The organism is Agrobacterium sp. ST15.13.015, from assembly GCF_027871645.1.
Classification (GTDB): Bacteria; Pseudomonadota; Alphaproteobacteria; order Rhizobiales; family Rhizobiaceae; genus Agrobacterium; species Agrobacterium leguminum.
Window position 1 is genome coordinate 111,360 of record NZ_JAQAHF010000002.1, and the last position, 55,804, is coordinate 167,163.

Sequence of the window (55,804 nt, forward strand, 5' to 3'; positions counted from 1 at the left end):
CGTTAAGAAGCCAGTAACCATCTTCCAATTTAGCCGACTTCGCATCCTTACGGGAGACGATGTTTCCGTCCTTGTCGATGTCGATCAGAACCACGTCGAGAAGCAGCGTTCCATTGTCCTCGAAGCTCTTGGCGCCGATGATCGTATCCTGGCCGCCGCTTGCCTGGCGCATCCACGGAATGATCTCCTGCTGGCGGCCGCCGCCCGCCTCGTTGCGCAGACCGGCTTCCATCGCCAGCGACTTGTTCTGGCCCCATGCCGCGATGGGGTTGAGGATAGTGACCGACAGGATGCCGATGAAAACCGCGCCGAGCACGAAGGGAAGGATGAACTGCCATGCGGAAATGCCGGCGGCGCGCGTCACCACCAGTTCGTAACGCCGGTTGAGCGAGATCAGCGTTGTCATGCCGACGAAAAGCGCGATGAAGGGCACAGTCTGTTGCAGGATCAGCGGCAGGCGAAGCGCCGTCAGGCCAAGGGCGGCCGGAACGGAATAGCCGGGCAGGCCGGACATGCGCCGTGCCGTTTCGCTGAAGTCGGCGAGGTAAATGATCGAGGATACACCGAGCAGGAACCAGATGGCGGTGATCAGATATCGCTTCAGGAAATACCGGGAGAGCGTGTTGAAAATCATGCGTTGCCGCTCCCAGAGCTTTTCGCCATCCGGCTGGAGAAGAGACGGCGCAGACGACCCATCGCATCGGCGATGATTTTCGGCATTTTCGGCTTGCGACCGGTCAGCAGAATGAAGGCGGCGGCCCCGCCGCTAAGGCCCGGAACGGCATAGACCAGCGGAATGAAGGCCGCGCTCTGCTTGATCTGATTGGTGACGTAAAAACCAAGCCACCGCAGCATGAAGGCCGTCACCAGTGCGGCGACCATCGGATGCAGGCGCGCTTCGCGGTGCGAACGGGCATCGGCGGCGATGACCAGCGAAATCAGCGCGAAGGAGAAGGCGAACATCCAGTCCGACAGGCGCTTGTGCAGCTCGCTGCGGAAGGCTTCCGGCGAGCGCTTGTAGCTCGCATTGTTCTCGTCGGGCGAGAGAAGGAAACCGAGGCTGGCATCGCCCGGAGAGAGCGACGGCTCGGAATCCTGCTTTTCCGACATGGTCGAAAGGTCGAAGGCATAGGACAGGAACTTGACGATCGAGACCTTGCCGTCCGGCGTCTTCTGCTGCACTTCGCCGTCGCGCATGGTCAGCGACGTGCCGCTTTCATCGATCATGCCTTCCTTGGCATAATAGATGAGGTCGAAATTCGGATCGCGGCGGTCGGCGACGAACAGGCCCTTGAGGATACGGCCCTGCCGCTGGGCGATCTGCACGTAAAGACCGTCCTGAATGGTGCGGAAAGTCTTTTCTTCAATCACCGAGGACAGAAGGTCGGCATATGCGGCGGCCACCATCTGCCGGGCGGAGCTGCGGGCGGGCGGCTCGATGAAATTGGTGATGGTGAAGGAAAGCGCGCTCAGAATGGCGGCCAGAATGAGAACCGGGCGATACATGATCGAACGGGGCGATCCGGCCGCATCGATGATGGCAAGCTCGGAATCGTTGTTCATCGTGGTGAAGATCTGGGTGATGCCGATCACCAGCGCGAAAGGCAGGACGACCGGGATCAGCGTCGGCAGGATCATCGTCGCGAGCGCCATGAAGGAACCCATCGACTGGCCGGTATCGGTGACGAGATTGATTCTCTGGAGAACCTGGATGGTCCAGATGATGGCCAGCACCGGCAGCAGCGCGACCAGAAACATCTGCGTTGTCCGCCGCAGGATATAGTTCTCGAGAAGCTTCATACGGCCCTGTTCGACATTGTTTTTCCGTGCGATCGCTCGCCGAGTTTCCGCCTATCTAATCGCATCATTTGCAATTGGCTATTCCGGCGTGCTCACAAATATGTTTTGCGCGATGATTTTTCCATCGCCTGTGTCTTTTTGTGGAACAAGCTGTCGGTTTCATGACGCGACTTCGCATTCCACAAAAATGCCTTTCCTTTAACGACTGTAGGCCTTTAAAGAATGCGGGGTTGCGCCCGGGGCCGAAAAGGCCATGATCATGCGCATCGTGCAAGTCATAGAAGAAGAGCAGGAAAACATGTCCGCCAAATTCGATATTTCTTTCGCCAATTCCGCCGCGCTTGAAAACGCGCTCGCCGTTGTGCTGCAGGCCTCGGGTGAGGCGCAGGCCGTCGCCGGCGCCTCCGAGGCCGATCCGGGCGGTGTGATCGAAAGGGCGGCGAAGATTTCGGGCTTTTCCGCAAAATCCATGACGACGCTCGACGTGATCGCGCCGCAGGGTTCCGCCGCTGACAGGCTGCTCGTCATCGGCCTCGGCAAGCCCTCGAAACTGGTCGCCCATGACTGGCTGCGCGCCGGCGGCACCGCCGCCGCCAGTTTCAAGAAGGCGGACAGGGTCGTCATCTATCTCGATGCGCCGGGCGTAGAGGTCGGTGCGCAAGCGGCTGCGGATTTCGCGCTTGGCCTGCTGCTGCGCGCCTATAGCTTCGATGCTTACAAGACCAAGAAAAAGTCCGACGAAGAGAAGACGCCGAAGAAGGTGGAGATCGTCATCGTCACGGCCGCCCATCAGGAAGCGGAAAAGGCTTTTGCCGTCTCCGAGGCCGTTGCGGGCGGTGTTACCCTGGCGCGCGATCTCGTCAACCTGCCGCCGAACGCTCTCGGCCCCGTCGAATTTGCCGAGAAGGCGGAGGAACTGCGCAAGCTCGGCGTCGAGGTGGAAGTCCTCGGCGAGAAGGAGCTGAAGAAGCTCGGCATGAATGCGCTTCTCGGTGTGGCGCAGGGATCGGCGCGCCCGCCCAGACTTGCGGTGATGCAGTGGAACGGCGGCAACAAGAAGGATGAGCCGATTGCCTTCGTCGGCAAGGGTGTCGTTTTCGATACCGGCGGCATTTCGCTGAAGCCCGGCCTCAATATGGAGGATATGAAGGGCGACATGGGCGGGGCGGCGGCCGTGACCGGCCTGATGCATGCGCTGGCCGCCCGCAAGGCCAAGGCAAATGTGATCGGCGTCATCGGCCTCGTGGAAAACATGCCTGACGGCAATGCCCAGCGTCCAGGCGATATCGTCACCTCCATGTCCGGCCAGACCATCGAGATCATCAACACCGATGCCGAAGGCCGGCTGGTTCTGGCCGACGCGCTCTGGTACACCAAGGATCGCTTCAACCCGAAATTCATGGTGAACCTTGCCACGCTGACGGGCGCGATCACGGTGGCGCTCGGCAATCTTCAGGCCGGTCTTTTCTCCAATGACGACGAGCTTGCAGCGCGCCTCACGCAGGCGGGCGATGTGACGGCAGAAAAACTGTGGCGCATGCCGCTCGGCAAGGATTACGACAAGATCATCGATTCCAAATTCGCCGACATGAAGAACAGCTCGGGCCGTCTGGCGGGTTCCGTCACCGCTGCGCAGTTCCTCAAGCGTTTCGTGGGCGAAACCTCCTGGGCGCATCTCGATATTGCCGGCACCGCCATGGGTTCGCCGCTGACCGAGATCAACCAGTCCTGGGGATCGGGCTACGGCGTCCGGCTGCTGAACGAACTCGTTCGCGCCCATTACGAAGATTGAAACGAGCGGAGCGGCACGTCTGCGGATGACTGAAATTCTGTTTTACCATCTGACGGAATCGAAGCTGGAGGATGCGTTGCCGCCCTTGCTTGAGAAATCGCTGGAACGCGGCTGGAAAGTCGCGATCCAGACGGTGGGCGAAGAGCGCCGTGATTTCCTCGATACGCACCTGTGGACCTTTCGTGACGACAGTTTCCTGCCGCACGCCACCGATACTTCGCCCGCACCGCAAAACCAGCCGATTCTCCTGACGGCGTCCGACGAGAACGCCAACGCGGCAAGTGTCCGCTTTCTCGTCGATGGCGCCGAGCCGCCGGCGGTTGAGGCCTATGAACGTATCGTGTTCATGTTCGACGGATACGATGCCTACCAGCTCGAAATGGCGCGGAATCACTGGAAAAGACTGAAAACAGAGGGACATTCCCTGACCTACTGGCAGCAGTCACCTGAAGGCCGCTGGCAGAAGAAGGCCTGATCGCACCCCCGATTGTGCATCCCGACGATTGGTTCCATACGCAAACAGACCGGCAAAAATTCGCACGTGGCGTCAATTGCGGGTTTTTGCATTATGCGCTCGAAGGAATCCTGCGGGAATGGGCTTTCGCTTCGAGCGAGGCGGCTGGTTTGACCTGCTCTGCCTCGGGCGGCTTCCTGTGACGCAACAGCAGAAGGACATGAGTATGGGACAGGCGATATCGCGACCGGAGGGAGAAACCGAGCGCCTGGTCGCGGTGCGGTCGATCATGTCTTTCAAGAATGCCGAGATGCCGGAGCTGAGAGTGCTGTCGCAACTGGGGCAGGGGGTTTTTGGCGTGGCGCGTGCGGCGGTCAGTATTATCGATGAGGATTGGCTTCATATCGCCGAGCAGGCGGGAATGCAGCTGTCGGAATGCCCGCGCGATCTGTCGATCTGCAACCGCGTCATCGCCAAGCAGGATGTGGTGGTGATTCCCGATCTCACCGAGCATCCGCATTTCCGCTTCATGCCCTATGTGAAAGAGGGGCCGGAGCTGCGTTCCTATGCGGGTGCGCCGATCGAACTTGAGCCTGGTCTTGTTGTTGGCGCCTTTTGCCTGGTCGATACGGTGCCGAGAAATTTTTCCCGCATCGAAATCGAAAATCTCAGACATTTCGCGTTGCTGGCGGCTGCATTGCTGCGGCTTCAGAAAGCCAATTTCACCATGAGTCTGGCCGAACGCGAATTGCGCGATGCGGCGATGACCGATCCGCTGACCGGGTTTTACAATCGTAAGGCGCTGGAGGCGATTGTCGACGGCCAGCTCGGCGCGGCCCTGCGCGCAAACGAGGCCTTCGGTGTGCTCTATCTTGATCTGGACGGTTTCAAGACCATCAACGACACGTTCGGCCATCCTGCCGGTGACCGCGTTCTGACCGCTGCCGCCGGACGTATCCGCAAGGCAATCCGCAAGGAGGATATCGTCGTGCGCATGGGCGGCGATGAATTCGCGATTTTTATACCGCGACCCCGCAGCCCAGATGTCATGAGCGGAATGGCGGACCGGCTTCTGGCCGCTTTCCGAAACCCCTTCGACGTGGACGGGCAGGAGGTGGACGCCCGTCTTAGCATCGGCGGCGCGCTTGCTCCGCAGGCGGGTGCCGACCGGGCAACGCTGCTATCCAGCGTCGACGAAGCGTTGTATCAGGCCAAAAAATCAGGGCGCGACCGTTTCGTCAGCCGCGCCCTTTGAGGCATTGTCCTTCGGGAAGCGTTTCGGCTTCTCAGTCGTAGAAAGAATCCACGAATTTGTGGCGGCCGAGCAGGAAGGCGTCGGCTACGTGGGTCAGCGGCGCGAGATCGACATCGGAACGGCCAGCCTTGATGATTTCCGAGAAACGCTCGTAAAGGGCAGGATATTCCCGCTCCGGCTGTGAGAGTTTTTCTTCGCCATTGATGGCAAGCTTTGCGCCGCCTTCCGAAAGCACCATCCGTCCCGCTGCCGTCTCGGCAACGATATCCCAGCTCTGTTTGCCGGTCTGGCGCCAGTCGAATTCGGCATGGACGGGCGTTTTCGCCACATCGGAAAAATGCAGGTCGGCGGCGATCGGGGCGTCGCGGTTTTCCGGGAACTCAAGCGTCGCCTTGGTCAGGAACAGCGCGCGCGGCAGGATATGGGTGATGATCGAAAGCGCATTGATGCCGGGATCGAACACGCCAAGACCGCCAGCCTGCCAGATCCAGGCCTGGTTCGGGTGCCAGTGGCGCACATCTTCTTTCCAGATGACATGCACGCTCTCGATTTTGGTGGAAGCCAGAAACGCCTTCGCAGCCTCGACCGCCGGGGCATAACGCGAATGCCAGCTTGCAAAGAGCGAAAGGCCCTTCGAATCCGCCAGCCGGACGAGATCCTGCACCTCCGAAAGGGTGGCGCCCGGCGGCTTTTCGAGGAAAACGTGCTTGCCGGCATTCAGTGCCGCGTAAGCCGCCTCGTAACGATATTGCGGCGGCATGCACAGCGATACCGCGTCGATAGCAGGCACGGCCTCCAGCATGGCCTCGATGGTGCCATAGGAAGCGACGCCGTCCACGGTGCCGTGGCGGCTTGCGGTGCAGATCAATTCAAAATCCGGATTGCCTGCAATGGCGGGAAGATGCTGGTCGCGAACGATTTTGCCGACGCCGACGATGGCAAGCTTGGTGGCTGACATGAAGTGGAACCCGTGTGTGAGTGCTGTCTGAGATAAAGTGTGATTTTTACAGGTTTTTAGCAGAAACGCCCGAAGGAGCAAGGCGATCGTTTCGGCGCGAATGGTCTTTCCAGAAAGCGCGACGTCTCGACAGTATCCGACAGTGACTTCGCATTTCCACGCGACCTGAAATATATAAATTAATATTGCATTTTTATTGGAATTTTTCCTTTTTTCGGCTGTTGAAATGCGGATTTTGATGTATATCTTGGTATTAATATAATTTATTTATTCTAATATAGTTATTTCAAAGATCGGATTGTGGTGGTTTTGTTTAAATCTGACCGATTGTCTGGCTTCGTTCAGAAAGTCAACGAAAGCAACCACCAATTCAATACATATGGGCTGATTTTCGGCGTCGTCCTCTACAATCTCTACATATTGGTGGATCTCAGTCTGGTGCCCGAGATCATCTGGCTTGATCTGGTCGTCCGCCTGATTATTGTAACGCCGATTTTATTTCTTTATTTTCCGGTGCGATATTATGCGATCGGGCTGCGGCCGGATGCGGTCGCCCATGAGGTGCTTCACGGGCTGGGCTGCATGTTGGTCGTCGCATCGATCATGTTCATCTATGCCAATGCTCGGACGTCATCCGCGAGCGAATATTACATCGGTATCGTCACCGTCGTCATTTACATGAATACGATCCATCGCAAACCGTTTCCCCTCGCGGTCATGGGTACGGTCGGGTGCATGGTGGTATTCATTGTCGGCATGCGGTATGTCACGGTGACGAGCGAGGTCGCCAAGTTGCCCGCGATCATGTGTTCCGTTGGCATCAGCGCGGTTTCGCTGTTTGCGGCCTATCGTATCGAGCAGGTGGAGCGGCGTGATTATCTGGCGTCGCTGCGCGAAAAAATGTTGTTGCAACAAATTCAAAGCGCAAACCGGGAACTTCAGCAGCTCTCCAATACCGATCAGCTCACCGGTATCCGCAATCGCCGCAGCTTCGACGAGGCGGCGAGCGAGGCTTCTGCCGGCAGCGGCAGGCCGCGGGCTCTCATCCTTCTCGATGTCGACTATTTCAAAAACTATAATGATTCCGAAGGCCATATTGCCGGCGATGACTGCCTGCGCAGGATCGCCGGACGTCTTCGCAGCGCCCTGCGCAGGGACGATGGCGACAGAAGTTTCGTCGCGCGTTACGGGGGCGAGGAATTCGTCGTCCTGCTCGACGATTGCGTCACTTCCGCTGCACTGGCGATAGGGGAAAGACTGAGATTGGCTGTGATCGACGAGGCAATACCCCATCTTAACCGCCCCGACGGGCGGGAAATCGTCACCGTCAGCCTCGGGATCGCAGTCTCCGGTGACGGCGGGGAAGTTATCTACGACATGGTCAACCGGGCCGATACCGCGCTTTACGAGGCCAAGCGCCAGGGAAGAGACCGGCTGGTGCTGGCCTCCGGCCCTACGGAAGCGATTGCCGGGCCAACAGGACCTTATGACGCCGAAGCCGCAATGTCGGCATAGGCGGCTCAAGGCTGGGCGATGTTTGATAAGTCCTGCATGGAGCGGGAGTTGTGAAGTCCATGAACCGGAATTCCGGTGCCGCAACACATGACGACAGGTAATGCAGATGATGGAATTGATCGCCGCACAAGCGGCAGCATCCGCTGCCGAACTTCCCTTCCTCCTGCTTCAGGCGGCAGCCGTTGTCGGCATGGTGTCCGTGCTGATTCTCCTCCGGCGAAACATCGCCCTCGAGGATCCCCGCTATAAGATCTATTATGGCATCGTGTTCGGCATGGCAGGGTTTCTGCTCGCGATGCTGGTTTCCGAATTCATCAAACTTCCCTCCAAACCCTATATCCGCACGGAATTGCTGTTTCTTGCCGGGGTGCTGGGCTCATGGCAGGGCGGGCTGATCACCCTGGTTTTCGTGGCGGTCGGGCGATATGTCTTTGGCGGTCCCGCGCTGTTTCTTGCGGCCTTGCAGGACATGGTCGTCATTTCGGCCTGCGGCGTCGCCATGTATGGCTGGATGCGCAACCGGCGCCTCGCCGATATCGGGAATCGGGATATTCTCATCGTCTGTGCGGCCAGATTCATGACCGCACTTCTGGCCATCACAATTTCGTTCGCGCTGGGTCTGATCGATCACGCACTGTTCGTAAGCGCACTCGGTCGCCGGACAATAGGCGCCGCCTCCATTGGTTTGCCGATGATCGTCTGCCTGTTCATCCTCTTGCGCAGCGAAGCGCGGGCCCGGGAAGAGGCAAGGAAACGAGAGGAGGCAGCAGGAACGGATTCGTTGACTGGTCTGCCCAACAGGCGGGCGCTTAAGGACCATATGGAAAAAGTCATGCGGCAGGAACCGGCGGTTCCGCACGCCCTTGTTCTGATCGAGATCGTCAATATAGCCGATGTCGCCGCCTGCGAGGGAGAAGACTGGAGCGATCTTTTCTGGCCCCGGCTGGCGCGGGAGATCTGCAACGGGGACTACGGCGTCCTTTGCGACACCAATGCGCCCTGTAGCTTCATGTTCGGCGATACGACACTCGCAGTCGTCATGCAGGGGATTTCGCTTGAAAAGTCCGAAAGTACGAAACTCATAATGCGTCTGCATGAGGGTTTGAGCACGTTTTGTCGCTCGGCGGAGGCAGGGCCGGTCCCGCATCTCAAAATCGGCGCGGCAAATCTGGACAAGCTTTCGCAACGGAACGTCGCCTCCTTCCTCAGGCACCTCAGCCTGGCGCTTAAAGGCAGCGATCATCCGGTGCAGATTTTCCCCTTCTCCTTTGCCGAGAAAGCGACACTGGACGAGGCGGTGCGGCAGATGCTGGTCAACTGGATCAAATCCGGCACGCCGCCCATTTGTTATCAGCCGAAATTCGAAATGCGCAATCGCCGCATGATCGGCGCCGAAGCGCTCCTGCGCGCGGTCGACGCGCGGGGGCAGGCGCTTTCGCCTTATTATGTGCTGGAAATCGCCGAACGCCATCGGCTGCTGGTGGAATTCGAATGGTCGACGATCGAGGCCGTCGCGCGCGATCTTCGCGACCTGCACGGCCTCGAGGCGGATTTTCATCTGGCGGTGAATATTTCCGCTTCGTCCTTCGCGAGCGCGCATTTCGCAGACCGGGTCGTGGCGCTGCTGCACGAAATGGCGGTGCCGGCGCATCGCCTCTCAATCGAAGTGACGGAGATGAGCAGGATACCGACCACCGATGTCGTACAGCAGAATTTCGATACGCTGATTGCCGAAGGCGTCCGGCTGGCGCTCGATGATTTCGGCACCGGTTATGCCGCCCTCACGTTGCTGGCGCGGTTCCCGTTCGAAGAGGTCAAGATCGATCACTGGATGACATCGAGGCTCGACCAGTCGCGGTTCAGGGAGGCTATTGCGCTCGCCTTCGAGAGTGCGGAGCGTTACGGCGCAAAGCTGGTGACGGAAGGCATAGAAACCGAGGAACAGAGCCGGCTCCTCATGCAGATGGGCATTCGCTTCGGGCAGGGTTATCTTTATTCCCCCGCCGTACCGCTCGACCGCCTGCAACCGCGCAGGGCATGCGCCTAGAACATATCCAGTTTAACCGAAAGCGCAGTCGCGCATCACCCCGCCATTGCTTCTTCATATTCGCTCGAAAGCAGCAGCCATTGCTCCTCCGCATCCGAAAGCTTCGCGGCGGCCTCGCCGCGCTCCTTCACTTTCTGTGCGGCCTTGGCGGGCGCTTTTTCGTATAGGACGGGATCCGCCAGCTCGGCGTCGAGCGACTGAATCAGTTTCTCAAGCTTCGCCGTCAGGGATTCGATTTCGTTGATCTTTTTCTTGAGCGGTGCGAGCTGGGCGCGCTTTTCCGCGCTTGCCTTGCGTTGATCGGCTTTGGAAGCCTGATCGGCCACGGCGTCGGTCTTGTCTTCCTTCTTCTTACCGGAGGAAACGACGAGATCGCGATATTCCTCCATGTCGCCTTCGAAGGTCTTGACCGTGCCGTCAGCCACCAGCCACAGCCGGTCCACTGTCGCCTCGATGAGATGGCGGTCGTGCGAGATGAGGATGACCGCGCCGCTGTAATCGTTCAGCGCCTCGATCAGCGCCCTGCGGCTGTCGATATCGAGATGGTTGGTCGGTTCGTCGAGGATGAGCAGGTTCGGCGCATGGAAGGCCGCAAGTCCCATCAGAAGCCGGGCCTTTTCGCCACCGGAAAGGTCCTTTGCCGCCGTCGCCATCTTTTCGGTCGCAAGACCCATCTGCGCCACGCGGGAGCGCACCTGTGCCTCTGGCGCCAGAGGCATCAGCTTGCGCACATGTTCGACCGGCGTTTCATCCGGCACGAGGTCATCGAGCTGGTGCTGCGCGAAGAAACCGATCTTCAGGCCAGGGGCGACGCGAAGATCGCCCGCCTGCGGCGCAAGCCGGCCGGAAATGAATTTCGCGAAGGTGGATTTGCCGTTGCCGTTGGAGCCGAGCAGCGCAATGCGGTCGTCATTGTCGATCCTGAGATTGAGCTGCTTCAGGATCGATTTGCCCGGCTCGTAACCCACAGCCCCGCCATTGATGGCGACGATGGGGGAGGCGGGCTGCTTTTCCGGCTCCGGGAAGGTGATCGGCTGGACGTGATCCTCGATCACGGCGGCGACGGTGCCCATGCGCTCCAGCGCCTTGATGCGGCTCTGCGCCTGCCGCGCCTTGGTGGCCTTGGCGCGGAAACGGTCGATGAAGCTTTGCAGGTGTTTGCGCGCGGCGTCATTTTTTGCCTTCGCCTTCATCTGCAATTCGTCGTTTTCGGCCTTCTGGCGCTCGAACTGATCGTAACCGCCGCGATAGAAGGTCAGCTTCTTCTGGTCCAGATGCACGATGGAGTTGACGGCATTGTTGAGAAGATCGCGGTCGTGGCTGATGATGATGACGGTGTGCGGATAACGCCGGATATAATCCTCCAGCCAGAGCGTGCCTTCGAGGTCGAGATAGTTGGTCGGCTCGTCGAGCAGCAAAAGGTCGGGTTCTGCAAACAGCACGGAGGCAAGCGCCACGCGCATGCGCCAGCCACCGGAGAAGGAGGAGGCCGGACGAAGCTGCGCCTCGTGATCGAAACCGAGGCCGGCAAGAATGCTGGAGGCGCGCGCTTCCGCCGAATGGGCGTCGATATCGACGAGCCGCATCTGGATTTCGGCGATACGGTGCGGATCGGTCGCGGTTTCCGCCTCGGCCAGAAGCGCGCTGCGCTCCTTGTCGGCCGAAAGCACAATGGAAATCAGCGATTCTTCGGTACCCGGCGCTTCCTGCGCCACCTGGCCGATGCGCGCCTGTTTCGGAATTGTCACCGAACCGCTTTCCGCCGAGAAATCGCCGGTGATAACCCGGAACAGGGTGGATTTGCCGGCGCCATTGCGGCCAACAAGGCCCGCCTTCACACCGGCGGGAAGCGTCACGCTGGCATGGTCGAGAAGCAGACGCCCGGCGATACGGGCGGAAAGATCGGTAATCGTAATCATGGCGCCGTTTTGGCCGAACTGTCTTGCCAAGGCAAGAGCGCCCGCGCCACATCGGGCGAGATTAAACTGTCAATCGCCGAGCTGCGCCAGATAGCTGCTGCGGCTATGCTGCGCCACCTCCCGCGAATAACCGACGACGCAGTTGCGCGTGCCGCAGCGGGCCGAAAGCAGAGCGAGTTCGGCATGGCTGAAAAATTCGGCGGGCGTTGCGGTTCCGTCCACCGCAGCGACGCCGATCGAAACGGTCAGATGTTCGCCGTCTCCTTCCTGCGTCACGAAACGCAGCGCCTCCACGCTTTGCCGCAACCGCTCGGCAATGGCCTCGGCCGTGTTCTGCGGCACGCCGGCAAACAGGAAGGCGAATTCATCGCCACCGATACGGGCGACGAAATCGTCCTTCTTGATGGTTTTGCGAAACAGGGCGGCGAGACGCCGTAATGCCTTGTTGCCGGCGGCGGAGCCATATTTGCCGTTGATCTCCCGGAAATGGTCGATATCCAGCAGCACCAGCGAGGTGGCGGATGCGGCCCGGTCCTTTGGAAAAAGAGCGCCAAGCTTTTCGAGAAAGGCCGCGCGGTTTGGCAGTGCCGTCAGCGCATCGCGCAGCGAGGCGGCCTGAAGTTCCCCACGGTTTCTTTCAACCTCGCGGATTTTCACCAGTCCCATGGCGATGAAATGCCGAAGGCTCGTCTGTTCTTCGTGGATATCGCCCAGCAACTCCACGAAGCGCTCCGTTGCGGGCGGCTCGCCATCCTCATGCTGCTCTAGGCTGGCCAGAAAAGTTTCGGTGCGCTGAAGGCTCGCCTCCAGCCGCGCGGAAATCTGCGTGAGTGTATCGAAGGCGTCGCTTGCCATCTGTTCGGCTTCGATGCGCGAAAAGCCGGGCAGATTGTGCCGCTGGCCGATGAGGTCGATTTCATGCTGCTGCGGCGCATTGCCAAGAGCGAGAATGTCACGGCCCATGGCCGGATTGTGTCCGGACAATATTTCATAGATCAATTCATAATTGCGCGGCAAAGGTGCAATGTTCATCTTGGCGATGAACTGCGTGATCTTGGTAACGACCAGAGCGCTTCTTGCCTGCTCGCGTTTTTTATCGCCCGCCGATGTCGTCACTGACAGCCCCAATAGCAATGGATTATTATGAATGGACCGGCGATAACCGATTGTTGAACGGCGTTATTCTTACAAGCGACGGTTTAAAATAGAATAAATCCACACAGAATTTTGCCGTCCCGAAGCATAGATTCCGCGTTGCGGAAGGCGGGTGTGCCCCAAGCGTTCCTTGATCGATAATATGACAAATCCTGATTTGATTTCGGGCGACGACCGTTTTTATATCGCTCCATCGATGTTGCAGAAGAGGGGCAGCCCATGACGACTTCCAGAACGCTCTATTCGCTATGCGGAAGCGACACTTCCCGGCCATTTTCTCCCCATTGCTGGAAAACCGTGCTTTCGCTGGCGCATAAGGGGCTGGATTTCGAGGAGCGGCCTTTACCCTTCACGGTGATCCCGACGGTGGAGGACGGTTTTTCGAAGACCGTGCCGATCCTGCGCGATGGCGACGAGCTGATAAGCGACAGTTTCGAAATCGCGCTTTACCTGGACGAGGCTTACCCGGAGCGGCCGTCGCTGTTCAACGGCGAGGGCGGCAAGGCCATGGCCCGTTTCGTCGAAAGCTGGTCGCAGACGGTGCTTCACCCGGCCATCGTGCGTATCGCCGTGCTCGATATCCACAATATGCTGGACGAGCCGGACCGCCGTTATTTCCGCGATAGCCGCACGAAAGCGCTCGGCCGTCCGCTCGAAGATGTGGTGGCGAACCGCGAGGCGGAAATCGCAGCCTTTCCGGCATTGCTTGCGCCGATCCGGCGTATGCTGAGCTTCCAGCCTTTCATCGGCGGCACATCGCCGCTCTTTGCGGATTACATCGTGTTCGGCGCGCTGCAATGGGCGCGGATCACCACCGGGGCGGATTTGTTCGCCGATAACGACCCCGTGCGGGACTGGTTCGAAGGCTGCCTCGATCTCTATGATGCGAGAGGCCGCAGTGTGACAGCGGCGTGAAATGTCTGGCGTCATTGTCGCAATCTCGTCGATCCCCCTTGTTTTCGGGCCTTTGGGCGGGTAAAGACCGCCCACTTTCTCTGAAGGAAAAGGAAACGGACATATGGCGATTGAACGCACATTTTCGATGATCAAGCCGGACGCAACCAAGCGTAACCTGACGGGCGCGATCACCAAGGTATTTGAAGACAACGGCCTGCGCGTCGTCGCCTCCAAGCGCGTCTGGATGAGCAAGCGCGAAGCCGAAGGCTTCTACGCCGTTCACAAAGAGCGTCCCTTCTTCGGCGAACTCGTTGAAGGCATGACTTCCGGCCCGACCATCGTTCAGGTTCTGGAAGGCGAAAACGCCATCCTCAAGAACCGCGAAATCATGGGCGCCACCAACCCGGCTCAGGCCGCTGAAGGCACCATCCGCAAGACCTTCGCGCTCTCCATCGGCGAAAACTCCGTTCACGGTTCCGACGCTCCGGAAACCGCCGCACAGGAAATCGCCTACTGGTTCGCCGAAACCGAAATCGTCGGCTGATTCAAAATCTCAACGGCTTGAATCGCTGTTGCAGGCGATTGCACGAAGCTGCTGAAAAAACTCGAAGAAACGGAGCCGAAAGGCTCCGTTTTTTTTGTTTTGGAGCGCTGCCTGCAAGACGGTGCGTTTCTGCGGAGACCTCACTCCATACTCCGTCACCCCGGACTGGATCCGGGGTCCAGCGCGATCAAGTCTTTGATCGCAAAGACTCTTACGCCACGCAGACGCGCGGCTGCTGGATACCGGGTCAAGCCCGGCATGACGGAAGAGAGGTTTGCCACCCCCTACAGAGAACTGAGCTAAGGCTGCAATTTTTTGTTAGGACGCCGGACACCCCTGAACCGGCCGCATGTCCGTCGTGCCATCCGGTTTGAACACCTCCGGATTGGGCGTATAAAGCGGGCCGACCACCAGCGGCTTGGCGGGAAGAAGCGACTGGTCGGTATCGGAGCGGATCGTGGTTTCGATGGTCTGGAGAATGTCGCCTTCCGGCCCCTTGATGCGGATGGTGACCTTGTAGGGCCGGTCCTGCTTCACACATTCCACCGGCGGGCTCTGAACCGTGATCTTTTCGTCTTTCGGGAAAATCTTCTCGCGGCTGGTGAGGTCTGGACCGCCGCGCGGGTTTTCGAACGTCGCTTCCACCGTGCTGCCATCGCGAATGGGGGCGATGCGCTGAAGCGTCACCAGATAGGTGGCGATGGCGACGCGATAGTTGAAAACGAACATTCGGCCGGAAATCTTCGCCACTTCGCGCGGTTCGTCCCGCTGGCAGCCGGAAAGAGCGAGCATTCCCGCAATCGCCAGCAAGGGAAGGGCAATTCTTTTCATGATCGCACGTCCTTCTTCCGGTGATAGTGCCGGCTGGCTTTCTGCCGGTTGCCGCACACAGCCATATCGCACCAGATACGGCTTCTGTTCTTGCTGCGGTCGATGAAAAGCCAGCCGCAATTGCCGCAGATCCGCAGCCGCTCCCGTGTCTCGCCGGCAAGCAGCGAGAGGGCGGAATGGGCGGTGGCGTTGCCCAGGCTTTCGGCAAGCGGAAACGTCCGCAGCGCTGTGCCGCAGGCGAAGAGAAGCCCGGCCAGCCTGTTGTCGTCATAGTCGTCGCCGGAAATCGCGGCGCGGAAATAATCGTCGACGGCCTCGCGAAGATCGAGAAAAACCGCCTGCTTTTCCGCCTCGGGCGCGATGAGCGTGGGAAACCTGCCACGTTCCGCACCGAGCCTTGTGGCCGCTTCGGCAAAGGCCGCGATGTGCGCCGGCACCGCAAAACGGTCGACTGATTTTGCCGCATCCGAGCGCAGGATAACGCTATTGGCGACATCCAGCGCCAACGCGCCGCCTGCGAAACGATGTTCTGTCCAGCGAAAGGTCATACCGCACATTATAACTGTCAAAATGAGTTTTAACAGTTATAATCATGGCGGGAGGACGCGCTTGGCCTATTTCCTGCAACAATTGCTGAATGCTGTGCCGGTCGCCTCGCTTTACGCGGTTCTGGCCTTTGGTTATGCCATCGCCTTTTCGGTCACCAAACGCGCCGATGTCACCTATGGCGCCATATTCGCCTTTGCCGGCCAGACCTGCCTGTTATTTGCGGATTTTGGCTGGAACCGGCTGTGGTTGGTTTTGCCGGCAACATTGGCGCTCGGGGCAGGGGCGGGCCTGTTCGGCGGGCTGTGGGCGGCGGGTTTTGTCGGCCGGGCGGTGATGCGCCCGCTGGCGAAAGCCTCTCCCAATGCCGTGACCGTCGCCTCCGTCGGCGTGCTGATTGCGCTGACCGAAAGCGCGAGGCTGGCCGCCGACACAAGGCAATTATGGCTGCCGCCGCTTCTGTCTCAGCCGGTGCGCTTCTGGGCCGATGGCGGCTTTGCCGTGACCCTGACGCCGATGCAGATGCTGAACACGGCGGCCTTCTGCCTGCTCATTCTCGCAGGGTCGTTTTATCTTGGCCGTTCCGCTTTCGGCAGGCGCTGGAAGGCGGTCTCGGACGATGCTTTCGCCGCGGCTTTATGCGGCGTGAATGCCGGCCGGATATTTCTCGTCTCGTATTGTGCAGCGGGCCTCGTTGCCGCCATCGCCGGCGTGCTGGCCACATTCTATTACGGCACCATGGATTTCGGCGCCGGTCTGGTCTTTGGCCTGAAGGTGGTGCTGATTTCGGCGGCGGGCGGTTATGCCAGTCCGCTCATCTGCGGCCTTGGGGCCGCCGCCGTCGGCCTTGCGGAAACTTTCTGGGTCGGTTACGGCCCGGCCGCTTGGCGCGATGCGGTGGTTCTGGCGATGCTGGTCGGCTGGCTGATTGTCATGCGTAGCAGGGTGGAAGCGCCCTGAGTATGGCCCCTAGAGCGCTTTCGCGTTTCTTCGAATGGCGAAAGCGCTCCAACTCTTTGTTCCGTCGCATTTCCGGACGGAAAACCGGGCTCCACTTTTCCTGGAAATGCTCTATCGCCACTTGTCCTTGGCCGCGTCGTCGGTTGTTTTTGCCGCAACCCAGTCGCCCGCCGAGCCATCCTTGCCATGTTCCTTTTTCCAGAACGGGGCGGATGTCTTGAGATAATCCATCACGAAATTGGCGCCATCGAAGGCGGCCTGTCGATGCGATGAAGCTGCGATGACGAGGACGATGTTTTCGCCGGTGGCGATCTTGCCGTGGCGGTGGATGGCGGTGAGGCCGAGAAGGCCGAAACGCTCCATGGCAAGTCTGGCGATGCGGGTTATTTCCGCCTCCGCCATGCCGGGATAGTGTTCAAGCTCCAGCGCCGCAAGCGTGCCGCCATCATCCCGACAGAGCCCGGTGAAGGCCACGACCGCGCCGATGCTCCTGTCCCCTTCCGTCAGCCGGCGGGTTTCCTCCGCAGCGTCGAAATCCTCTTCCTGCACGCGGACCGTCGGCTGCATCCGCTCATCCCCCCGTCATCGGCGGGAAGATGCCGATCTCGCGCGCGCCGACGATGCTTTCATCATGCTCGACATGTTCCTGATTGACGGCGACGCGGATCACATTGGGGAATTCGAAGGCGGCTTCGTAATTATCGCCGCGTGTCGCAAGCCAGGCGATCAGCTCGCCGGCGGTGGTGACGGAGGAGGGGATGTCCAGCTCTTCTTCGTCCGTTCCGATCTTCTCGCGAACCCAGGCGAAATAAACGATCCGTGTCATCAGTCTTCGTCCACGATGTGCTTCAGGCCGGCCTTGAAGTAATCATAGCCGGTATACATGGTCAGCGCCGCCGCGATCCACAGCAGGGTAATGCCCATTTCGGTCGTGTAGGGCAGAACCTTGTCGCCCGCAGGACCCGCGAGCAGGAAGGCGATGGCGACCATCTGGATGGTGGTCTTCCACTTGGCGATGCGGGTGACGGGAACACTGACCTTCAGCGCCGCCAGATATTCGCGCAGGCCCGAGACCAGAATTTCGCGGCAGAGAATGGTGATGGCCGCCCAGAGCGACCAGCCGGCAATGGTGCCATCCGCCGCCATCAAAAGCAGGACGGAGGCGACCAGCAGCTTGTCGGCGATCGGGTCCAGCATGCGGCCGATATTCGACGTCTGGTTCCAGATACGCGCGAGATAACCATCGAGGAAATCGGTCAGCGAGGCGATGATGAACAGCCACAATGCCGTCCAGCGCGCGAAATCCGAGCTTTCCAGTTTCCCTTCGATGTAAAAGCACAAAACGATGACAGGAACCGCGAGGATGCGGCCATAGGTGAGTAGGTTGGGAATGCTGTATGCGCGCGAAGCCATGGGAAACCTGTCAGTCTAAGATTAGCTGCCTTGATGCCGCCGCCAGGGCATAGCGTCAACATGTGATTATGTTTTTTTAGCAGTTCGCCACGACGGCGCGGCATCAATCGCTGCCGCTCTCGTGGAAGTGATTGTAGATTTGCCGCGCAACCGTCTCCGAAATGCCGCTGACAGCCATCAGATCGTTGAGGCCGGCGCGGGAAACCGCCTTGGCCGTGCCGAAATGCTGCAGCAGGGAGCGCTTGCGGCCCGGACCGATTCCCGAGATTTCGTCGAGCGGATTGCGCACCATTTCCTTCTTGCGCCGCGCCCGGTGCGAGCCGATGGCGAAGCGGTGCGCTTCATCGCGCATGCGCTGAATGAAATAGAGCACGGGATCGCGCGGCGGCAGCGAAAAATCGCTGCGCCCATCCGCAAAGAAGCGTTCGCGGCCCGCCTCGCGGTCCACACCCTTGGCGACGCCGATGGCGGTCACGCAGTCGCGAATGCCGAGTTCATCGAGAATAGCCCGTACCGCCGTCATCTGGCCCTGACCGCCATCGATCAGGATCACATCGGGCCAGGCGGGGAAGGGCATATCGGCGGCTTCCTCCGGCGTCGGCGTCTGCGTCTGCCCACGGTCGGGCTTTCCTTCTTCCTTCAGCAGACGCGAGAAGCGACGGGTCATCACCTCGCGCATCATGCCGAAGTCATCGCCGGGGGTGATGTCGGTCGATTTGATGTTGAACTTGCGGTACTGGTTCTTCACGAAACCTTCAGGGCCCGCCACCACCATGCCGCCCACGGCATTGGTGCCCATGATATGGGAGTTATCGTAAATCTCGATCCGGCGCGGCACATAGGAAAGACCGAAGGTTTCCGCAAAACCCTTCAGCAGCCGCGCCTGAGACGAGGTTTCCGCCAGCTTGCGGCCATGCGCCTCTCGGGCATTGGCAAGCACATGGTCGGTGATGTCCTTCTTCTCGCCACGCTGCGGCACGCTGATTGTCACCTTGTGCCCGGCCTTTTCGCCGAGTGCTGCGGCCAGCAGCTCCTGCTCCTCCACCGTTTCGGAAAGCAGGATTTGCTTAGGCACCGGCTTGTCGTCATAAAACTGCGCCAGGAATGCATTGAGGATTTCCGAGCCGGACAGCGAAGGGTCGGCCTTCGGGAAATAGGCGCGGTTGCCCCAGTTCTGGCCGGTGCGGAAAAAGAACACCTGAATGCAGGAGATGCCGCCTTCATGGTGGATGGCGAAGACATCCGCCTCCTCGATGCCGGCGGGGTTGATGCCCTGATGGCTCTGGACATGCGACAGTGCGGCCAGCCGGTCGCGATAGACGGCGGCGCGCTCGAAATCGAGGTCCTCGGCCGCCTCGTTCATCTGCCGCGCAATCGCGGTCTTGACGCTCTGGCTCTTGCCGGACAGGAAATCCTTGGCTTCCTTGACGAGTTCTTCATACCCCTGATCGCTGATCTCATGCGTGCAGGGGCCGGAACAGCGCTTGATCTGGTAAAGAAGACAGGGACGCGTGCGGGTTTCGAAGACGCTGTCGGTGCAGGTGCGGATCAAAAAGGCGCGTTGCAGCGAATTGATGGTGCGCCCGACTGCGCCGGCCGACGCAAAGGGGCCGAAATAATCGCCCTTGCGCGCCCGCGCCCCACGGTGTTTGAAAATCGCCGGCGCGCGATTGTCTGCGGTAATGAGAATATAGGGAAAAGACTTGTCGTCGCGCAAAAGCACATTAAAGCGCGGCCGCAAGCGCTTGATGAGATTCGCTTCCAGAAGAAGCGCCTCGGTTTCCGTTCGGGTGGTGACGAATTCCATATGGGCGGTCAGCCGCACCATCTGGGCAATGCGGTTGGAATGCACGCGGCCCTGCGCGTAATTGCCCACACGCTTCTTCAGCGAGCGCGCCTTGCCGACATAAAGAACGTCGTTCGCCTCGTTGAACATGCGATAGACGCCCGGCGCATTCGGCAGGTGTTTGACGAATTCGCCGATCAGATCCATGCCCTTCAGGCCGGATTCGTTCTTCCAGCCCGCATTCCAGTCCATGCCGGCAACGTCGCTCGATACCTCGCCCGCATCGGTCGCGGCAAGGTTTGCATCGTCGTCTTCGTCGTCGGTTTCATCGAAGAGAATACCGCCATCAGGCAGCTTCTTTCCGTTCATTCATTTATCTCCGCCACGTCAGGGGTTTCCCAGCCAAGATGCTGGCCGCCGTCGAGCGCGATCATTTGTCCGGTGACCGACGGCGTGTCGAAAAGAAAGCGAATCGTCCGCCCGAACTCGTCCGGTGCGGGACCACGCTTTAATATAAGGCCGTCGATCTGCGCCTGAAAGTCCTCGGGCGCCTGTCTTTCGCTTTTGAAGGTGGGACCCGGCCCAATGGCGTTGACCCGCACACGCGGCGCAAAGCTTTGCGCCATCGTCCGCGTGGCCGTCCAGAGCGCCGATTTCGAAAGCGTATAGGAATAAAACCGTGGCGTGAGCGCAAGCACGCGCTGGTCGATGATATTGACGATCAGCCCGGATTTATCGGCAGGCAGTTGCTCGACAAAGGCGGCGGCGATGAGGGAGGGCGCCCGCACATGCACGGCGAAATGTGCGTCGAAGATCGCCGGATCGGGCTTGTCCGCCGAGTCGTCGAGAAAAACCGACGCATTGTTGATAACGACGCCGATAGGCCCCAGTGCTGACGCAGCCTGTTCGATGAGTCCCGAGGCAGGGCCGGATTGTGTCAGATCCGCCTGAACGGCTACGGCCTTGCCACCTTTCTGCCTTATTTCGTTAGCGAATTCCTCGGCGCTGGCCATGGATGCATTGGCATGGACGGCGATGGCGAAGCCATGGGCGGCCAGATCGGTGGCGATTGCCCGCCCGAGCCGGCGGGCGGCTCCCGTTATCAAGACTGTCTTTTGTATATTTTCTTTCACGGCTGACCTGCATTTGCTCATATCCGTCCTATTTGCTGGATATAAATGCAAATCGCAAGCTGTCCATCGGCCCCAAAAGAATTGGGCGATTTTTTATTCACAATGCAATTTCGGTTTAATTTGAATATAACTAAGTTTAAAGGCAATCTATTGCTGGTTAGGCTTCTGTTAGGGTTAATAAACCCCTTGTGGCAATTAGGCAACGTCTAATTCTAGTCACGTCGCTGCCCCAAACAATTCACATTTTGGCTCTTTGATCTCCGCATTCTCCTATCAAATTCAGTTTCCAGAGGGGCGATTAACCCGACGAGTTTACACCGCGTCTGAGAACAATGTTTTGAGTACAGAGCGGTCCTGAAAGGAGAATAGCATGCGTATTTTCGTAGCAACCCTTATGGCTTCGACCATGGCAGCCGCCGGCTTTTCGGCTGCTCACGCCGCTGACGCCGTAAATGAAGTGCCGCAGGCACCGGTTTCCTACGACCAGCCCGCGCCGGTCAAGGATTGGTCCGGCGCCTACCTCGGTGGTACGGTCAACTACGATTGGGGCCGTTTCAGCTCCAGCAACGACGGTCGTGACGCCAAGGGCGCTGGCGGCGGTCTCTACGGCGGTTACAACTGGCAGAACGGCCAGCTGGTTTACGGTGCGGAAGCAGACGTCAACCTCGGTGACGAGCGCGGTTCCGCCGGTACGGTCGCAGGTCGCGCCGTCGAAGGCAAGCAGGGCGTCAACGGCTCGCTGCGTGGCCGCGTCGGTTACGACATGAACCCGTTCCTGCTCTACGGTACGGCCGGTCTTGCTGTTTCCGACAACAAGGTTCGCGACGGCGTCAACAAGGACAGCGCCACGGCTCTCGGTTACACGGTTGGTGCCGGTGTTGAAGCCATGGTTACCGACAACATCACCGCTCGTCTGGAATATCGCTACAGCGACTACCAGAAGAAGGACTACACGCTCGGCAACGACGCCTTCTCGCGTGGTTATGACGACCACTCCGTCAAGGCCGGTATCGGCGTCAAGTTCTGATCCCTCAAGGATCGCTATTGGAAAAGCCGGGGTTTTGCCCCGGCTTTTTTGTTTTTCGCTCTTAAGCGTCGGCATGAATGCCCGGCCTTCCGGCCAGGCGTCCTTCTGCATCCGCCTCAGGCGGCGGCCTTCATTTCCGCATAGGCTTCGAAACGCTTGCCGAAGGTTTCCGGCCAGCCGGCCAGCGCGTCGCGCCCTTCGGCCCATTCGCCGGCGAAACGCAGGTCGAGATAACCGATCATCGCGGCAAGGGCGAAATGGCCGCCATGCAGCTTCTTGCCGGTTTTCGGCAGGTTGGTGTTGAGATAATCAAGCCCTCGGATCACCTTGCTCCACTGCTTGTCGATCCATGGCTGGTGGATCTTCTCTTCCGGGCGAAAACGACGCTCGTAAACGATGGCGAGCAGGCAATCCATGATGCCGTCGCACAGCGCTTCGAGAATTTCCACATCCGTGCGCTTGCCGTTCTTTTTCGGGTAGAGCTTGCCGCCCGAAAGACGGTCGAGATAATGCATGATCGCCACGCTGTCATAGACCGAGCCGCCTTCATCCAGAAGCAGGACCGGAATCTTGCCGAGCGGATTGTTGTCCATCAGCGTTGCGGGCTCGGCACTGGTGTCGACACGCACGGAGGTAATGTCGATGCCGAGATGGCGCGCGGCCATACGGACCTTGGCGGAGTAGGGGGAGGCGGGCGAGTAGAGCAGTTCCATGGTCGTGTCCTGTGGGTTGTCGTCTGGGGACTGGATTAGTCAATAAAGCTGCATAGCGGTTTTATGTCTGGAAAATGTGTAGAAGAGTGCAATCGAGAGCATTCGATGCGCTCTAGCGAATGGGGATGATTTCCGTGGCGTTGGCGCGGCAGCCCTTGCGGTCAAGCTCGGGGCAGTCGCGGAATGTCATGTCCCTGTTGAGGCAGATGCGCACTTCCTCAAGGCGCCTGCCGTCGCAGCTGATGGAGATGCCGCGTTTCGACAGGCCGGGATTGGCGTCGGTGAAGGCGGTTTCTATGGCGTCGGCGGAGAGAGTGGCGGCTTCGGCGCCGGAGGCGATCTTTCCCGGCAGCCGGATGGCTTCGAAGGCGGCCCGTGTCGCCGAGAAATAGTCCCTCTGCGACAGGCCGGAGCAGGAGCCGTGCTTGCGCCACTGGTGGCCGATCAGGCCCATGGACGGCATGATATCGAACATGGTGCGGCCGATCGCGTCCGGAACACGGTCGGGCTCACCGCTCTGGCAGAATTCAGGATAACCGTTTTCGTTCTGCGGCCACAGCCCGTGCACCACGAAACCGTAACGTCTGTCGCTGCCGCATTGCTGGCGGTTGCCCGAGCCTTCGGAACTGGCGCAGAACGCCGGTGACCAGGAGAGCGACAGCACGTAAAAATCGAACCCGTTTCCACGGGGCGCAGGGTTCTTGCCCGTCTCCTGTCGGGAAACGTCGCGCCCTGGAGCGTCCGGCCGGGAGTTGCCGACGGTCTGCGATTGGGATTCTGTCTGCCGGTTGCCGGCGGGGCTGGTCGGAGCCGGATTTTCCCGCGCGAACCACAATGCGCCGAGCGACAGAAGGCCCAGGGCGATGAAACCGGCATAACGCTTCATTCCGTGTACGTTCTCCGGAAAGTGGACGACCTCACATCGCCGGCGGGCGACGATCCGGTCTTACATCAACTTGTGAACGGGGCAAACCGCCAATCTTTGATGAAAAGGTTGAAAGCTTTGCCGCATAACGAATAAAGTTGAACGAATCTTCCGCAAAGACGGAACAGGGCTGGGGTGAGGCTGGAGGAAATAGGCGGGCATGACCGCATGAAATTCAAGAAATATATCTGGCCCGTCGTTGGCTTCGCGACGATCGGTTTTTCCGCCTGGTTGCTCTTTCACGAATTGCGCGGCCTGTCGCTCGATGATCTCTGGGACAGTCTGAAAGCCATTCGCGTGCGGGACTGGCTGTGTTCGGGCCTTGCTACCCTGCTGGCCTATGCCGCGCTCGCCGGTTACGACCGCATCGCGTTGCAGCATCTTGGCCGCAAAGTGAACTGGTTCTTCATCACGCTCACCTCTTTCACTACCTATGCGCTGTCCCACAATGTCGGGGCCTCGGTATTCTCCGGCGCCGTGGTGCGATATAGGGCCTATACGTCCAAGGGGCTGAGTGTGGCGGAAGTGGGCGTGCTTGTCGGCCTCTGCTCCTTCACTTTCCTCATCGGCACGATCATGCTCATCGGGCTGGTGCTGCTTTACGAGCCTGACATCACCGAACGGTTTACCGGCATTCTGCCCGTCGAAGCCTCCACCACCACAGGTGTGGTGCTGCTTCTTTTCGTCGGTCTTTATATTCTTGGCAGCCTGCTCAGGCTGAAGCCCCTGAAAATTGGTTCCTTCGTGCTGCCATACCCCGCGCCGAAGCTTGTTGCGCAGCAACTCGTCATCGGTCCGATCGAGCTGATCGGTGCGGCGGGCATCATCTATTTCGCGCTGCCGGAAGCCGGAAATCCTGGTTATATGGTCATTCTCGGCATATTTCTGGTTTCCTTCTCGGCGGCGCTCATCTCGCACGCGCCGGGCGGTCTGGGGGTGCTGGAACTGGTCTTCGTCACCGGCCTGCCGGACATGAACCCGGCGGATGTCATCGCGGCGCTTCTGGTCTTCCGGCTGTTCTACCTCATCATTCCCTTCATCATGGCCCTGTTCGTGATCCTGTTCTTCGAACGGTCACAGCTGGCGCAGGCGCAGAGGCGGGAAGGGCTGAGATAGCCCCTCAAATCTCTTCCGCTTTTTCCTCGCCGCGCAGCCAGAAGGCGCGCTGCGAGGCGAACCTGTCCTGCGCCAGCGTTGTCTTCAGATAGGGCAGCAGCGTATGCAACTCGTCCTTCAGCGTATAGGGCGGATTGACGATGATGAGGCCGGAGCCGCTCAGGCCATCCAGCCGGTCGCTTCTGACGGAAAGCTCCGCGCACAGCATCTTCGGAATGTCGAATGATTGCAGCCGCTCGTGAAAGTCCTTGATCGGAGCGCCTTTCTTCAAGGGATACCAGAGGCAATAGGTGCCGGTGGAAAAACGCCGATAGGCCTTGTTCAAGCCATCGGCCAGACGCTGATATTCATTCTCAAGCTCGAAAGGCGGATCGACGAGGATGAGGCCGCGCTTTTCCTTCGGCGGCAGATGCGCGCCGAGCGACAGCCAGCCATCCAGCTCGGTGACACGCACCTGATAGTCCCCTTCGAACAGGCGCGCGAGCGCCCGGCTGTCATCCGGGTGCAGTTCCATGGCCGAAAGCCGGTCCTGCGGGCGAAACAGCATGCGCGCGAGTTTCGGTGAGCCGGGATAGAATTTCACGCCACCTTCCGGATTGAGTTCCTTCACGGCATCAAGATAAGGCTCCAGCAGTTCGGCGATGGGGGCGGGCAGATCGGCCTCCATCAGCTTGCCGATACCGGTCTGCCATTCGCCGGTCTTCTGCGCCTCTTCCGAGGTCAGGTCGTAAAGCCCGATGCCGGCATGGGTGTCCAGCACGCGGAAGGCCTTGTCCTTGTTCTGCAGGTATCGCACGAGGCGGGCGAGAACGGCATGTTTGAGGACATCCGCGAAATTGCCGGCGTGATAGATGTGGCGGTAGTTCATGGATGTGTCTCGCTTGCCGTTTACCCGAGTGAATGGTCAGGATGAATATTCTTGATGGACGTCACTTCGGCCTTTTTGCCGCATCGTTGATGCAATATACAAAAGACATGAACGTTGCGACCCCGATTTCCGCTGAAAAAGCCGCCCCGAAGTCCGAAGTCCGTATCGGACACACGGTCTGCCCGCATGACTGTCCGAGCGCCTGCGCGCTCGAGGTCGACATCAATGCCGATGGCCGCATTGGCCGCGTGCGCGGTGCGAATGCCAATACTTACACCGCCGGCGTGATCTGCGCCAAGGTGGCGCGTTACTCTGAGCGCATCTATCATCCCGGCCGTCTTCTGACCCCGAAGCGCCGCAGGGGTGCGAAGGGCGCCGGTGACTGGCAGGAGATTTCCTGGGAAGCGGCTCTGGACGAGGTGGCGGCCGCTTTCGTCAAGGCCGAAGCGCAGCATGGTGCCGAAGCCATCTGGCCCTATTTCTATGCCGGCACCATGGGGCAGGTGCAGCGGGATTCCATTGAGCGCTTGCGCCACGCCAAGAAATATTCCGGCTTCTTCGGTTCGATCTGCACCAACATGGCCTGGACCGGTTATGTGATGGGCACCGGCGCACTGCGTGGCCCGGATCCGCGCGAGATCGCCAAGGCCGATGTCGTCGTCATCTGGGGCACCAATGCGGTCGCCACCCAGGTCAATGTCATGACCCATGCGGTGAAAGCCCGCAAGGAACGCGGCGCGAAGATCGTCGTCGTCGATATCTACGACAATCCGACCATGAAGCAGGCGGATATGCGCCTCATCGTCCGCCCCGGCACGGATGCCGCACTTGCCTGCGCCGTCATGCACATCGCCTTCCGCGATGGTTATGCCGACCGCAACTACATGGCCAAATTTGCTGACGATCCGGCAGGGCTGGAAGAGCATCTCAAGACGAAAACGCCGCAATGGGCCTCGGACATCACCGGCCTCTCGGTTGAGGAAATCGAAGCATTCGCAAGGCTGGTCGGTACGACGAAAAGGACCTTTTTCCGGCTGGGTTACGGTTTTGCCCGCCAGCGCAACGGCGCAGTCGCCATGCATGCGGCGCTTTCCATCGCCACGGTTCTCGGTTCCTGGCAATATGAGGGCGGTGGCGCGTTCCACAACAATGGCGATATCTTCCGGCTCAACAAGGCGGAGCTGATGGGCAGTTCTTACGCCGACCCGGAGGTGCGCCAACTTGACCAGTCTCAGATCGGCCGCGTGCTGACGGGGGACGCGGAGGCGCTGCGCCACGGCGGCCCGGTGACGGCGCTGCTCATCCAGAACACCAATCCCGTCAATGTCGCGCCCGAACAGCGGCTGGTAAAACAGGGCTTCCTGCGCGACGATCTTTTCGTCGCCGTGCATGAGCAGTTCATGACCGAAACGGCCGATGTTGCCGATATCGTGCTGCCCGCCACCATGTTCCTCGAACATGACGACATCTACCGCGCCGGTGGCCAGAACCACATTCTGCTTGGGCCCAAACTGGTGGAGCCGCCGGAAACGGTTCGCACCAATCTCTTCGTCATCGAGGAACTGGCAAAACGCCTCGGCGTCGACCATATGCCGGGCTTCGGCCTTTCGGCCCGCGACCATGTCGACCGTATGCTCAAAGTCAGCGGCTGGGGCGATTTCGACACGCTGGCTGAAGAAAAGTGGATCGATGCGCAGCCGTCCTTCGAGGTGGCGCATTATCTCCAAGGCTTCGGTTACGGCGATGGCAAATTCCGCTTCAGCCCCGAATGGGCGACTGGACCGTCTCCGAACAAGCCGCCGAAAAATATCGGTGTGATGGGGCCTGTTGCACAATTTCCGAAATTCCCGGATCAGGTCGACGTCATCGAGGTTGCGGATGCGGACCATCCCTTCCGGCTGGCGACATCGCCGGCGCGCAACTTCCTGAACTCCACCTTCGCGGAAACGAAGACCTCCGTGCAGAAGGAAGGCCGTCCGGAATTGATGATCTGTCCCGAGGATGCGAGCGGCAACGGCATCGCCGATGGCGACATCGTCCGCATTGGCAATGCGCGCGGCGAAGTGCGCCTCCATGCGAAAATCGTGGAGGGTGCGAGACCGGGTGTGCTGATCGCCGAAGGGCTGTGGCCAAACAGGGCGCATCTCGATGGCGAAGGCATCAATGTGTTGACCGGCGCCGATGCCGTCGCTCCCTACGGCGGTGCGGCTTTTCACGACAACAAGGTGTGGCTCCGCCGCGATGACGAGGCCCGCGAGGCTTGATATTGCGCCGCAACACGGGCAGGCTGAAATTCCACGACAGGCAAGGACATATCCGGTGACACAGACGCAGGCGAAAAACATTCCGGCTGACACGGATGCGGGCAGAATCCGGCTGGTGGAAAAAGAAACCGTCTGGAAGGGCTTCGTGCATATGCAGAAGCTCGTTTTCGACCAGCGCATGCCGGATGGCAGAACCATCCGCATCGTCCGGGAAGTCCACGACCATGGCAGCGCCGCCGCCATTCTTCTTTATGACCCGAAGCGCGACAGCGTGGTGATGGTGCGCCAGTTCCGCCCCGCCGCCTTCGTGAACGGCGATCAAAGCTTCATGATCGAGGTACCGGCGGGGCTTCTCGACGACGACGACGCAGCCGTCGCCATCCGCCGTGAGGCAATGGAAGAATCCGGTTACGCTGTTGAGAAGGTCGAGTATCTCTTCGACATGTATGCAAGCCCCGGCACGCTGACGGAGAAAGTCAGCCTCTTCGTCGCCCGCATCGATCTTGACGTGCAGGCCGGCAGCGGTGGCGGACTGGAGGACGAAGGCGAGGATCTGGAGGTTCTGACCTACGGGCTGGACGAAGCCTTCGCGATGATCGCATCGGGTGAAATCACCGATTCCAAGACGATCATTCTGCTGCAATGGGCGATGTTAAATCGCGATCGGCTTTGAGGGCAGGGTTATTCGAACGCATCTGGTAAATTCGTACATCGAGTAAAACCGCCGAAATCAAAACCTGCCTCTCACACCCATCCCCACGAAAATCGACTGCAAGTCACCGCCGCCGGCATTCTTTTCCGATGACAGGTTTCCGGCACCTGCGCCGCTGTAGTGGGTGTCTCCGCGCCCGAGGCTGGTATAGTCATATGCGCCGTCGAGATATATCGAGGCATTCTCGGTCAGGTCATAGGCGACGCCGGCCTTCACCCCGAACATGCCGGCGACGTCGAATTTGTCGGTGAAGCGCATGTCACGCAGCCAGTGATCGTCCGTCGCCTTGCCGTAGACCATGGCGCCGCCTTCGAGGCCCAGATTGAGCGACCAGTTGCCGAACCTCTGGCCGCCCGTCAGGTTGCCGTAGAAAACCGGGATTTGCTGGCGATAGGTGATGCCCTTGAGGCCATCCTTGAATTTGCCGGAGAAATCGCGGCGGGAGAAAACGCTGTAAACGGCGTTGCCGCCATAAGCCGACCATTGAACATCCGTATAACGAAAACCCACACCGGCGCTGAGATATTGCTGCGGATCGTCCAGCAACATGCGATTGAGTTCGAGGCTTCCCGAAAAATAATGGTCGAGCCGCGTGTCGTCATGCTGGGAACGGTGGCTCCAATTGTCCTTGGAGCTATCTCTGGAAAAAGGCCAAACCCAGTCATAGTCGGTCATATAGCCGTCGCCCTCGAAGCCGACGCGGCCTTCCGCCTTCACGCGCCAGCCGGGCGCAAGTTCAAGCCCGAGCGAGCCGCGCAATGCCACCGCGTTTTTGGTTTCCCACTCGAGTTCGCTCAATTTGCGCCCACCGATATGGACGGTTTCCGTCGCTCGAAGATTGAGAACGCCGGCATCCACTGAGGCTGTAATGCCGCTTTGCTCAGCCGCGACGGGCAGGCTGGCGCCCGCCATCAGAACAGCCGAAAGCGGCAGGGAAAATCTCGACAATGGCATAATCGCTCCTGAATGACCGGAGGGCCCGAAATAAGGGCCGTTGCGGGCATTAAAGATGATTATGGTAAACGATCGGTTTATTTTCCGAAAAATACCATTATGATTGTTTTTGTACTTTAATTATAGCTTTATCAGGAGGCGGAGATGAGGTTGGAATACTCAGTTTTACTGTCGCCATCCGTGGAGACCGCCTTGCCATCTTCCATTCGAACCTTGCCTTCGGCAAGCCGCTTCAGGGTAAGCGGGTAGAGCTGATGCTCGACTGTCAGGATCCGCGACGCCAGAGTTTCGGCCGTATCGCCGGAAATGACCGGCACCGCACCCTGCGCGATGGTCGGACCTTCATCCATGCCTTCGGTGACGAAATGCACGGTGCAGCCGGAAATCTTCATGCCGCTGTCAATGGCGCGCTGATGGGTGTTGAGGCCGGGGAAAAGCGGCAGCAGGGAAGGGTGGATATTGATGATGCGCCCTTCATAGGGAGCAATAAAATCCCCGGATATCAACCGCATGTAACCGGCGAGACAAATGATATCGGGCGCGATTTCCCCAAGTGCGGCCAGAATGGCGCCCTCATGCTCGGCCTTGCTGGCATAGGTCTTGCGCTCGAAGACCAGCGTGGGAATGCCCATGCCCCGTGCCTTTTCCAGCCCGCCCGCAGATGCCTTGTCCGAGATGACGCAGACGATTTCCGCCGGAAAATCCGCCGTCTGACAGGCCTTGGCCAGCGACACCATGTTGGAGCCGCTGCCGGAAATGAAAACGACGACGCGTTTGCGGCCGGACGGGAAGGCGGCGCTCATCATAGGCCGAGAGCGCCCTTGTAGATGGTGCCATGCGCGCCTTCTTCGCGGGCGACCATGCGGCCGAGCGGGAAGACGGTTTCACCTTCGGCAGTCAGAACCTCGGTGACCTTTTCGGCATTTTCGGCCGAAACGACGACGATCATGCCGACGCCGCAATTGAAGGTGCGCAGCATTTCCTTCGCTTCGACGCCGCCGGTTTTCGCCAGCCACGAGAAGACGGCGGGAACCTTGATCGCATCGAGATCGATTTCGGCAGCGAGATGCTTGGGCAGAACGCGCGGAATATTCTCCGGGAAACCGCCGCCGGTAATATGCGCCAGCGCCTTCAGCGCGCCGGTCTCGCGGATCGCCTTCAAAAGCGGCTTCACATAGATGCGGGTCGGCGTCAGCAGCGCTTCGCCGAGCTTCTTGCCATCCGCGAAGGGGGCAGGCGCGCTCCAGTCGAGACCGGAGATCGACACGATCTTGCGCACCAGCGAAAAGCCGTTGGAGTGAACGCCGGAAGAGGAGAGGCCGAGAATGACGTCGCCTTCGGAAATATCGCCGGCCGGCAGAAGCTGGCCGCGTTCGGCCGCACCCACGGCAAAGCCCGCGAGATCGTAATCACCATCGGAATACATGCCGGGCATTTCAGCGGTTTCGCCGCCGATCAGCGCACAGCCGGATTCGCGGCAGCCGGCGGCAATGCCGGAAACGATGGCCGCACCCTGGTCCGGATCCAGCTTGCCGGTCGCGAAATAATCGAGGAAGAACAGCGGTTCTGCGCCCTGGACGACGAGATCGTTGACGCACATGGCGACGAGATCGATGCCGACGGTGTCGTGATAGTCAGCATCGATGGCGATCTTCAGCTTGGTGCCGACGCCGTCATTGGCGGCCACCAGAACCGGATCGGTGAAGCCTGCGGCTTTCAGATCGAACAGGCCGCCGAAGCCGCCGATTTCGCCATCCGCGCCGGGACGCCGCGTCGAGCGCACCGCCGGTTTGATCTTTTCGACCATCAGGTTGCCGGCGTCGATATCCACACCTGCATCACTATAGGTAAGACCGTTCTTGCCCGACTGGCTCATGGCTCTCGTCTCCGCTGGTTCCTTTGGCGTCGCCATTCGCACGGGACGGGGCCTGATGCAAGGGTTTGAGTGGCAAAAGCTCCGGTTTTTAACGGCTTTGGCGGGGCTGGCCGGATTGGGTGCTTACGATGGCTGCGGCGCGGCGCGACAGACGAGATTGAGCAGGCCGTCATTGGACGTATCGGAATTTTCCTCTATCGGCCGTCCGTTCTCGCCATAACGCGCGGCGATCTCAAAGCCCGCCGCTTCCAGCTGGCGGGTCTGGGCGGCAAGGTCGATGAAATAAAACAGGCCGCTCCAGCGATGCGCCTGATCCGCGAGAATGGCATATTCCGGCGTCCGCCGTGTCGAAGGTTGCAGTCGCAGATAGTTGATCCAGCTTTGCGGATGCAGCGAATTCACCACCTCGCGCGGGTGCCAGGAGCGGCGGTGCAGCGGCATGCCGCCGGCCCGCTTCCATCGCCGGTTATGAAAAGAAAAGATGAAGTACCCGCCCGGTGACAGAATGCTTCGCACGGCATGGATGATGGCAAGCCGGTCCTCATGGTCGAAGGCGCTCAGAATCGCGAGCGCGCCCAGCACGCAATCGAAACGTTCCGCACCGAACTGGCCGATCGCCCGCACATCCATGTCGATAAACGTGGCGGCTGGAAAATTGCGCCGCGCCAGCGCAAGCATCGGCTGCGAACGGTCGATGCCGATATAGTCTCCCACCAGCGGCAGAAGCGGCTTCGTCGTTCGGCCGGTGCCGACGCCGAGGTCAAGCAGCCGCTTGCCCGCATAGGCATGGCGGAACTGGTCGAGAATGATGCGTTCGGCCGGGTAAAGCTGCTGGTTGTCATACCATTCGGCAACTTCGGGATTATCGAAGAGACCGGCATTATATTCCGCGATGCCATTGTCATTGGTGCTCTGCATCGTGCCCCCCGGCCGCCGGAGATGAAGGAGCGCCGCTGGCCCGCCCGGCAATATTTGATAGTTGTCTAATATTTACCGTCGGTCAACCTGCCGTTGCGAGGGGTTGGCCGGAAATGAGGGATTTTGCCGCTGTGCGGGCAGTCTCCTTCTGCCCACGCGCGAAAGCGCCGGTCTTGACCATGTGCATGTACGCATCCTATCTCCATCACGGGCGGTGACGGTGCGGCGATAAAGGATGAACGGATGCAACCCCATGTAAGCGGTACGAGCCTGCGCCGGCAGGTGTTTTTCTGGATCGGCGTGCTTGCCGTCTTTGTCCTTTTCCTGATGGTCTTCAGCTCCATTCTCCTGCCTTTCGTGGCGGGCATGGCGCTTGCCTATTTTCTCGATCCGGTTGCCGACTGGCTGGAACGGCGCGGCTTGAGCCGGTTGATGGCGACCGTCGTCATCCTCGTCTCCTTTGTGCTGATCTTTGCGCTGTCGCTCATCATCATCATCCCGCTGATCGCCGCTCAGGCCTCGGAATTCATCACGCGCATCCCGCAATATATCTCGTCATTGCAGCAGCTGATTGCCGGCGCCGACACCAATCTCCTGCCGGATTGGGTCAGCAGCCAGATCGACGCCGTGAAGGAGAATTTTTCAAAGCTTTTGACCGAAGGTGCCGGTTTCATCGGCACGTTGCTGACGCAGATATGGAATTCCGGCAAATCGCTGGTCGATGTCATGTCGCTGCTGGTCGTTACGCCCGTGGTCGCCTTCTATCTGCTGCTCGACTGGGACCGGATGATCGACAAGGTCGATAGCTGGATACCGCGCGACTATGTCCATACCGTCCGGCAGATCGCCCGCGACATGGACAAGACCATTGCCGGTTTCGTGCGCGGGCAGGGGTCGCTCTGCATCATTCTCGGCGTTTATTATGCCGTCGGCCTGTCGCTGGTGGGTTTGAATTTCGGTCTGCTGATCGGCCTTTTCTCAGGCCTCATCAGCTTCATTCCCTATATCGGCTCCATGGTCGGCCTCATCCTTGCCGTCGGCGTCGCCATCGTGCAGTTCTGGCCGGATTACATCTATGTGTTTCTGACGCTCGTTGTGTTCTTTTCCGGTCAGTTCATAGAAGGCAACATCCTGCAGCCGAAACTTGTCGGCAAAAGCGTCGGCCTGCATCCGGTCTGGCTGATGTTCGCCCTTTTCGCCTTCGGTGCGCTTTTCGGTTTCGTCGGGCTTCTCGTCGCGGTGCCGGCTGCGGCGGCGGTCGGCGTGCTTGTCCGCTTCGCCTTGTCGCGGTATCTTGAAAGCGATCTTTACCACGGGCATGCCGCCAACCTTCCCTGGGACACAAATCCTGCCCTGGAAGAAGGGGAAACGTCCTCCGGCAAGGTTGACTCTCAGAGCTAACGATGACTGACCAAATCAAAACCGACAACGCCCGGTCGAAGGCCGAGCAGCTGCCGCTCGCATTCTCGCACCAGTCCGCTTCCGGCAGGGATGATCTCCTCGTCTCCGCCTCGCTTGCGGCTGCCGTCAGCCTCATCGATGAATGGCCGAACTGGCGCTCGCCCGTCGTCGTGCTGGCCGGGCCGCCGGGTTCGGGAAAATCGCATCTCGCCAATATCTGGAAAAATATCAGCGACGCGCGCGACATTCACCCCCAGACGGGCTCCGATGCCGCGCGTGCGGCCGAAACGGGACCGGTTCTTTTCGAGGACGCCGACCGGCGCGGTTTTAACGAAACGGAACTCTTCCACGTCATCAACAGCGTGCGCCAGCACGGCACCACGCTTTTGATGACGAGCCGGCAATGGCCGGCCGCATGGCCCGTGACGCTGCCGGATCTGCGCTCGCGCCTCAAAGCCGTAACGGTGGTGGAAACCGGCGAGCCGGACGAGGGGCTTTTGGCGCAGGTGCTGGTGAAACTCTTCGCCGACCGGCAGCTTTACATGGATGACAAACTCATAGGTTACATCGTCAATAGAATGGAACGTTCGCTCGATACGGCCCAGACGATCGTGGACCGTATCGACCGGCTGGCGCTTTCGCGTGGAACGAGAATTACACGTCCTCTGGTGGCGGAGGTCCTCAATGCGATGGACAACGCAGCGGCGGGCAGCGGACTGGATGTCGATTGACTGTCACAGTTCCGTCGTCAAACTGTTATACGGGCAAGAAGGACGATCGCGCGATGCAGCAGGATCACGGGACGGAAATCGGTCAGGGGATGGAACAAGGAATGGACGCTATCGCGCAGGAAGACTTCAACAAGGTTCAGCCGGTGACCGAAGGAGAAAGCCTGTGGGACAGCCCGGCGCGTTTCATCAACCGCGAATTCTCCTGGCTCCAGTTCAACCGCCGCGTTCTCGAAGAAACGCTGAACACGGATCATCCGCTGCTGGAGCGGCTGCGTTTCCTCTCCATTTCGGCCGCCAACCTCGATGAATTCTTCATGGTCCGCGTCGCCGGCCTGGAAGGGCAGGTGCGCCAGAAGATCACCGTCAAGACGCCGGACGGCAAGACGCCGGCCGAGCAGCTCGAAGATATTCTGAAGGAAATCGACAATCTGCAGATGGAGCAGCAGGCATCGCTTGCCGTTCTGCAACAATATCTCGCCAAGGAAGAAATCTTCATCGTGCGGCCGGCCGCACTTTCGGATGCGGACCGCACCTGGCTGGAAACGGAGTTCGAGGAACGCATGTTCCCCGTTCTGACGCCGCTCTCCATCGACCCGGCGCATCCGTTCCCCTTCATTCCCAATCTCGGCTTTTCAATGGGCCTCCAGCTCGATAGCGTCAACGGCCGCGAGCCGATGACGGCGCTGTTGCGCCTGCCGCCCGCGCTCGACCGTTTCGTGCGCCTGCCTGACGAAAAGAACGCCATCCGATACATCACGCTTGAAGATGTGGTCGGCCTTTTCATCCACCGGCTCTATCCCGGTTACACCGTGCGCGGTTCCGGTACGTTCCGCATCATCCGCGACAGCGATATCGAGGTGGAGGAAGAGGCGGAAGATCTGGTCCGTTTCTTCGAAAGCGCGCTGAAGCGCCGCCGCCGCGGTTCCGTTATCCGCATCGAGACTGACAGCGAAATGCCGCAGTCGCTGCGCCAGTTCGTGGTGCATGAGCTTGGCGTGCCTGATAATCGTGTTGCCGTTCTGCCCGGCCTTCTCGCGCTCAACACCATCTCCGAAATCGTCCGCGCGCCGCGCGACGACCTGAAATTCGAACCATACAACGCCCGTTTCCCCGAGCGCGTGCGCGAACATGCCGGCGATTGCCTCGCCGCCATCCGCGAAAAGGACATGGTGGTTCACCACCCCTATGAAAGCTTCGACGTGGTGGTGCAGTTCCTGCTGCAGGCCGCGCGCGATCCCGAAGTGCTCGCCATCAAGCAGACGCTTTACCGCACCTCCAATGACAGCCCGATCGTTCGCGCGCTGATCGATGCGGCCGAAGCCGGTAAATCCGTCACCGCGCTGGTCGAGCTGAAGGCGCGTTTCGACGAAGAGGCGAATATCCGCTGGGCGCGCGATCTGGAGCGCGCCGGCGTGCAGGTCGTCTTCGGCTTCATCGAACTCAAGACCCACGCCAAGATGTCGATGGTTGTGCGCCGCGAGGATGGCAAGCTCAGAACCTATTGCCATCTCGGCACCGGCAACTATCACCCGATTACCGCCAAAATCTATACAGACCTGTCCTTCTTCACCTGCAACCCGAAGATCGCCCATGACATGGCTAATATCTTCAACTTCATCACGGGCTACGGCGAACCGGAAGAGGGCATGAAGCTGGCCGTTTCGCCCTATACGCTGCGCGCCCGCATCGTGAAGCACATCAACGAAGAGATCGAACATGCCAAGCGCGGCGCGCCGGCGGCGATCTGGATGAAGATGAATTCGCTGGTCGATCCTGAAATCATCGATACGCTCTACCGCGCCAGCGCGGCGGGCGTGGAGGTCGATCTCGTCGTGCGCGGCATCTGCTGCCTGCGCCCGCAGGTGCCCGGTCTGTCGGATAATATCCGCGTCAAATCCATTGTCGGACGCTTCCTCGAACACAGCCGTATCTTCTGCTTCGGCAATGGTTTCGGTCTGCCGTCGGACAAGGCGCTGGTCTATATCGGCTCGGCCGACATGATGCCGCGCAACCTTGACCGGCGCGTGGAAACGCTGGTTCCGCTCACCAATCCCACCGTGCATGAGCAGGTTCTTTCACAGATTATGCTTGGCAATCTCATTGACAACCAGCAGAGCTACGAGATACTTGCGGACGGAACGTCGAGGCGCATCGAGGTGCGTAAAGGCGAAGAACCGTTCAACGCGCAGCACTATTTCATGACCAATCCCAGCCTTTCCGGACGTGGTGAAGCCTTGAAATCCAGTGCGCCCAAATTGATTGCCGGGTTGATTTCGTCCCGCAAGAAACAGGCTGAATGACTCGATCAGAAGCACAGGGGCGGCTGACCGGCCTTGCCCCCGTTTCCGTCATAGATATTGGTTCGAACTCCGTTCGTCTCGTCGTATATGAAGGTCTTTCCCGCGCGCCTGCGGTGCTGTTCAACGAAAAGGTCCTGTGCGGCCTTGGCAAGGGACTGGCGCTGACGGGCCGCATGCATGAGGAAGGCGTCAGTCGGGCGCTGATGGCGCTTCGGCGTTTCCATGTCCTTTCCGAGCAGGCGCAGGCGCAGCAGCTCTATGTGCTGGCGACGGCTGCGGCGCGTGAGGCGGAAAACGGCCCGGATTTCATCCGCGAGGCAGAAGCCATTCTCGGCTGCGAGATCGAGGTACTGTCAGGCGAAAAGGAAGCGCTTTATTCCGCCTATGGCGTGATCAGCGGTTTCCATGATCCAGACGGCATCGCCGGTGACCTCGGCGGCGGTTCGCTCGAACTCATCGACATCAAGGGCAAGAGCTGCGGCGAGGGCATCACCCTGCCGCTGGGTGGCCTGCGGCTGTCGGAGCAGTCGGATGGCTCGCTGGAAAAAGCGGCGACGATTGCCAGAAAACACGTCAAATCCTTCGCCAAGCTTCTGGCGGCAGGTGAGGGGCGCACCTTTTACGCGGTGGGCGGCACCTGGCGAAACATCGCCAAGCTGCATATGGAGATATCGGGCTATCCGCTGCATATGATGCAGGGCTATGAATTGCCGCTGGAGGAAATGCTGAATTTTCTCGAGGAGGTCATCGTCTCCCGGGATAGCAAGGACCCGGCCTGGCAGGCGGTCTCCAAGAACCGCCGCTCGCTTCTGCCATTCGGCGCCATCGCCATGCGCGAAGTTCTGAAAATGATGAAGCCGGCCAGGATCGCCTTTTCGGCGCAGGGCGTGCGCGAAGGTTATCTTTATTCGCTGTTGACTGAAGAAGAGCGGGATTCCGATCCGCTGCTGGTTGCCGCCGATGAACTTGCCATTCTGCGTGCCCGCTCGCCGGAACATGCGCGCGAACTGGCGGACTGGAGCGGCCGCACCTTCCCGGTCTTCGGCGTTGATGAGACCGAAGAGGAGAGCCGTTACCGGCAGGCGGCCTGCCTTCTCGCCGATATCAGCTGGCGCGCCCATCCCGATTATCGCGGATTGCAGGCGCTCAACATCATCGCCCATTCCTCCTTCGTGGCGATCACCCATCCAGGCCGCGCCTATATTGCGCTCGCCAATTATTATCGCTTCGAAGGTCTGAACGACAACGGCACCACACAGCCGCTCGCCGCCATGGCGGGTGACCGGTTGCAGGAGCTTGGCAAATTGCTCGGCGGCCTGCTGCGCGTCGTCTATCTCTTCTCGGCTTCAATGCCGGGCGTCGTCGACCACCTCAAATTCCGCAAATCCAGCAATCCCGATCTCGATCTGGAATTCGTCGTGCCGCACGATTATTGCGATTTCGCCGGCGAGCGACTGGACGGGCGTTTGCAGCAACTGGCGAAGCTGACAGGCAAGCGGCTGGCATTCGTATTCGAATAACGAACGGCGCGCTTCTGTTTCGCGACAGGACGGTTCTTGCGTCCGCTAGGACCAGCGCTCGCAAAAGGCTTTTATGTCGCTCGACTGAAAGTCGGAAAGCCGCGCCATGATCGTTTCGAATGGCCAATCCCACCATGCGATTGATGCAAGCTTTTCCGCGATGGGCCGCGAAAATCGTTCGCGAATGATTTTTGCGGGAACGCCGCCGACGATGGTGTAGGGCGGCACGTCTCTGGTGACGACCGCGCCGGCGGCTAGCACTGCCCCGTCTCCAACCGTGACACCCGGCAAGACGATAACGCCGTGACCGATCCAGACATCGTGACCGATGACGGCGCGGTCCTCCCTGCGCCGGTCGAAAAAGGCGTCATCGCGCACGGCATCCGCAGAATAATATTCAGGGCAATAGCTGAAACGGTGCATGGATGGCCGGTCCATCGGATGGTTCGGAGCGCCTATCCTGACCTCTGCGGCGATGGCGCAGAATTTTCCGATCGTTGCATCGCCCACCATGCAACGGGGGCCAAGATAGGAGTAATTGCCGAGCTCGGCATTGTGCAGGGAGGTGTCAGCCAGAATTTCGCAGCATTCGCCGATGCTTGAATCTCTTATGCTCGCCGTCGCATGGACGACGGTCTCCGCAATTTTCGGGCGCTTGATCTGTGCGGTCGAATCCATTCCAGCCTCCGGATTTGCGCCTGCTTAAACGGCGATGATGAAGGTGCTGTGACGTGAAATGGCGATAGGGGTCCGGCCGGGCTGGGCATCCTCTCTAAAACGCAGATCGCGCGCGATGCCGCGTGACGCGAAATCCTGTCTTCACTCGGAATGTATCACTTGCCGGGGACATCCGCCGCGGCAGGCGTTTTCTTCCAGTAGTGGTCGGATATGTTTTGCGCATTCCGAATGATGTGGCCGGCGATTTCGGGGTCTCCGCCCTCGAAGGTTTTCGGGTCCGCCCCGCATAACATCAGGAAGAGCTGCTGATGGGCGACAGCGGTAAAATAGTCGTGGGGCGGCGGCTGCATGTCTGAATCGACGGCCCGGAATGCATCAGCGACCTCTTTGCTGGCACGTTCGAGCGCTGCGTGAATGGTGGCCATCATCACTGCCCCCGTGCGCTCCAATATGGCCTGTACCTGCCGTTCCGCCGGTGTCAGGACCGGGCAACTTTCACTCATCGAATATCTCTCCTGCCGGTGCAACCATTCCACCTGGCGATATTATCGCAAGGATTGTGTCCGCTTTGCGGGAAAGATTGACATCGTGGTCTCGGAGCGTGACACCCTGGCTGGCCACCGTGCCGCGATGCGCTTTTGCTAACGGCTCAGCCGTGCCCGAGCGCCTTGCGGATGCAGGCGCTGAGATAGGCATATTGCAGCGGCGTTATCGTCGCCATGGCTTCCGTGCGGCTGGCAAGCCTGTCCTGATAGCCGACCGGAATATCGAACTGGCTGAAGGTGAAATCCCAGCGGGTGCCTTCGACGATATTGTAAAAATGGTCGGCGCCGCTGACAGCGGTTTTGGCGAGCTCACCGCCGAAAATATCCTGCACCACCAGCGCGGTGACGCTGCCTTGGCCCTTGGCGGGGTTTTCGCGCGACCAGAGGCCGCTCGTCTCGCCCGACCAGCTTTTCTTCAGGGCGTAATAAAGTCTTTCTGCATGGTCCTGCATGAAACGTCTTCTTTTCCGCAAGCATGTTTCGGTTAAAGTATTTCCAGCGAAAGTGCGCTCGGTTTTGCGTCCGGAAATGCGTAAAAACAAAGAGTTAGAGCAATGGAGGTGAACCGGTGCTCACCGGAATTGCTCTAGCTCTGGAAAACCGGAACGGAGCGCCATGCAGACATTTGTGTCTGCCGGGCGCTCCGTCCGGATCATTCGCGGCCGTCAAAGCAAGTGACAGCAGCCGTGGTCTTACTTCGCCTCGAGCAGGTCCTTGACGTCCAGCAGAACGAATTCGTTGTCGTCAGCCTTGTCCAGCGCACGGCCGGCCGAGAAGGGCAGGTTGTTGTCGTTGCCGACGACGATATGGGTGGCATCGACGCGGTCGACATTCTCGATGGTGACGAAAGGCATGTCGTAATAACCGTTGCCGCCGCCCTGACGTTTCTTGTTGTCAGGATCGGAGATCTTCAGAAGATCGATATAGCCGATCTTGCGGGCGGCCTTGCCGACATTGGCGTCATTGAACTCGATCTTGTAGATGCGCTTGACCTTGGAAGGCACGGCAAAGCAGTTTGCTTCCGGCTTCTTCGGATCGGCGCACGCCTTGTCGGCCGTGCCGGCGCCATTGTCTCGTTCGATGACCAGCGCCGTGCTATCATCCAGCATGTTGAAGTCGCCGATTGCCTCGCCGCCTTCCGCCAGCGGATAAAGCCAGCTGCGGCCGGTCCACGCCTTCTTGGCGGTGTCGAGTTCGATGATGCGCAGCGCGGTCGCGCCGTCATCGGTTTTTTCCACCTGGCCGTCGGCCATGTAGAGCGGGCCTTCCAGCAGGCCATAGAGCTTCGAGCCGTCCTTGGAGAGCGCCATGCCCTCATAACCGCCGGAGCGCTTCAGGTTGAAAGCGGGCATTTTCTGCGTGGGGTTGCCAGGCAGGGCAAGAGCCGGATGGTCGGGAGACTTCACCTCGATGTCGCCGGCCTTGGTCGAGATCACGTCGGTCAGCTTGCCGTCGCGGGTGAATTTCAGAATGTAGGGGCCGAATTCCTCGCCGACCCAGAAACCGTCAGCGACCGGCTGAATGGATTCGACGTCGAAATCCGCACCCGTCAGGTAACGCTTGCTCGAGCCTTCCAGAACGATGGGGAAGGGCGCTTTCATGTCGGGATCGGAAAGGAAGACGGTTTCAAGCGCGTTGACCTTGCCGGCGTCCCAATCGAACTTCAGATGGTGGAGCATCAGCATGGCGTCGCTGGAATTGAGCTTGGAACCGAAACCGTTGTCGGAAAGGCTCCAGAAGCTGCCGTCCGGCATCGCCCTGATGCCGGAAAAGCCCTGCATCGGCTGGCCGTTGAACGGCATGGAAAGGCCGGTCAGGCGCACACCGTCCTTGCCGGGCACGGTGCCGAGGCCCTCGGCGCGCTTGCGGTCGGCCGTGGTGAATTTGGCGGAGGTCTTGAGGTGCTCCGGCGCATCGGCAGGTGCGGCGATCATGGTGTTGGCAGGCAGAATGGCGTGCGAGACCAGCTTTGCCGGAAATTCCTTTTCCGCCGCATGTGCCGCGCCGGCGAGCGCGAGAACCGCGAAAGGTGCAAAAACAATGTGCTTCATGATGGAGACCCCTCTCAATACCTGTTGAAGACAGGATTGACGCGATAGGGTCGTCGCATGACAGGCAGGTGATTGCCGTTTGAAGCTTTGATGAATTTTGATGACGGCCATCGTCGGTAAATGGGTCGCACGGCTTTTTGCCGCCGGTGGCCCTTATGCGACGGGCGCCTGATATTGGCTGAGCGTGCAGACGCCGAGCGTCTGTCCACGGCCCTTGACGGCATGTTCGCCCAGATATTCGCTGCGCACGCCCTTCGGAAGCACCAGCTGATGGGCAAGGTCAGCGGAAATCAGCACCGGGTGGCCGAGCATCTTGCTCAGCGATTCGAGCCGCGAGGTTGTGTTCACCGTGTCGCCGAAATAAGTGATCTTGTGGTGATCGACGCCGATTTCCGCGGTGATGACTGGGCCACCATGAATGGCGAAGCGCAGGCGCGGCACCTCGCCGAAGCGGGAAAGCCACATGTCGCGGGTGTTTTCAATGGTCGCCTGAATATCGAAGACGCAGCGCACGCAGGCCGCCCGCCGGATCGCCATGTGATAGGGCCAGGTGATGATGGCGGCGTCGCCGATATAGTCGTCGATGACGCCGCCGTGTTTTCTGACCGGTGCGGCATAACTTGCAAAGATTTCGCCGAGAAATTCCTGGGCCTTCAGGTCGCCATGGGTTTCGGCGAAGGAGGTGGAGCCGACGAGATCGATGAAGATGAAGACGCGGTCTTCGCTGACCGGCCGGCGATAACGCCCCAGGATGAGGTCGATGAAGATATCGCGGCCGAGAAGCTCGCGCACCCGCATGATGAAGACGATGATGCCGCAGACAATGAGGGTGAACATCAGCGTCTGCACCTCGGCATGGACGGCGCGTTTCCAGGTACCGGGAAATATCCCGCTCAACCACAGGATTGTGCCGCCAAGCCCGAAGCCGCAAAAGACGAGGATGGCATAGATGACGAGGCCGACGGCGATATAGGCCGGCGTCGGCAGGGCGCTCACCTGCCGCGACAGGCCGGGCATGATGTAACCGCGCTCGAAGGCGAGAATGGGTGCGCAGGCAAACAGCGCATAGGTCGCGCCGATAAATGCGCCGCCGCCATATTCCAGAAAGGCGTAGGCCACGCCGCTGCCGGCCACGGCAACGAAGAGCACCACGTAATCCAGAATGGGCAGCAATTTTCTCATGTCGGTTCTTGGGTCTCGGGAAGGGAAGGCTTTGGTCTTGGGAAAGAAGGGCAGGCCGCTCCCTTCGGTCGAAGCTTCTGTTCAGGTCATATGCGACATTAATGTGGAAAAAGCGCCGCAAAAAGTGAGCAATCGGTAAGGTTGCATGAAGGATTGGTGAGGCTGTTGCGCTGTTGCAGCAAAATCGGCATTGCCGCCGTTCTAGGCCTGATAGGATGTTCGGTAATAGACGGTTTCAAGCGGGGATTGCGGCCGGTCATTTGGCGAGCGGTTCGACCATTTGACGGGGAAGGCGGAAAAAACGCAGCCGGTTGCCGTCGGTCCAGGCCCGGTCGAACAGGGTTTCTCCCTTGCCGGCGAAGGTGATGGCGGCGCAGGTGCGGCCGTCAACGTCGAAGGGAATGTTCTCCCTCCAGCCGCTCAAGCCGCAGCCCATGCCTTTCGGGTCGCGATTATAGCGGTCGGCGACGTCGCCGTTGGGGTGGAAAGCGGCGGGCTGTTACGGCTCGCTTGCCGCAACCTCCACCGCCTCGACCTTCTTGCCAGCGAAACGCAGCGCCACTTCGCCATTGATGAGCTTCAGGGCCACATCGCCGAAGAGCTCCCGCCGCCAGCCGGTCAGCGCCGCCACGGTTGCCTTTTCGCCCTCGGCGGCGATCTTGTCCAGATCGTCGCTATTGGCGATGACCTTGGCGGCGACGCCATGCTTGTCCGCCGTCAGCTTCAGCAGAACTTTCAGAAGTTCCACGGCAGCACCGGAGCCTTCCGGTGCGTGGCTGTGACGCGGCGCCTTCGGCATTTCCTCTTTCGGCAGCGCCAGCGCCGCATTCACCGTTTCGACGATGGCGGTGCCGGAGGCGGAGCGTTCCCAGCCCTTGGGAATGGTGCGAAGCCGAGACAGCGCCTCGGCGTCCTTCGGCTGTTGCTGGGCGATTTCGAAGATCGCATCGTCCTTCAGCACGCGCGAGCGCGGCACGTTGCGGGAGCGCGCCTCACGCTCGCGCCAGGCGGCGATGAATTTGAGGATCGCAAGTTCCGTCGGTTTGCGCAGGCGCGATTTCAGCCGCAGCCACGCATCGTCGGGATGCATGTCATAGGTGTCGCGAGACTCGAGAATATCCATCTCTTCGGTCAGCCACAGCGAGCGGCCTTCGCGCTCGAGCTGGGCTTTCAGCGAGAGATAGACATCCCGCAGATGGGTCACGTCGGCCAGCGCGTAGTCCAGCTGCTTTTCGGTCAGCGGACGGCGGCTCCAGTCGGTGAAGCGCGAGGATTTGTCGATCTGCACGTTTTTGATCTTCTGCACCAGCTGGTCGTAGGAGATCGAATCGCCGAAACCGCAGACCATGGCGGCAACCTGCGTGTCGAAGATGGGGTGCGGAATAAGCCCGCCGAGATGATAGATGATCTCGATATCCTGTCGCGCCGCATGGAAAACCTTCACGACAGCAGGATTGGCCATCAGTTCGAAAAGAGGGGTCAGGTCGAGACCCTTCGCCAGCGGATCGACCAGCACTTCGAGCGTCGGGCTTGCCATCTGCACGAGGCAGAGTTCCGGCCAGAAGGTCGTTTCCCGCAGAAATTCGGTGTCGATGGTGATGAAGTCCGATTTCGCCAGTTCCGTGCAGGCTTCGGCGAGGGCGGCAGTCGTTTCAATCATTGTTATTGGCCAATCGTGAAAATTATCCGTCTTACTTTCCCTTTGCCGGGCGCATGTCAATACAAAGCCCGCTTTTGAAGGCTCAAGGATCGTTTTTCTCGGGCGGATGGGGCTCCGCTTCATCCTTTTTGGGGGGCGGAGCCGCGGCGAGCTTCTGGAAATAGGCTGAGGTGCGCAAAAGCGAGCTGAACCGCCAGTTCCGCTCCTCCACGGGCACACCTTCGCGCACCTGGAGCCGGTAGATGGTATAGGCGATGAAAACGATCTGGATCGCTGCCGTATAGCTGAATAGCGCCTTCGGGCCGAACTGGTCGATCAGCACGGAGGCGAGAAGCGGCCCGACCGTCGCCCCGACAGACCAGAAGAACAGCAGTCCGGCCGACATCATCGCGTGTTCGCCTTCCCTGGCATGGTCGTTGCCATGGGCGGAACTCAGCGAATAAAGCGGCAGGGCGAAGGCGCCGAAGATGAAGACGCCGATGATGTTGCTCCACTCATCGGTTCCGGCGAAGAAGGCGAGAAACAGGCCGACGACGACCGAGCCCGCCGTGGTGGCGAGAATGATGATGCGCCGGTCATAACGGTCGGAATAGACGCCGAGCGGATATTGCAGCACCACGCCGCCAATGATGCCGGCGCTCATGAAGGTGGCGATGGCGGTGACGGAAAGGCCGATCTGTTCGGCATAGATCGGGCCGATATTGCGAAACGCCGCCATGCTGAGACCGACGGCCACGCAGCCGACCACGGCAAGCGGCGAGATGCGCCACACCGCGAAGAGATTGAAGGGTATCTGTTTCGGCGGCGCAGGGTTGGATTTGTCGGCAAGCGAGATCGGCACCAGTGACAGCGTCAGCGCCATGGCGATCAGCGAAAACACCACCGGTCCGTCGATGCCGGCGACGGGAATGATATATTGCGCAAGCGTGACGGAGCCGAGATCGACGAAACGATAGATGGAGAGCGTGCGCGCCCGATTGGAATTGGTGACCTGCGCGTTGATCCAGCTTTCGATGGCCGCGAAAAGACAGGCGACGGCAATGCCGGTGACGAAGCGCATCAGCATCCAGAACAGGGGATGGATAAGGAGCGGCATGGCGATCGCTGCGGCGGATGCGACGGCCGCCATGGTGGCGAAGGTGCGGATATGGCCGATCTTGCGCAGAAGCCGTGTCACCGAAATGCAGCCAAGCGCGAAACCGAAGCTGTAGGCGGCGCTGATGAGGCCGATGGTGCTGGCGGAAAACCCTTCGGAGAGACCGCGCAGCGCTATATAGGTTCCCTGCAGGCCGTTGCCGCCGATCAGGATGCCGGCGGTGACGAGAAGCGGGATAAGAGGTCTGATCTGGCTCATTGCGGGCCGACTCGGTTTGGCGGGCTGGATTAGTCCTATCTAAAGCGAAGGCAGGGGAAAGGACAGGCTGAAGGCGACATTGTTGTGCTTTGCCTTGACAAATCAGGCTGGCCATGCGCTTTTCCGGCAAATTTCGACAGTGCCGCCCATCTGGCCTCCATCGGGCCCACGACACGTTCCAGGATAAAAAAATGCATCGTTACCGCAGCCACACCTGTGCCGCTCTCCGCAAGTCCGACGTCGGCGAAACCGTTCGCCTTTCCGGTTGGGTTCATCGCGTGCGAGATCATGGCGGCGTTCTCTTCATCGACCTTCGCGACCATTACGGCATCACCCAGGTGGTGGCCGATCCGGACAGCCCGGCCTTCAAGGTTGCCGAGACGGTTCGCGGCGAATGGGTCATCCGCATCGATGGCCTCGTCAAGGCGCGCTCGGAAGACACCGTCAACAAGGGCATGGCGACCGGCGAGATCGAGCTTTATGCGCAGGAAATCGAGGTTCTCGGCGTTGCCAAGGAACTGCCGCTGCCGGTCTTCGGCGAGCCTGATTATCCTGAAGACGTTCGCCTGAAATACCGCTTCCTCGATCTTCGCCGCGAAACGCTGCACAAGAACATCGTCAAGCGCACGCAGATCATCTCCGCCATGCGCACCGGCATGGCCGATGCCGGGTTTGCCGAATATACGACGCCGATCCTCACCGCTTCCTCGCCGGAAGGCGCGCGCGACTTCCTTGTGCCGTCGCGTATCCATGAAGGCAAGTTCTTTGCGCTGCCGCAGGCGCCGCAGCAGTACAAGCAGCTTCTGATGGTGGCCGGTTTCGACCGTTATTTCCAGATCGCGCCGTGCTTCCGCGATGAAGACCCGCGCGCCGACCGCCTGCCGGGCGAATTCTACCAGCTCGACGTCGAAATGAGCTTCGTGACCCAGGAAGATGTCTGGACCACGATGGAACCGATGATGACGGCCGTGTTCGAGAAATTCGCCGAAGGCAAGCCGGTTACCAAAGAGTGGCCGCGCATTCCCTATGACGAGGCGATCCGCAAATATGGTTCCGACAAGCCGGACCTGCGCAACCCGATCGTCATGGAAGCCGTGACCGAACATTTCGACGGTTCGGGCTTCAAGGTCTTCGCTAACATGATCGCTTCCAACCCCAAGGTTCAGGTCTGGGCCATCCCGGCCAAGACCGGTGGTTCGCGCGCTTTCTGCGACCGCATGAACGCATGGGCGCAGTCTCAGGGCCAGCCCGGCCTCGGCTACATCTTCTGGAAGGAAGAGGGCATTAAAGATGGATTCGTCTTCGATGCGGTAGCCCACCCCGCTCGACCTGGTGAAAGTAAGGACGACCATTATGAGCGCGTTGCGAAGATGACTGACGCTTGGTCTAGTAAAGTGCTGGGCTCGGGTCCGCTCGCCAAGAACATCGGCGAGGAACGCACCGAGGCGCTGCGCCAGCAGCTCGGCCTTGAGGCGGGCGATGCCTGCTTCTTCGTCGCCGGCGATCCGGCCAAGTTCTACAAATTCGCAGGCGAGGCGCGCACCCGAGCTGCCGACGAACTGAACCTGATCGACCGCGACCGTTTCGAAATGTGCTGGATCGTCGATTTCCCCTTCTTCGAATATAACGAGGAAGAAAAGAAGATCGACTTCGCCCACAACCCCTTCTCGATGCCGCAGGGCGGTCTGGAAGCGCTGGAAGGGCAGGATCCGCTCTCCATCAAGGCGTTCCAGTATGACGCGGTCTGCAACGGCTTCGAAATCGCCTCCGGTTCGATCCGTAACCAGTCGCCCGAGCTGATGGTCAAGGCCTTCGAAAAGGTTGGCCTGTCGCAGACCGACGTTGAAGAGCGCTTCGGCGGTCTCTACCGCGCCTTCCAGTACGGCGCGCCTCCGCATGGCGGCTGCGCATTCGGTATCGACCGCGTGGTCATGCTGCTGGTTGGCGCCAAGAACCTGCGCGAAATCACGCTGTTCCCGATGAACCAGCAGGCGCAGGACCTCTTGATGAACGCGCCGTCGCCGGCAACGCCGACGCAGCTTCGTGAGCTGGCGCTGCGCGTCGTTCCGTCCAAGAAGGACTGAAGAAATTTAACCAGCTTGGAGCAAGCTGCTATATTAAAAGTTATCGCTTCTGTTACAATCAGATTCGATGGAGGATAAAATGAGCCCGCAACTTCAGGAACTTATTGAAAAAGCACGAAAAATAAAGCCCAGTGTTGAGCATTTCGAGGAGCAGAGACGCAGCTTTGCTTATGGATCTGCCAAAATTGAAAATAACGATATAACACGCGAGATGATTGACGAAGCAGCTTCTAAACTCGGTAAGGAGCGCGATGAGCGTTGATCGTTCAAGTGAGGCTGGCGAGCCTGTTTTAGTGAGCGATCCGAAACAGGTCGCTCACATTGAAGCTGAAAACACTCTTCGTCAGTTTGATATGGCGATGGTAGAGCTTGATAAATGGCTCAAACCAGATGATTATAAAATTAAACCATCCAAAATAATGCAGCTTAACAGAGTTGCTCTACAACGTTTAAGTAAATATGCAGGCGTTTTTCGTCCTGGTGACATAAAAATTACCGGTAGTACGCACTTGCCTCCCGACGCGGATACTGTTCCCGAGCTAATGGAGCAGCTGTGTGATTACGTTAATGAAAACTGGCGCTTGAAGAGTCCTAGCCACTTGGCCGCGTATGTCTTGTGGAAAATAAACTGGATTCACCCGTTTGTGGACGGCAATGGACGTACTGCGCGTGTCGTATCATATCTCGTTATGTGTGCAGGGCTTGGATACCGTTTACCGGGCACAAAAACAATTCCAGACCAAATCGCGGTAGATAAGGCTCCTTACTATAGGGCGCTCGAGGCTGCAGACAAAGCTTTTAGCCAGGGTCAGCTTGACTTGAGTGACCTTGAAGAACTCATAAACAGTCATCTTGCCGTGCAGTTACTTGATATCCATAACTCCGCAACGGGCAAGAATCACAAGGATCGGCAGGCGATAGCGACGATGCCTGTTTTGCCGACTGTTGGGGCAGAACGCGCAGCCGCAAAGGACAAGTTCTCGCTCATTAGGCATATCGAAACCCATCCCGTTATTTACACTTTTTTGGGCGCAGTTATCGTTGCAATAGTGACATGGATTTTGGGCCGCTGAACATTCGCGAGAAAAAGTGCGCCGTGCCTTGAAATGCCAAATAGTATTCTAATATAAGATATCCACTCACCACGGACCCGGTGAAATTCCGGGTGGCTCTTCTGGCCGCCGATCCGCCAGACAACGCAAAGCACCGACATTTCATTTCAATCTACCGGACATGGCTCCGGCCGGTGCGTCATTCTTTGCGAAAAAATCAGATGAACAGATTTCAGACTTACAGACGTGAGTGGTTTTCCAATATTCGCGGCGATCTCCTTTCCGGCATCGTCGTGGCACTCGCCCTCATTCCAGAAGCCATCGGCTTTTCCGTCATCGCCGGGGTCGATCCGAAGGTGGGATTGTTCGCCTCCTTTGCGATTGCCTGCGTTTCTGCCTTCACCGGCGGTAGACCTGGGATGATCTCGGCGGCAACCGCCGCCACGGCCGTCCTGATGGTTACGCTCGTCAAGGAACACGGGCTGCAATATCTCTTCGCCGCCACCATCCTCATGGGCGTGCTGCAAATTCTGGCGGGCCTTGTAAAACTTGGCCGGGTGATGCGCTTCGTCTCGCGTTCGGTCATGACCGGCTTCGTCAATGCGCTGGCGATCCTGATCTTCATGGCGCAATTGCCGGAACTGATCGGCGTCCCGGTCGAAACCTATGTCATGATCGCGGCCGGTCTTGCGATCATCTATCTCTTCCCGCTGGTCACCAAGATCGTGCCATCGCCGCTGGTCGCCATCATCGTTCTCACCTGTGTCGCCGTCTTCTCCGGCATGGATATCCGCACGGTCGGCGATCTCGGTGAATTGCCCTCGACGCTGCCGATATTCGCCCTGCCGCAGGTACCACTGACCTTCGAGACGCTGCAGATCATCTTTCCCTATTCCGTCGCGCTCGCCGCCGTCGGTCTGCTGGAATCGCTGCTGACAGCGCAGATCGTCGACGACATGACGGATACGGGTAGCAACAAGAGCCGGGAATGCATCGGGCAGGGCACAAGCAATATCGCATCCGCCCTCATCGGCGGCATGGGCGGCTGCGCCATGATCGGCCAGTCCGTCATCAATGTCAGTTCCGGCGGTCGGGGCCGCTTGTCCACTTTCGTCGCGGGCGCGTTCCTGCTCTTCCTCATACTGGTGCTGGATGATCTCGTGCGGATCATTCCCATGGCTGCGCTGGTGGCAGTGATGATCATGGTCTCCATCGGCACATTTTCGTGGCGCTCCATCCTCGATCTTCGGCGCAACCCGCCATCCTCCAGCATCGTCATGCTGGTCACGGTCGGCACGGTGCTTGCGACCCATGATCTTGCAAAGGGCGTGCTGGCCGGCGTCCTTCTCTCCGGCGTGTTTTTCGCGGGCAAAGTGTCGAAACTCTTCCATGTCCGGCCGGAGCTTTCAGCCGATGGCCGGGAGCGGATCTATCGTGTCGACGGCCAGATTTTCTTCGCCTCGACGGAAAGCTTCATTTCCGCCTTCGATTTCGCCGAGGAGGTTGAGGCGGTGACAATCGATGTCACGCAGGCGCATTTGTGGGATATTTCCGCAGTCGGCGCTCTGGACAAGGTGGTGCTGAAATTCCGCAAGGCCGGCAGGCGGGTCGAGGTGATCGGTGTCAACGAGGCGAGCGCCCACATGATCGACCGCTTCGCCCTGCACGATAAACAGGATGGCGCTGCCGCGCCGCTGCACTGAGCGCAAAAGAAAAGCCCCGGCATGACCGGGGCTTTTTTAGTTTTATTCGTTTGCCGTCACCGTGACGCCGAGCATTTTCGGCAGGGTGTTCGGCGCGCCCATCGCAGCGCCCATGATCATCGGGAACGGAACCGGCTTTTCCGGCTCCGCCGTGATCGAGAAGTTCTTCGGATTGTCGACATAGGCGTTGACGGCCGCCGACACCATGTTCTGCAATTCCGGCACGTTGAGCGAGGCCATCATGATCGGGGCCATGCCCTTGATGGTCTGGGCAAGCTGATCGCCCGTCATGCCCTGCTGGCTTGCCGCATAGTCGATGGCGCGCTTGGTGATGCTGGCGTCTTCGAAGCTGATTTCAGCGTTGATGAAGGAGAGCTGCTGCATCAGGCCGAGCATGGCAAGGCTTGCCGCCTGGTCCGCCTGTTCCTTGTTCGGATTGGCGGCCTGCGCCTTCACCGTCTCCTGCATCGACTTGATGAAGGCGAGCGTGTAGCCGGAGAAACCGAACGACATGTTCAGGCGGCCGACATCATCGAGGTCGATGGCATATTCTTCAACATCGATAGTACCGGAGGCCACTTCCCAGCTGCCGCTCATGGTCATGTCGCCGGAGAGCGCCTGCAGCTTCAGCTTTTCGATTGCGTCCTTGGTCGCAGGATCGGTCACTTCGCTGAGATCGGCCTTGAAACCGGAAGCGTCGAGTTCGAAGCCGATAGAGTTCTTGTCATCGCTGACCGACATCGTCGCGCTGGTTTCCTCAAGCGAGAAAGCCGGCTTGCCTTCGATGGAAACGGAAACCGGACCGCTATGTGCTTCGTCGTAGAACATCAGCGCATCGACGGTGCCGGTGGTGGAGTCTGCGGGAATGACGAGACCGGACATGTAGATGTCGCTTGCCTTGATCTCCACATTTTCCTGCTTGTAGTCGATATTGTCGAAGCGGGCGTTCTTGATCTTGTAGCCGCCGTTGTTTTCCTCGACGCCTTCGAGCGTCACATTACCGACCGGGATCTTCTTGGCCGGATCGGCGACCGCGTTGAAGGTCACGCTGTTCAGGGTCACCGTCGAGCCGTTGACGGCGACGGAACCGGCAGCGATCTCGCCGCCCTGTGCGGCATAGGCCGCATTGATCTTCTTCAGCACATCCCCGCCATCCAGCGCGAAAGCCGGCGCCGAAAGCGTAAGAAGCGCGGCGCTCGCGAAAAGAACCTGCCGGGTGGATTTCAGTCTCATGATGTTTCTTCCCTCAACGTACGGCTGTGTACCGTGTTCGAATTCGAATGCTGATACTTATATTCGCGATTATTCAAAGGTCTATAGGATTTAGATCGATTCCCATGACGGCGGCATTGCGGCATTTGCAACGCGGTTAACAAAAAATCGCATGAAAGGGTTGCGTTCATCCACAGGCGCGCCCCCCGAATTTCTTGCCGGGAATCGGCATTTCCGCTAGTCAAGCACCATGGGAAAAAATCTTGTACCTCCGTCCGGCGGAGACGATAACATTCATCCGGTCGATTTGAAGGCGGCGCTTGAAGAGCGCTACCTCGCTTACGCCTTGTCCACGATCATGCATCGTGCGCTGCCGGATGTGCGCGACGGCCTGAAGCCGGTTCACCGCCGCATCATTCACGCCATGAGCGAAATGGGCATTCGCCCCAACTCGGCCTTCAAGAAATGCGCCCGTATCGTCGGTGACGTGATCGGTAAATTCCACCCGCATGGCGACCAGTCTGTCTATGATGCGCTGGTGCGTCTCGCGCAGGATTTCTCGCAGCGTTATCCGATCGTCGACGGGCAGGGCAATTTCGGCAATATCGATGGCGACGGCGCCGCCGCCTATCGTTACACCGAAGCGCGCATGACCGAGGTTGCGGCGCTGCTGCTTGAGGGCATCGGCGAGGATGCGGTGGATTTCCGCGCCACCTATAACGAGGAAGACGAGGAACCCGTCGTCCTGCCGGGCGCATTCCCCAATCTGCTCGCCAACGGCGCCTCCGGCATTGCGGTGGGCATGGCGACCTCGATCCCGCCGCATAACGCCCATGAACTTTGCGACGCGGCGCTTTACCTCATCAAGCATCCCGATGCGACGGTGGAAAAGCTGGTGGAATTCATTCCCGGCCCCGACCTGCCGACCGGCGGCGTGATCGTCGAAAGCCGCGAGAATATTCTCGATGCCTATAAGACCGGTCGTGGCGGTTTCCGCGTGCGCGCCAAATGGGAGACGGAAGATCTCGGCCGTGGCGGTTACCAGATCGTCATCACCGAAATTCCCTTCCAGGTGCAGAAATCGCGCCTGATCGAGAAGATCGCCGAGCTGTTGATTGCCCGCAAACTGCCGCTTCTCGAGGATATTCGCGACGAATCGGCCGAAGATGTGCGCATCGTGCTGGTGCCGAAGAGCCGCACCGTCGATGCGACGCTGCTGATGGAATCGCTGTTCCGCCTGTCCGACCTCGAAAGCCGCCTGCCGCTCAACATGAACGTGCTGTCGCTCGGCAAGGTGCCGAAGGTGATGGCGCTGAACGAGGTGCTGAGCGAGTGGCTGGCGCATCGCAAGGACGTGCTGGTCCGCCGTTCCCGCCATCGTCTGGCGGCCATCGACCGCAGGCTGGAAATTCTCGGCGGCCTGCTCGTCGCTTATCTCAATCTCGATGAGGTCATCCGCATCATCCGCGAAGAGGATGAGCCGAAACAGGTGATGATGGCCAAGTGGTCGCTCACCGACAATCAGGCCGAAGCCATCCTTAACATGCGGCTGCGCAACCTGCGCAAGCTCGAAGAATTCGAAATCCGCAAGGAATTCGACGAACTCAGCAACGAGAAGGCTGAAATCGAGGGGCTGCTTGCCTCCGATGACAAGCAATGGCAGACCGTCGCCTGGGAAATCGGCGAGGTCAAAAAGAAATATGCCAAGGCAACCGAAATCGGCCGCCGTCGTACGCAGTTCGCGGATGCGCCGGACGCCGATATCGAGGCCATCCAGCAGGCGATGATCGAAAAGGAACCGGTCACCATCGTCATCTCGCAGAAGGGCTGGATCCGGGCGCTGAAGGGGCATATGTCCGACACCTCGTCGCTCACTTTCAAGGAAGGCGATGGCCCGAAGCTGGCCTTCCCGGCGCAGACGACCGACAAGCTGCTGCTGCTGACGACGGGCGGCAAGGCCTATACGCTCGGCGCCGACAAGCTGCCGGGCGGTCGCGGCCATGGCGAGCCGATCCGCATCATGGTCGACATGGAAAACGATCAGGACATCCTGACCGCCTTCGTGCACGATCCATCCCGCAAGCTGCTGCTCGTCTCCACGGCCGGCAACGGTTTCATCGTGCCCGAGAGTGAAATGGTCGCGAATACCCGCAAGGGCAAGCAGATCATGAATGTCTCGATGCCGGATGAAGCCAAGCTCGCCGTGCCGGTCACGGGCGACCATGTCGCTGTCGTCGGCGAGAACCGCAAGCTCCTGGCCTTCCCGCTGGCGCAGGTGCCGGAAATGTCGCGCGGCAAGGGCGTGCGCCTGCAGCGCTACAAGGATGGCGGCGTTGTCGACGTGAAATGTTTCGCGCTTGCCGAAGGCTTGTCCTGGTCCGATACGGCCGGGCGTCTCTTCAACAAGGTGGGTGAAGAACTGCGCGAATGGTTGGCCGACCGCGCAACAGCGGGCCGCACCGTGCCGAAGGGCTTTCCGCGCAGCGGGAAATTTGGCGGCTGATATTTGAATGTCGTCCCGGAGCTGTCCCGGGACGTTTTCAATCTCATGTGTTTGGCAATCAAACGACCGAGTGCTTATGACTTCGCGAGCGCTTTTAAAGCAACGTGGTACTTGCGCATCGCTTGCCGTGCATGTTCCAGCTGACGATCAAAGTCACCTGTTGCTTCTTCGTTCGGGCTCTCAGCAGTTCGCAATTCAAGTACGTTGCCGTCAGTTCTTGAACTGAGAACGTCGCCAATCTTCCAGCCAAGCCGTTCAAGCATATCCTTCGGGATGACGACGCCTGCCTCTTCACCGAACTCGCAAATGGTTGCTTTCATCTGAAATACTCCAAGTTTGATTGGAGTTTAGCATGCGATTTTGACGGTTGGACCAGCCCGTTACTTTTCTTCCGGCGTATAAACCTCCCACCCGCGTGGGGTCAGATGCTCCTGCGGATGGTAGCGGGTCTTGTAGCCCATCTTTTCCGAACCATCGACCCAGTAGCCGAGATAGACATGCGGCAGGCCAAGCGCGCGGGTGCGGGTGATGTGATCGATGATCATGAAGGTGCCGAGCGAGCGTTTTTCGAGATCGGGATTGAAGAAGGAATAGACCATCGAGAGGCCATCGCTCATCACATCGCTGAGCGCCACGGCAAGCAATTCGCCGCGCTTGCTGGAATCGATGCCGGAGCCGGGTTCGCGCACGCGATATTCGATGATGCGGGTGTTCACATGCGTGTCTTCCACCATGATCGCATAGTCCAGCGCCGACATGTCGGACATGCCGCCCGACTGGTGGCGGTGGTCGAGATAGCGGCGAAACAGGGCGAATTGTTCGGTGGAGGGCTCGGCGGCATGAACGGTGGCGACGACATCCCTGTTGGCGGCAAGAACGCGCCGCATCGATTTCGTGGGCTGGAACTGTTCGGTCAGGATGCGCACGGACACGCAGGCGCGGCAGTTTTCGCAGGCCGGGCGATAGGCGATGTTCTGCGAGCGCCTGAAACCGCCCTGGGTCAGAAGATCGTTCATTTCCGAAGCGCGCGGGCCGACCAGATGGGTGAAGACCTTCCGCTCCATCTGGTTCGGCAGATAGGGGCAGGTGGCCGGCGCCGTAAGATAGAATTGGGGAGAGGGCGTCGCCTGCGTGTTCATCGAACCGTGATCGCCTCCTGCGTCTGTTATGAAAGCGCGCCGCGATTTCACGGGGTTGGCGGCGGCGCTTCAAGCGACATGCATAATGTCACAGAATGGCAAAATGCCGGAAAACGTCAACTGCGAGATGCGGCATTTGCGGGGTTTGAAAGCCACGTTTACGTGGCTTTCCGCAATATCAGCGCGTTCTGACGATGACGGTGCCGAGCAGGAAGTCGTGAACGAGGCGCGAGCGCTCGGTAAACAGGCCTGCAAGCAGGATCAGCGGCGTCAAAACCGAGTTGATGACCCAGAAAAGCACGATGTGAACG

The 55,804-nt window shown here is 59.5% G+C and carries 51 protein-coding genes, 1 pseudogene and 1 other annotated feature (2 of these 53 only partly in view); of the genes and pseudogenes, 21 read left to right on the forward strand and 31 right to left on the reverse strand.

All coding sequences use genetic code 11. The annotated features are described in order from the left end of the window. Together lptG and PIB16_RS03770 are read right to left on the reverse strand one after the other, a co-directional pair. Positions 1 to 634, reverse strand: the 5' portion of a protein-coding gene (lptG, locus tag PIB16_RS03765) for an LPS export ABC transporter permease LptG (protein WP_078054093.1). 455 nt of this gene lie to the left of the window's left edge; only the first 634 of its 1,089 coding nucleotides appear in the window; its start codon is at positions 632 to 634; its stop codon lies beyond the left edge, outside the window. Continuing rightward, positions 631 to 1,800: an LptF/LptG family permease gene (locus PIB16_RS03770; RefSeq protein WP_078054092.1), complete on the reverse strand. Its 1,170-nt coding sequence runs from the start codon at positions 1,798 to 1,800 to the stop codon at positions 631 to 633. The genes lptG and PIB16_RS03770 overlap by 4 nt, the downstream gene beginning before the upstream one ends. Positions 1,801 to 2,098: 298 nt before the next feature. Between PIB16_RS03770 and PIB16_RS03775 the strand changes: the two genes are divergently transcribed. From PIB16_RS03775 to PIB16_RS03785, 3 genes are all read left to right on the forward strand, one after another. Then, entirely contained in the window at positions 2,099 to 3,592 is a 1,494-nt protein-coding gene (locus PIB16_RS03775) for a leucyl aminopeptidase (RefSeq protein ID WP_059753150.1), read from the forward strand. Between the two features lie 25 nt (positions 3,593 to 3,617). Next, entirely contained in the window at positions 3,618 to 4,067 is a 450-nt protein-coding gene (locus PIB16_RS03780) for a DNA polymerase III subunit chi (protein ID WP_003520745.1), read from the forward strand. 205 nt (positions 4,068 to 4,272) lie between these two features. After that, positions 4,273 to 5,301, forward strand: coding sequence for a sensor domain-containing diguanylate cyclase (locus PIB16_RS03785; protein ID WP_125145925.1), 1,029 nt, complete (start codon positions 4,273 to 4,275; stop codon positions 5,299 to 5,301). Positions 5,302 to 5,332: 31 nt separating this feature from the next. Here the strand turns inward: PIB16_RS03785 and PIB16_RS03790 are convergent, their stop codons facing one another. After that, a complete protein-coding gene (locus PIB16_RS03790) occupies positions 5,333 to 6,259 on the reverse strand; it encodes a Gfo/Idh/MocA family protein (RefSeq protein WP_125145882.1) in 927 nt (308 codons plus the stop codon). 327 nt (positions 6,260 to 6,586) lie between these two features. Here PIB16_RS03790 and PIB16_RS03795 point away from each other — a divergent pair, with 327 nt between their 5' ends. Together PIB16_RS03795 and PIB16_RS03800 are read left to right on the forward strand one after the other, a co-directional pair. Beyond that, positions 6,587 to 7,774, forward strand: coding sequence for a GGDEF domain-containing protein (locus tag PIB16_RS03795; protein WP_125145883.1), 1,188 nt, complete (start codon positions 6,587 to 6,589; stop codon positions 7,772 to 7,774). Between the two features lie 106 nt (positions 7,775 to 7,880). Then, positions 7,881 to 9,821 carry an EAL domain-containing protein gene (locus PIB16_RS03800; RefSeq protein ID WP_271045018.1) on the forward strand — a complete coding sequence of 647 codons (1,941 nt, stop codon included), beginning with the start codon at positions 7,881 to 7,883 and terminating at the stop codon, positions 9,819 to 9,821. A gap of 35 nt (positions 9,822 to 9,856) precedes the next feature. Here PIB16_RS03800 and PIB16_RS03805 read toward each other — a convergent pair whose 3' ends face one another. Both PIB16_RS03805 and PIB16_RS03810 read right to left on the reverse strand, forming a co-directional pair. After that, positions 9,857 to 11,740, reverse strand: coding sequence for an ABC-F family ATP-binding cassette domain-containing protein (locus PIB16_RS03805; RefSeq protein ID WP_065654075.1), 1,884 nt, complete (start codon positions 11,738 to 11,740; stop codon positions 9,857 to 9,859). Positions 11,741 to 11,809: 69 nt separating this feature from the next. After that, positions 11,810 to 12,856, reverse strand: coding sequence for a GGDEF domain-containing protein (locus PIB16_RS03810; protein WP_162934059.1), 1,047 nt, complete (start codon positions 12,854 to 12,856; stop codon positions 11,810 to 11,812). Between the two features lie 258 nt (positions 12,857 to 13,114). On the opposite strand from PIB16_RS03810, the gene PIB16_RS03815 reads away from it, so the two are divergent. Together PIB16_RS03815 and ndk are read left to right on the forward strand one after the other, a co-directional pair. After that, a complete protein-coding gene (locus PIB16_RS03815; protein ID WP_065654073.1) occupies positions 13,115 to 13,810 on the forward strand; it encodes a glutathione S-transferase family protein in 696 nt (231 codons plus the stop codon). A 103-nt stretch (positions 13,811 to 13,913) separates the two neighbouring features. Beyond that, positions 13,914 to 14,336 (forward strand): nucleoside-diphosphate kinase, encoded by a 423-nt coding sequence (gene ndk, locus PIB16_RS03820; protein WP_003496769.1) that lies wholly within the window; start codon positions 13,914 to 13,916, stop codon positions 14,334 to 14,336. A 318-nt stretch (positions 14,337 to 14,654) separates the two neighbouring features. Here the strand turns inward: ndk and PIB16_RS03825 are convergent, their stop codons facing one another. Then, positions 14,655 to 15,167 carry a hypothetical protein gene (locus tag PIB16_RS03825; RefSeq protein ID WP_271045019.1) on the reverse strand — a complete coding sequence of 171 codons (513 nt, stop codon included), beginning with the start codon at positions 15,165 to 15,167 and terminating at the stop codon, positions 14,655 to 14,657. After that, positions 15,164 to 15,724 (reverse strand): CGNR zinc finger domain-containing protein, encoded by a 561-nt coding sequence (locus tag PIB16_RS03830; protein ID WP_271045020.1) that lies wholly within the window; start codon positions 15,722 to 15,724, stop codon positions 15,164 to 15,166. Before PIB16_RS03830 ends, PIB16_RS03825 begins: the two co-directional genes overlap by 4 nt. Positions 15,725 to 15,776: 52 nt before the next feature. On the opposite strand from PIB16_RS03830, the gene PIB16_RS03835 reads away from it, so the two are divergent. Beyond that, positions 15,777 to 16,673: a branched-chain amino acid ABC transporter permease gene (locus tag PIB16_RS03835; protein WP_271045021.1), complete on the forward strand. Its 897-nt coding sequence runs from the start codon at positions 15,777 to 15,779 to the stop codon at positions 16,671 to 16,673. Between the two features lie 111 nt (positions 16,674 to 16,784). Here the strand turns inward: PIB16_RS03835 and PIB16_RS03840 are convergent, their stop codons facing one another. The 5 genes from PIB16_RS03840 to PIB16_RS03860 all read right to left on the reverse strand — a co-directional run bounded on the left by PIB16_RS03840 (position 16,785) and on the right by PIB16_RS03860 (position 21,026). After that, positions 16,785 to 17,240, reverse strand: coding sequence for a molybdenum cofactor biosynthesis protein MoaE (locus PIB16_RS03840; RefSeq protein ID WP_271045022.1), 456 nt, complete (start codon positions 17,238 to 17,240; stop codon positions 16,785 to 16,787). A 4-nt stretch (positions 17,241 to 17,244) separates the two neighbouring features. Beyond that, positions 17,245 to 17,499: a molybdopterin converting factor subunit 1 gene (gene moaD / locus PIB16_RS03845; RefSeq protein ID WP_003520758.1), complete on the reverse strand. Its 255-nt coding sequence runs from the start codon at positions 17,497 to 17,499 to the stop codon at positions 17,245 to 17,247. Continuing rightward, entirely contained in the window at positions 17,499 to 18,086 is a 588-nt protein-coding gene (pgsA, locus tag PIB16_RS03850; protein WP_003520759.1) for a CDP-diacylglycerol--glycerol-3-phosphate 3-phosphatidyltransferase, read from the reverse strand. Before pgsA ends, moaD begins: the two co-directional genes overlap by 1 nt. Positions 18,087 to 18,189: 103 nt before the next feature. Then, positions 18,190 to 20,241: an excinuclease ABC subunit UvrC gene (gene uvrC / locus PIB16_RS03855; RefSeq protein WP_271045023.1), complete on the reverse strand. Its 2,052-nt coding sequence runs from the start codon at positions 20,239 to 20,241 to the stop codon at positions 18,190 to 18,192. Continuing rightward, positions 20,238 to 21,026 (reverse strand): SDR family oxidoreductase, encoded by a 789-nt coding sequence (locus PIB16_RS03860; protein WP_035237093.1) that lies wholly within the window; start codon positions 21,024 to 21,026, stop codon positions 20,238 to 20,240. Before PIB16_RS03860 ends, uvrC begins: the two co-directional genes overlap by 4 nt. A gap of 349 nt (positions 21,027 to 21,375) precedes the next feature. On the opposite strand from PIB16_RS03860, the gene PIB16_RS03865 reads away from it, so the two are divergent. Next, on the forward strand, positions 21,376 to 22,032 hold the full coding sequence (locus tag PIB16_RS03865) for an outer membrane protein (protein ID WP_035261664.1): 657 nt from the start codon (positions 21,376 to 21,378) through the stop codon (positions 22,030 to 22,032). A 116-nt stretch (positions 22,033 to 22,148) separates the two neighbouring features. On the opposite strand, the gene PIB16_RS03870 is transcribed toward PIB16_RS03865, so the two are convergent. After that, the gene (locus PIB16_RS03870) at positions 22,149 to 22,745 is read right to left on the reverse strand and encodes a glutathione S-transferase (protein ID WP_220318368.1); all 597 of its coding nucleotides are present in this window, start codon (positions 22,743 to 22,745) and stop codon (positions 22,149 to 22,151) included. Positions 22,746 to 22,857: 112 nt separating this feature from the next. Further along, positions 22,858 to 23,631, reverse strand: coding sequence for a ribonuclease T2 family protein (locus PIB16_RS03875; RefSeq protein WP_271045024.1), 774 nt, complete (start codon positions 23,629 to 23,631; stop codon positions 22,858 to 22,860). Positions 23,632 to 23,838: 207 nt separating this feature from the next. On the opposite strand from PIB16_RS03875, the gene PIB16_RS03880 reads away from it, so the two are divergent. Further along, positions 23,839 to 24,786, forward strand: coding sequence for a lysylphosphatidylglycerol synthase domain-containing protein (locus PIB16_RS03880; RefSeq protein WP_065654066.1), 948 nt, complete (start codon positions 23,839 to 23,841; stop codon positions 24,784 to 24,786). Positions 24,787 to 24,790: 4 nt separating this feature from the next. Here the strand turns inward: PIB16_RS03880 and PIB16_RS03885 are convergent, their stop codons facing one another. Further along, positions 24,791 to 25,654 (reverse strand): 23S rRNA (adenine(2030)-N(6))-methyltransferase RlmJ, encoded by an 864-nt coding sequence (locus PIB16_RS03885; RefSeq protein WP_271045025.1) that lies wholly within the window; start codon positions 25,652 to 25,654, stop codon positions 24,791 to 24,793. Between the two features lie 41 nt (positions 25,655 to 25,695). Between PIB16_RS03885 and PIB16_RS03890 the strand changes: the two genes are divergently transcribed. Beyond that, positions 25,696 to 27,918 (forward strand): molybdopterin-containing oxidoreductase family protein, encoded by a 2,223-nt coding sequence (locus PIB16_RS03890; RefSeq protein WP_271045026.1) that lies wholly within the window; start codon positions 25,696 to 25,698, stop codon positions 27,916 to 27,918. Between the two features lie 55 nt (positions 27,919 to 27,973). Next, on the forward strand, positions 27,974 to 28,591 hold the full coding sequence (locus tag PIB16_RS03895) for an NUDIX domain-containing protein (RefSeq protein ID WP_271045027.1): 618 nt from the start codon (positions 27,974 to 27,976) through the stop codon (positions 28,589 to 28,591). A gap of 57 nt (positions 28,592 to 28,648) precedes the next feature. Here the strand turns inward: PIB16_RS03895 and PIB16_RS03900 are convergent, their stop codons facing one another. From PIB16_RS03900 to PIB16_RS03915, 4 genes are all read right to left on the reverse strand, one after another. Next, the gene (locus PIB16_RS03900; protein WP_065654062.1) at positions 28,649 to 29,584 is read right to left on the reverse strand and encodes an omptin family outer membrane protease; all 936 of its coding nucleotides are present in this window, start codon (positions 29,582 to 29,584) and stop codon (positions 28,649 to 28,651) included. A 131-nt stretch (positions 29,585 to 29,715) separates the two neighbouring features. Further along, positions 29,716 to 30,390, reverse strand: a complete 675-nt coding sequence (purN, locus tag PIB16_RS03905; protein WP_142844832.1) for a phosphoribosylglycinamide formyltransferase — start codon at positions 30,388 to 30,390, stop codon at positions 29,716 to 29,718. Then, positions 30,387 to 31,460 (reverse strand): phosphoribosylformylglycinamidine cyclo-ligase, encoded by a 1,074-nt coding sequence (gene purM, locus PIB16_RS03910; RefSeq protein ID WP_078054076.1) that lies wholly within the window; start codon positions 31,458 to 31,460, stop codon positions 30,387 to 30,389. The genes purN and purM overlap by 4 nt, the downstream gene beginning before the upstream one ends. Before the next feature lie 123 nt (positions 31,461 to 31,583). Beyond that, positions 31,584 to 32,378: a class I SAM-dependent DNA methyltransferase gene (locus PIB16_RS03915; protein ID WP_078054075.1), complete on the reverse strand. Its 795-nt coding sequence runs from the start codon at positions 32,376 to 32,378 to the stop codon at positions 31,584 to 31,586. Positions 32,379 to 32,621: 243 nt separating this feature from the next. Here PIB16_RS03915 and PIB16_RS03920 point away from each other — a divergent pair, with 243 nt between their 5' ends. From PIB16_RS03920 to ppx, 4 genes are read left to right on the forward strand one after another with little or no spacing between them, the layout of a single operon-like run. Then, the gene (locus PIB16_RS03920; RefSeq protein WP_080818751.1) at positions 32,622 to 33,779 is read left to right on the forward strand and encodes an AI-2E family transporter; all 1,158 of its coding nucleotides are present in this window, start codon (positions 32,622 to 32,624) and stop codon (positions 33,777 to 33,779) included. 2 nt (positions 33,780 to 33,781) lie between these two features. Beyond that, positions 33,782 to 34,510, forward strand: coding sequence for a DnaA regulatory inactivator HdaA (gene hdaA / locus PIB16_RS03925; protein WP_065654057.1), 729 nt, complete (start codon positions 33,782 to 33,784; stop codon positions 34,508 to 34,510). Further along, a complete protein-coding gene (locus PIB16_RS03930; protein WP_423748604.1) occupies positions 34,507 to 36,810 on the forward strand; it encodes an RNA degradosome polyphosphate kinase in 2,304 nt (767 codons plus the stop codon). Before hdaA ends, PIB16_RS03930 begins: the two co-directional genes overlap by 4 nt. Beyond that, a complete protein-coding gene (ppx, locus tag PIB16_RS03935) occupies positions 36,807 to 38,330 on the forward strand; it encodes an exopolyphosphatase (protein WP_271045028.1) in 1,524 nt (507 codons plus the stop codon). The genes PIB16_RS03930 and ppx overlap by 4 nt, the downstream gene beginning before the upstream one ends. A gap of 45 nt (positions 38,331 to 38,375) precedes the next feature. Here the strand turns inward: ppx and PIB16_RS03940 are convergent, their stop codons facing one another. The 8 genes and pseudogenes from PIB16_RS03940 to PIB16_RS03975 form a co-directional block, all read right to left on the reverse strand. Further along, entirely contained in the window at positions 38,376 to 39,008 is a 633-nt protein-coding gene (locus PIB16_RS03940) for a DapH/DapD/GlmU-related protein (RefSeq protein WP_271045029.1), read from the reverse strand. Between the two features lie 155 nt (positions 39,009 to 39,163). Further along, complete coding sequence (locus PIB16_RS03945) at positions 39,164 to 39,511, reverse strand: hypothetical protein (protein ID WP_078054072.1); 348 nt, start codon at positions 39,509 to 39,511, stop codon at positions 39,164 to 39,166. Between the two features lie 146 nt (positions 39,512 to 39,657). Then, entirely contained in the window at positions 39,658 to 40,005 is a 348-nt protein-coding gene (locus PIB16_RS03950; protein WP_065654053.1) for a YunG family protein, read from the reverse strand. 240 nt (positions 40,006 to 40,245) lie between these two features. Continuing rightward, positions 40,246 to 41,604: an esterase-like activity of phytase family protein gene (locus tag PIB16_RS03955; RefSeq protein WP_271045030.1), complete on the reverse strand. Its 1,359-nt coding sequence runs from the start codon at positions 41,602 to 41,604 to the stop codon at positions 40,246 to 40,248. A 153-nt stretch (positions 41,605 to 41,757) separates the two neighbouring features. Next, on the reverse strand, positions 41,758 to 42,786 hold the full coding sequence (locus PIB16_RS03960; RefSeq protein ID WP_271045031.1) for an adenylate/guanylate cyclase domain-containing protein: 1,029 nt from the start codon (positions 42,784 to 42,786) through the stop codon (positions 41,758 to 41,760). A 201-nt stretch (positions 42,787 to 42,987) separates the two neighbouring features. Next, a pseudogene (locus tag PIB16_RS03965) lies at positions 42,988 to 43,255 on the reverse strand (hypothetical protein); the annotation flags it as partial. 30 nt (positions 43,256 to 43,285) lie between these two features. Continuing rightward, the gene (rnd, locus tag PIB16_RS03970; protein ID WP_271045033.1) at positions 43,286 to 44,446 is read right to left on the reverse strand and encodes a ribonuclease D; all 1,161 of its coding nucleotides are present in this window, start codon (positions 44,444 to 44,446) and stop codon (positions 43,286 to 43,288) included. An 82-nt stretch (positions 44,447 to 44,528) separates the two neighbouring features. Continuing rightward, entirely contained in the window at positions 44,529 to 45,800 is a 1,272-nt protein-coding gene (locus tag PIB16_RS03975) for an MFS transporter (RefSeq protein ID WP_174039042.1), read from the reverse strand. A 191-nt stretch (positions 45,801 to 45,991) separates the two neighbouring features. Here PIB16_RS03975 and aspS point away from each other — a divergent pair, with 191 nt between their 5' ends. The 4 genes from aspS (at position 45,992) to PIB16_RS03995 (ending at position 50,639) form a co-directional block, all read left to right on the forward strand. Beyond that, a complete protein-coding gene (gene aspS / locus PIB16_RS03980; protein ID WP_271045034.1) occupies positions 45,992 to 47,884 on the forward strand; it encodes an aspartate--tRNA ligase in 1,893 nt (630 codons plus the stop codon). Between the two features lie 79 nt (positions 47,885 to 47,963). Next, positions 47,964 to 48,146 carry a hypothetical protein gene (locus PIB16_RS03985; protein ID WP_271045035.1) on the forward strand — a complete coding sequence of 61 codons (183 nt, stop codon included), beginning with the start codon at positions 47,964 to 47,966 and terminating at the stop codon, positions 48,144 to 48,146. Then, positions 48,136 to 48,957: a Fic family protein gene (locus PIB16_RS03990; RefSeq protein ID WP_271045036.1), complete on the forward strand. Its 822-nt coding sequence runs from the start codon at positions 48,136 to 48,138 to the stop codon at positions 48,955 to 48,957. Before PIB16_RS03985 ends, PIB16_RS03990 begins: the two co-directional genes overlap by 11 nt. Before the next feature lie 70 nt (positions 48,958 to 49,027). Continuing rightward, positions 49,028 to 49,083, forward strand: a sequence feature (sul1 is cis-regulatory element that is thought to sense ions involved in sulfur or methionine metabolism; They are found in Alphaproteobacteria). A gap of 74 nt (positions 49,084 to 49,157) precedes the next feature. Continuing rightward, the gene (locus PIB16_RS03995; protein WP_271045037.1) at positions 49,158 to 50,639 is read left to right on the forward strand and encodes a SulP family inorganic anion transporter; all 1,482 of its coding nucleotides are present in this window, start codon (positions 49,158 to 49,160) and stop codon (positions 50,637 to 50,639) included. Positions 50,640 to 50,681: 42 nt separating this feature from the next. Here the strand turns inward: PIB16_RS03995 and PIB16_RS04000 are convergent, their stop codons facing one another. After that, positions 50,682 to 51,872 carry a hypothetical protein gene (locus PIB16_RS04000; protein WP_271045038.1) on the reverse strand — a complete coding sequence of 397 codons (1,191 nt, stop codon included), beginning with the start codon at positions 51,870 to 51,872 and terminating at the stop codon, positions 50,682 to 50,684. 229 nt (positions 51,873 to 52,101) lie between these two features. Between PIB16_RS04000 and parC the strand changes: the two genes are divergently transcribed. Then, the gene (parC, locus tag PIB16_RS04005) at positions 52,102 to 54,354 is read left to right on the forward strand and encodes a DNA topoisomerase IV subunit A (RefSeq protein ID WP_271045039.1); all 2,253 of its coding nucleotides are present in this window, start codon (positions 52,102 to 52,104) and stop codon (positions 54,352 to 54,354) included. Between the two features lie 74 nt (positions 54,355 to 54,428). Here parC and PIB16_RS04010 read toward each other — a convergent pair whose 3' ends face one another. From PIB16_RS04010 to PIB16_RS04020, 3 genes are all read right to left on the reverse strand, one after another. Further along, entirely contained in the window at positions 54,429 to 54,674 is a 246-nt protein-coding gene (locus PIB16_RS04010; protein WP_080852274.1) for an AbrB/MazE/SpoVT family DNA-binding domain-containing protein, read from the reverse strand. A gap of 60 nt (positions 54,675 to 54,734) precedes the next feature. Beyond that, entirely contained in the window at positions 54,735 to 55,493 is a 759-nt protein-coding gene (locus PIB16_RS04015; RefSeq protein WP_003520795.1) for an arginyltransferase, read from the reverse strand. Between the two features lie 178 nt (positions 55,494 to 55,671). Then, on the reverse strand, positions 55,672 to 55,804 hold the 3' end of the coding sequence (locus PIB16_RS04020; protein ID WP_035217820.1) for an RDD family protein. Its footprint extends 326 nt past the window's final position; 133 of the gene's 459 nt are visible here — the last part of the coding sequence; its start codon lies beyond the right edge, outside the window; its stop codon occupies positions 55,672 to 55,674.

What these genes read in the sequence shown, in the direction of transcription:
- PIB16_RS03805 (WP_065654075.1), bottom strand. Translation starts at nt 11,740, where the DNA reads ATGATTACGATTACCGATCTTTCCGCCCGTATCGCCGGGCGTCTGCTT.
- pgsA (WP_003520759.1), bottom strand. Translation starts at nt 18,086, where the DNA reads ATGGCTTCGCGCGCATACAGCATTCCCAACCTACTCACCTATGGCCGC.
- uvrC (WP_271045023.1), bottom strand. Translation starts at nt 20,241, where the DNA reads ATGAACGGAAAGAAGCTGCCTGATGGCGGTATTCTCTTCGATGAAACC.
- PIB16_RS03825 (WP_271045019.1), bottom strand. Translation starts at nt 15,167, where the DNA reads ATGAAAAGAATTGCCCTTCCCTTGCTGGCGATTGCGGGAATGCTCGCT.
- PIB16_RS03830 (WP_271045020.1), bottom strand. Translation starts at nt 15,724, where the DNA reads ATGTGCGGTATGACCTTTCGCTGGACAGAACATCGTTTCGCAGGCGGC.
- PIB16_RS03885 (WP_271045025.1), bottom strand. Translation starts at nt 25,654, where the DNA reads ATGAACTACCGCCACATCTATCACGCCGGCAATTTCGCGGATGTCCTC.
- PIB16_RS03865 (WP_035261664.1), top strand. Translation starts at nt 21,376, where the DNA reads ATGCGTATTTTCGTAGCAACCCTTATGGCTTCGACCATGGCAGCCGCC.
- PIB16_RS03945 (WP_078054072.1), bottom strand. Translation starts at nt 39,511, where the DNA reads ATGAGTGAAAGTTGCCCGGTCCTGACACCGGCGGAACGGCAGGTACAG.
- PIB16_RS03940 (WP_271045029.1), bottom strand. Translation starts at nt 39,008, where the DNA reads ATGGATTCGACCGCACAGATCAAGCGCCCGAAAATTGCGGAGACCGTC.
- PIB16_RS03990 (WP_271045036.1), top strand. Translation starts at nt 48,136, where the DNA reads ATGAGCGTTGATCGTTCAAGTGAGGCTGGCGAGCCTGTTTTAGTGAGC.
- PIB16_RS03985 (WP_271045035.1), top strand. Translation starts at nt 47,964, where the DNA reads ATGAGCCCGCAACTTCAGGAACTTATTGAAAAAGCACGAAAAATAAAG.
- PIB16_RS03915 (WP_078054075.1), bottom strand. Translation starts at nt 32,378, where the DNA reads ATGCAGAGCACCAATGACAATGGCATCGCGGAATATAATGCCGGTCTC.
- hdaA (WP_065654057.1), top strand. Translation starts at nt 33,782, where the DNA reads ATGACTGACCAAATCAAAACCGACAACGCCCGGTCGAAGGCCGAGCAG.
- PIB16_RS03860 (WP_035237093.1), bottom strand. Translation starts at nt 21,026, where the DNA reads ATGAGCAAATGCAGGTCAGCCGTGAAAGAAAATATACAAAAGACAGTC.
- PIB16_RS03975 (WP_174039042.1), bottom strand. Translation starts at nt 45,800, where the DNA reads ATGAGCCAGATCAGACCTCTTATCCCGCTTCTCGTCACCGCCGGCATC.
- PIB16_RS04000 (WP_271045038.1), bottom strand. Translation starts at nt 51,872, where the DNA reads ATGAGACTGAAATCCACCCGGCAGGTTCTTTTCGCGAGCGCCGCGCTT.
- PIB16_RS03900 (WP_065654062.1), bottom strand. Translation starts at nt 29,584, where the DNA reads ATGCCATTGTCGAGATTTTCCCTGCCGCTTTCGGCTGTTCTGATGGCG.
- PIB16_RS03780 (WP_003520745.1), top strand. Translation starts at nt 3,618, where the DNA reads ATGACTGAAATTCTGTTTTACCATCTGACGGAATCGAAGCTGGAGGAT.
- PIB16_RS03890 (WP_271045026.1), top strand. Translation starts at nt 25,696, where the DNA reads ATGAATATTCTTGATGGACGTCACTTCGGCCTTTTTGCCGCATCGTTG.
- PIB16_RS03870 (WP_220318368.1), bottom strand. Translation starts at nt 22,745, where the DNA reads ATGGAACTGCTCTACTCGCCCGCCTCCCCCTACTCCGCCAAGGTCCGT.
- PIB16_RS03840 (WP_271045022.1), bottom strand. Translation starts at nt 17,240, where the DNA reads ATGCAGCCGACGGTCCGCGTGCAGGAAGAGGATTTCGACGCTGCGGAG.
- PIB16_RS03995 (WP_271045037.1), top strand. Translation starts at nt 49,158, where the DNA reads ATGAACAGATTTCAGACTTACAGACGTGAGTGGTTTTCCAATATTCGC.
- PIB16_RS04015 (WP_003520795.1), bottom strand. Translation starts at nt 55,493, where the DNA reads ATGAACACGCAGGCGACGCCCTCTCCCCAATTCTATCTTACGGCGCCG.
- PIB16_RS03785 (WP_125145925.1), top strand. Translation starts at nt 4,273, where the DNA reads ATGGGACAGGCGATATCGCGACCGGAGGGAGAAACCGAGCGCCTGGTC.
- PIB16_RS03920 (WP_080818751.1), top strand. Translation starts at nt 32,622, where the DNA reads ATGCAACCCCATGTAAGCGGTACGAGCCTGCGCCGGCAGGTGTTTTTC.
- ppx (WP_271045028.1), top strand. Translation starts at nt 36,807, where the DNA reads ATGACTCGATCAGAAGCACAGGGGCGGCTGACCGGCCTTGCCCCCGTT.
- ndk (WP_003496769.1), top strand. Translation starts at nt 13,914, where the DNA reads ATGGCGATTGAACGCACATTTTCGATGATCAAGCCGGACGCAACCAAG.
- PIB16_RS03815 (WP_065654073.1), top strand. Translation starts at nt 13,115, where the DNA reads ATGACGACTTCCAGAACGCTCTATTCGCTATGCGGAAGCGACACTTCC.
- PIB16_RS03960 (WP_271045031.1), bottom strand. Translation starts at nt 42,786, where the DNA reads ATGAGAAAATTGCTGCCCATTCTGGATTACGTGGTGCTCTTCGTTGCC.
- PIB16_RS03955 (WP_271045030.1), bottom strand. Translation starts at nt 41,604, where the DNA reads ATGAAGCACATTGTTTTTGCACCTTTCGCGGTTCTCGCGCTCGCCGGC.
- PIB16_RS04010 (WP_080852274.1), bottom strand. Translation starts at nt 54,674, where the DNA reads ATGAAAGCAACCATTTGCGAGTTCGGTGAAGAGGCAGGCGTCGTCATC.
- PIB16_RS03950 (WP_065654053.1), bottom strand. Translation starts at nt 40,005, where the DNA reads ATGCAGGACCATGCAGAAAGACTTTATTACGCCCTGAAGAAAAGCTGG.
- PIB16_RS03880 (WP_065654066.1), top strand. Translation starts at nt 23,839, where the DNA reads ATGAAATTCAAGAAATATATCTGGCCCGTCGTTGGCTTCGCGACGATC.
- PIB16_RS03875 (WP_271045024.1), bottom strand. Translation starts at nt 23,631, where the DNA reads ATGAAGCGTTATGCCGGTTTCATCGCCCTGGGCCTTCTGTCGCTCGGC.
- parC (WP_271045039.1), top strand. Translation starts at nt 52,102, where the DNA reads ATGGGAAAAAATCTTGTACCTCCGTCCGGCGGAGACGATAACATTCAT.
- purM (WP_078054076.1), bottom strand. Translation starts at nt 31,460, where the DNA reads ATGAGCCAGTCGGGCAAGAACGGTCTTACCTATAGTGATGCAGGTGTG.
- purN (WP_142844832.1), bottom strand. Translation starts at nt 30,390, where the DNA reads ATGATGAGCGCCGCCTTCCCGTCCGGCCGCAAACGCGTCGTCGTTTTC.
- moaD (WP_003520758.1), bottom strand. Translation starts at nt 17,499, where the DNA reads ATGACACGGATCGTTTATTTCGCCTGGGTTCGCGAGAAGATCGGAACG.
- PIB16_RS03775 (WP_059753150.1), top strand. Translation starts at nt 2,099, where the DNA reads ATGTCCGCCAAATTCGATATTTCTTTCGCCAATTCCGCCGCGCTTGAA.
- rnd (WP_271045033.1), bottom strand. Translation starts at nt 44,446, where the DNA reads ATGATTGAAACGACTGCCGCCCTCGCCGAAGCCTGCACGGAACTGGCG.
- PIB16_RS03790 (WP_125145882.1), bottom strand. Translation starts at nt 6,259, where the DNA reads ATGTCAGCCACCAAGCTTGCCATCGTCGGCGTCGGCAAAATCGTTCGC.
- PIB16_RS03770 (WP_078054092.1), bottom strand. Translation starts at nt 1,800, where the DNA reads ATGAAGCTTCTCGAGAACTATATCCTGCGGCGGACAACGCAGATGTTT.
- PIB16_RS03800 (WP_271045018.1), top strand. Translation starts at nt 7,881, where the DNA reads ATGATGGAATTGATCGCCGCACAAGCGGCAGCATCCGCTGCCGAACTT.
- aspS (WP_271045034.1), top strand. Translation starts at nt 45,992, where the DNA reads ATGCATCGTTACCGCAGCCACACCTGTGCCGCTCTCCGCAAGTCCGAC.